This is a genomic window from Streptomyces shaanxiensis (genome assembly GCF_039537145.1).
Classification (GTDB): Bacteria; Actinomycetota; Actinomycetes; order Streptomycetales; family Streptomycetaceae; genus Streptomyces; species Streptomyces shaanxiensis.
Genome location: NZ_BAAAZY010000002.1, coordinates 1 through 44,809, shown reverse-complemented (window position 1 = coordinate 44,809; position 44,809 = coordinate 1). Strand labels below are relative to the sequence as shown.

The window sequence follows — 44,809 nt, the reverse complement described above, 5'->3', positions numbered from 1 at the left end:
GAAGAACGCGAACGACGTGACGAGGTACAGCGTTCCGATCGTCTTGTGGTCGGTGGTGGTGAGCCACTTGACCACGACGTTGCCGGGTTGCCTGCGCCTGACCGGCAGCTCGTTCTCGTACGAGTCCTCAGCTGCGGCGGCACCCTGGGGTTCGTTGAGGATGCTCACAGGTTGTTCGTCTCCCGGTTCTTCTCGTGGCTCGTCTGCGCGATGCCGGCGGGAACGTAACCGGTCTGCCCCTTCTTGGCGAGGTCCTTGAGGTGCTGCTCGTAGCGCTCAGGGGAGACGACCTTCACGTTGAACAGCATCCGGGAGTGGTCGACGCCGCACAGCTCGGCGCACTTGCCCAGGAAGGTGCCCTCACGGTTGGGGGTCACCTCGAAGGCGTTGGTGTGGCCCGGGATGACGTCCTGCTTCATCAGGAACGGCACCACCCAGAAGGAGTGGATGACGTCACGCGAGGTGAGGACGAAGCGGACCGTCTTGCCCTTGGGCAGCCACAGGGTCGGGCCGGGGTTGCCGGTCTGCGGGTTCCGCGTGCCGGGCGTGCCGACGTCGTAGACACCGCCGGCGTTCGCCGGGAAGTCCTCCTTGAACCGGTCCGGAATGGCGTCCAGGTTCTTGTCGGTCTTCGCGTCGCCGGTGGAACCCTCGACGGGCTCGACGTAGTTGAAGCCCCAGCTCCACTGGTAGCCGACGACGTTGATGGTGACGTCGGGCTTGTCCTTGAGGCTGAGGAGCTTCGACTCGTCGCGGGCCGTGAAGTAGAACAGCACCGAGACGATGATGAGCGGGACCACGGTGTACAGCGCCTCGATGGGCATGTTGTACCGGGTCTGCGGAGGGACCTCGACCTTGGTGCGGCTGCGCCGGTGGAACATGGCGCTCCACAGGATCAGACCCCACACCAGCACGCCGACGGCGAGCGCAGCCGCCCAGGAACCCTGCCACAGGGAGAGGATCCGCGGAGCCTCTTCCGTGGTCGGGGTGGGCATACCAAGGCGGGGGAAGTCTTCCCAGTTGTACGAGCAACCGGTGGCTGTCGCCAGGACCAGGCCCGCGGTCATTGCCTGCAGCAGCTTCCGCCGCATCGGGCGCCGCGGCGAGCGGTCGGAGCCGTTGGGACTCACGTAGCGCCTTCCCGAGAGTCTCGCCCGCGCGGTATGGCTGCGGCCTGGCCTTCTCGCTGGTCGGTCGCCGCCCTGCGACGGGCAGGGGTTTGGATGTTTATGCGGACCAAACCCTAGCCGACGCCCTCCGGGGGTTCGCGGGGAGGGGGGCCTACTGGAGTGGGGGGTTCGCTTGATTGGCGGCTGCGGGCCCGTCGTGGCTTGTCGCGCAGTTCCCCGCGCCCCTTTGGGGCGCCCCAGTGACCGGACGTTTAGCGTTGTTGTGTGGCCTACTTCGATGCTGCTTCCAGTGCTCCTCTTCACCCTGTTGCTCGGCAGGCACTTCTGGCCTCCCTTGATGAGGGGTGGGCCGATCCGGCCCGTCTCTATCGGGAAGGGCGGCGGGCGCGGATGCTGTTGGACGCGGCTCGGGAGGCTTCTGCCGAGGCTGTGGGGTGTCGTGCCGATGAGTTGGTGTTCACCTCGTCCGGCACTCGGGCCGTCCATTCGGGTGTCGCCGGGGTGTTGGCGGCGCGGCGGCGGGTCGGACGCCACCTGATCGTGTCCGCCGTCGAACACTCCTCCGTGCTCCATGCGGCTGACGCGTACGAGGCCGAGGGCGGGACGGTCACTCAGGTGACGGTGGGCCGCTCAGGGGCCGTGAACGTGGCGGCGTACGCGGAGGCCCTGCGGCCGGACACCGCGCTCGCCTGTCTGCAGTCGGCCAACCACGAGGTGGGGACCGAGCAGCCGGTGGCGGAGGTGGCCGGGGTGTGCCGGGAGGCCGGGGTGCCGTTGCTGGTGGACGCGGCGCAGTCGCTCGGGTGGGGGCCCGTCGAGGGTGACTGGTCGGTGTTGACCGGGAGTGCCCATAAGTGGGGCGGGCCGTCGGGGGTCGGTCTGCTCGTCGTGCGCAAGGGTGTGCGGTTCGCCGCGCAAGGGCCCGCGGACGAGCGGGAGTCGGGGCGGGCGGCCGGGTTCGAGAACATCCCGGCGATCGTCGCCGCGGCGGCCTCGCTGCGGGCCGTCCGGGCGGAGGCGGCCCAAGAGGCGGTACGGCTGCGGGAGCTGACGGAGCGGATCCGGGCGCGGGTGCCGCGGGTGGTGCCGGATGTGGAGGTGGTCGGCGATCCGGTGCGACGCCTGCCCGGCATCGTCACCTTCTCATGTCTCTATGTCGACGGAGAGGCCTTGCTGCACGAACTGGACCGCGCCGGCTTCTCGGTCTCCTCCGGTTCGTCCTGCACGAGCAGCACGCTGACACCCAGCCATGTGCTCAAGGCGATGGGGGTGCTGAGCGAGGGGAACGTGCGGGTGTCCCTGCCGTTCGGGACGCCGGCGGAGGATGTCGAGCGGTTCCTGGAGGTGCTGCCGGGGGCGGTGGCCGGGGTGCGGGAGAAGCTGGGGGCGCCGGTCACGGAGACGGTCGTACGGGACGACGTGCTGGTCGTGGACTCCCTCGGCAAGCTGTGCCCGATCCCGGTCATCGAGCTCGCCAAGGTCATCGGCGAGGTGCCGGTGGGCGGCCTGGTCCGGGTCCTCGCCGACGACGAGGCGGCCCGCCTGGACATCCCGGCGTGGTGCGAGATGCGGGGGCAGGAGTACGTGGGCGAGGAACCGGCGGAGCGAGGGACGGCGTACATGGTGCGCCGGGTGACCTGAACGCCCCTTCTTTCAGGGGCGCGGGGCTGTGTCGATATGCGGCTACCGCCGCGGGTGCGCGACCAGCCCCCACGCACCCGCAGCCGACGACGAACCCGCCGAGGCAGACGAGTGGTCGCACCCGGCCTCAGCCGAGGTGGGCCCGTACCTCCTCGCCCGCCTCATGCCCGTACGCCTTGGTGAACCGGTCCATGAAGTGCGCCCGGCGCAGCTGGTACTCCTGGGTACCGACCGTCTCGATGACGAGCGTCGCCAGCATGCAGCCGACCTGCGCGGCCCGCTCCAGGGACACACCCCACGCCAGCCCGGACAGGAACCCCGCGCGGAAGGCGTCGCCGACGCCCGTGGGGTCGGCCTTGCGCTCCTCCTCGGCGCAGCCGACCTCGATCGGGTCCTCGCCCTGCCGCTCGATGCGCACACCCCGCGAGCCGAGGGTCGTGACGCGGTGGCCGACCCTGGACAGGATCTCCTCGTCCGTCCAGCCGGTCTTGGACTCGATGAGGCCCTTCTCGTACTCGTTGGAGAAGAGGTACGTCGCCCCGTCCAGCAGTATCCGGATCTCGTCGCCGTTCATCCGGGCGATCTGCTGGGAGAAGTCGGCGGCGAAGGGGATCGCGCGGGAGCGGCACTCCTCGGTGTGGCGGAGCATCGCCTCGGGGTCGTCGGCGCCGATGAGGACCAGGTCGAGGCCGCCGACGCGGTCCGCGACGGTCTTCAGCTCGATGAGGCGGGCCTCGCTCATCGCACCGGTGTAGAAGGAGCCGATCTGGTTGTGGTCGGCGTCGGTGGTGCAGACGAAGCGGGCGGTGTGCAGGGTCTCGGAGATGCGGACCGAGCCGGTGTCGACGCCGTGCCGGTCCAGCCAGGCCCGGTACTCGTCGAAGTCGGAGCCCGCGGCGCCGACCAGGATCGGCTTCGTGCCCAGCTGACCCATGCCGAAGGCGATGTTCGCGCCGACGCCGCCCCGGCGTACGTCCAGGTTGTCGACCAGGAAGGAGAGCGAGACCGTGTGCAGCTGGTCCGCGACGAACTGGTCGGCGAAGCGGCCGGGGAAGGTCATGAGGTGGTCGGTGGCGATGGAGCCGGTGACTGCGATGCGCACGGCTGGAGTCTCCTGCGGAATCAAAGGGGGCGCGCGACAGCGCGCGTTGAAAGGGCGGTGCTGGGCGACGGGAGGGCGGATTGACATTCCACGCTACCGTGCGTGACCGGGACTCTGAAGTGGCCAAAACTACCTGATAGTAGATCTTTCTTCGCAGGCTCCGGCGTGCATACGGTGCCGCTATGACGAAAATCGAGGTCCATGCCCCCGCTTCGGCCGACCTGGAGGTCGACCTGGCGTCGCTGCTCGGTGACTGCGCGCGGATGGCTCCCCACTGGACCGCCCCCGACCGCGTCCTTTCCCTTCCGGTCTCCCCTTCACTCATCCACGGGGTGACCGTGCCGCCCAAGTCGGCGCGGCTGGTGGACGCGATGTCGGACTACGGCGACTGACCGGAGCTCGGCGGCCGAATCGGCGCCCTGCAGGGAACCGTGCGCTCCCCTGCTGCGTCCCATCGCTGTCCCCCGTAAAGGGGATGCGGGATACGACCCCGTGGGCCGACCTTTTTGACAGGGTCGGGTCAGGGTCTTGGGACATGTGCGCAGCCGAAGGAGCGATGCGGTGAACACCGAGCGACCCGAGAACGACGACACGGGCGCCGACGGCTCCGCCGAGGAGCAGGGCGTCCGGGAGGAGAAGGACGCCGTCGGTGCCGAGGGGCTCGGAGCCGGGAGTGAGGCGGCCGAGGCCGCGGCGGGCGAGGACGGTCCGGAGGAGTCGGAGGAGGCCGCCCCTGGGGAGGCTTCGGAGGAGACTTCGGTCCCGGCCTCGTCGGCTGCCGACGCTCCCGCCGTCCCCGCCGTCGAGCGCCCCGGCGCCACCCCCGCCCCGGCCGGCGGGCCCGAGGACGCCCAGGACGGCGCCCGGCGTCGCTCCCCCGCGGTCATCGCCTCCGTCGCCGCCGCCGTACTGCTCGTCGGGGGCGGTGGGGCTTACCTCGCCGCGAACGCGTCCGGCGGGTCGGACGGCGGTACGACGTCGGCGGCGCCCGGGGGTGACACTCCCCCGCCGCTCCACCTCGACGGTTACACGGGCGACGACAGCGGGGGCGGCACCGGTGGCATCGCGCCCGGGGAACCGAACCCGTACGGCGTCACCTACAAGGCCGACGGGGAGCTGGCGGACGGGCCCGGCTCGGCGCCGGTGTACCGGGCGGGCGGCGAGGTCGGCGCCGACGAGGTGGCCCGGCTGGCCAAGGCGCTCGGGGTGGACGGGACGCCGGTGGCGCAGGGGCAGACCTGGCGGGTCGGGGCGAGGGACGGGGCGGGGCCCAGTCTGCAGGTGAACAAGCAGGCGCCGGGGACCTGGACGTTCTACCGGTACGCCCCGGGCACCGACAACTGCCAGAGCACCACCGTGTGCCACAAGGGCTCCGCCGAGTCGGCCGCGGACCCGATCGGCGAGGAGGCCGCGAAGAAGGCCGCCGCCCCGGTTCTCAAGGCGGCGGGTCAGGATGACGCGAAACTCGACGCGAGCCAGGTCATGGGCGCCCAGCGCGTGGTGAACGCCGACCCCGTCGTCGGCGGGATGCCCACGTACGGCTGGACGACCGGGGTGACCGTGAACGCCCAGGGCGAAGTGGTCGGCGGAAGCGGCCAGTTGAAGGCGCCGGTGAAGGGGGACACGTACCCCGTGCTGAGCGCCGAGAAGACGCTCGGGCTGATGAACGCGGCGCCGGGGACCGGCGGCCGTATGGGTATCGGCGGCTGCGCCAGCCCCGTACCGCTGAAGGACCGTCTTGAGGCGCCCTGCGGTGCGGAGGCGTCCACCGGGGCGCCGTCGAAGGACACCGTCACCGTGGAGAAGGCGGTGTTCGGGCTGGCCTCGCACCATGTGGACGCGCGGCAGGCGCTGGTGCCGTCCTGGCTGTTCGAGGTGAAGGCGCCGGGCGCGCAGGACAGCTTCACGGTCACGTATCCGGCGATCGACCCGAAGTACCTGGCCTCGGCCGCACCGTCCGAGGATCCGACCGGGCAGCCCACCCCGCGGCCGACCGATCCGAAGGACGAGCCGACCTCGGCGCCGGTCACCCGGAACGTGACGGTGGACGGCTACACGGTCGACGGCAGGGAACTGACCGTGGCCTTCACGGGCGGCGTGTGCGCCGACTACAAGGCGACGGCGAGCGAGAGCGGCGACGAGGTGACGGTCCGGGTGACCGAGACGTCGCAGCCGGAGAAGGTCTGCATCCTGATCGCCAAGGTGTTCCACAAGACCGTGCAGCTGGACGAACCGCTCGGTGACCGCAAGGTCGTGGGCACGGACGGCCAGGCGGTCCCGAAGGAGAAGCCGGGGGCGGTGGTGCCGGAGACGTCCGGGGCCCGGTAGGGCCTACGGATACGGGAAGGCGGCGGCCCCGTCGGAGGGGGTCGCCGCCTTCTCGTGTGTCAGCCGGATCGGCTGTCAGCCATGTGGGCGAGGCTCAGCTGAAGGAGTCGCCGCAGGCGCAGGAGCCCGTCGCGTTCGGGTTGTCGATCGTGAAGCCCTGCTTCTCGATGGTGTCGACGAAGTCGATGGAGGCACCGCCCAGGTACGGGGCGCTCATGCGGTCGGTGACGACCTTGACGCCGCCGAAGTCCTTGACCACGTCGCCGTCGAGGGACCGCTCGTCGAAGAAGAGCTGGTAGCGCAGGCCGGAGCAGCCACCGGGCTGAACGGCGACGCGCAGGGCCAGGTCGTCACGGCCTTCCTGGTCGAGCAGGGCCTTGACCTTCGCCGCGGCGGCGTCGGACAGGATGATGCCGTCGGTGACGGTGCTGGTCTCGTCCGATACGGACATCTACATCTCTCCCGGGTTGTACGGAGACTGCTTGCCGACGGTTGCAACCATCGGGGCCGCGGATTCATTCCGGGCCGGGCGCTTGTCTTTCGGTCCTTCTTCATGCTCGCACACAGTGCGTGGAGCGGAGAATGCCTGATTCGGGAGTGCGAGCACCCCTCGGGCCCTCTCGCCGGGATTCACGTCACATCGACACGATGGCCATCGTCAAACTGACGTGAACCGGTTATGATAGATAGCGTCAAATCGACGAGAAGTCGATGAAGGTGTCCCGCATGACCCGCCGGGTCCGGATTCTCCGGCCCCGGCGAGCCGCAGAACAGAAAGGGTGCGTGTCGTGACCACCGCCCAGACCCAGGAGCTCGACGTACAGCCGACGCCCCTCGCCCTGCTGCTCCTTGGCCGCGAGGCCGACCCGAGGAGCGAGCGCGGCGTCGAGTGTCCCGGCGACCTGCCCTCGCCGTCCGACCCGGACCTGGTCGAGCGCGCCCGCGCGGCCAAGGAGAAGCTCGGCAGCAAGGTCTTCGTGCTCGGCCACCACTACCAGCGCGACGAGGTCATCCAGTTCGCGGATGTGACCGGCGACTCCTTCAAGCTGGCCCGGGACGCGGCGGCGCGCCCGGAGGCCGAGTACATCGTGTTCTGCGGTGTGCACTTCATGGCCGAGTCGGCCGACATCCTGACCACCGACGACCAGAAGGTCGTCCTCCCCGACCTCGCCGCCGGCTGCTCGATGGCCGACATGGCGACGGCCGAGCAGGTGGCGGAGTGCTGGGACGTGCTGACCGAGGCCGGCATAGCCGAGCAGGTCGTCCCCGTCTCGTACATGAACTCCTCCGCGGACATCAAGGCGTTCACGGGCAAGCACGGCGGCACGATCTGCACCTCGTCGAATGCCAAGCGCGCGCTGGACTGGGCCTTCGAGCAGGGAGAGCCCGATTCGACGAAGGTTCTCTTCCTGCCCGACCAGCACCTCGGCCGCAACACCGCCGTCCGGGACATGGGCATGTCCCTGGAGGACTGCGTCGTCTACAACCCGCACAAGCCGAACGGCGGGCTGACGGCCGACGAGCTGCGCGCCGCGAAGATGATCCTGTGGCGCGGCCACTGCTCGGTGCACGGCCGCTTCAGCCTGGAGTCGGTGGAGGACGTGCGCGCCCGGATCCCCGGCGTCAACGTGCTCGTGCACCCCGAGTGCAAGCACGAGGTCGTGGCGGCGGCGGACTACGTCGGTTCGACGGAATACATCATCAAGGCTCTCGAGGCGGCCCCGGCCGGCTCCAAGTGGGCCATCGGCACGGAGCTGAACCTGGTCCGCCGCCTGGCGAACCGTTTCGCGCCGGAGGGCAAGGAGATCGTCTTCCTCGACAAGACGGTCTGCTTCTGCTCGACGATGAACCGCATCGACCTGCCCCACCTCGTCTGGGCGCTGGAGTCGCTGGCCGAGGGCAAGCTCGTCAACCGCATCGAGGTCGACAAGGAGACCGAGGCGTTCGCGAAGCTGGCGCTGGAGCGGATGCTGGCGCTGCCGTAAGCCTTGCCGTTGGCCTGGCCGTAGGCCTTGTGCTCACCCCGAGACGGGTTTCCGCTCGGGGTGAGCGGGGTCGAGGGTGAAGACGGTTCCGTCCGGCGCGGTGACGACCAGCGCACCCTGGTTGAGCAGGACCTCGGGCCCGACCGTGCCTCCGGAGAACACCCGGTCGACCCGCGGCAGCGTCTCCCACAGCAGAGTGCCCTTGCGCGCGTCGAGGGCGGCCACCCGGCCGCTGTTGCTGGCCACATACACGGTGCGCGTCCGCGGGTCGTACGTCGCCTTGCCCGGGTTCTCCAGGCTGGTGGGGGTCTGCCACAGCTGCTTGCCCGTGCGGGCCGACAGGGCGGTCACCCGGCCGTTGCCCGACACGGTCCACAGGGTGCCGTCCGCCAGCGACGACTGCCCCGTGTAGATCTTCTCCAGCTTCGTCGTGCTGCGGGTCGCCGAGTCCGGGTCGATCAGCAGGAGCCGGCCGTCCGCCGAGCCCGTCGCGGACGTCTCGGTGCCGTCGATCCACTCGGCCACGGCCACCCGGCCGTCGACGCTCCCGACGATGCCGCTCTGGTACGGCACCGTGAACCGCTGTACCGAGCCGTCGGTCCGGTCCACCGCCAGGACCAGGGACCTCTCGGGATCGTCCAGGGTGCAGTGGGCGTACAGATCCGAGCCGAACGTCTCGAACGTGCAGTAGTAGCCGGCGGGCACCTCCATGGTCCAGCGCTCGGCGCCGGTGCGCGGCGTGCGGGCCGTCACCGTCCGGCCGTCGGCGTCGGCCGTCAGGACCACGTCCCCGGACAGGGTGAGGTCGACGTTCTCGTCGTTCATTTCGCGGGACCACAGCTTGGCGCCGGTCTTGGTGTCGAGGGCGATCACCTGGATCGTCTCGGAGTTGCTGTCCTCCTGGGTGATGCTCTGCCGGATGAGCATCGCGCCGTCGCGGACGCCGAGGAGCGAGGCCCAGTAGTACGCGCCGTCGGTGCCGGCCGGCGCGAGGTCGGCGCGCCAGACGGTCTTCCCGGTCAGGCCGTCCAGCCGTACCGGGAGAACGCCCTGGCCGGCGCAGTAGGCGGCGAGGTCGTACATCAGGCAGGCGGAGTCGCCCTCGAATCCCTCCGCGACCGCCTTGGGTGGGCCGATCGGCGCCTTCTCGTTCACGGTCGTCTGCCAGGCCCGCCAGCCGTCGGGCAGCGCCGCCCACCGGGATGCCGCGGACGGTGCAGCGGAAACCGAGGAGGGACGGACGGTCCCGCCCCCGCTTTCCTCCTCCCAGTTCGGCCCGACCAGCGCATAGCCCGTCAGCCCCAGGGCGAGCGCGCCGACCGTCCCGGTCGCGGCCCACAGGGGACGTCTGCCCCGGCGACGGCCGAAGCGGGAGGTGTACGTCCGCCCGGACAGGCTCCCCAAGTCGTTGCCCGCCGTCCGCCCGGACAGGCTCCCGGAACCGCTGCCGGCCGTCCGGTCGGTGCCGTGACCGGGGCTGCTCTCCCCCTCCACCCCCTCGACCGCCTTCAGCCCGTCCAGGCGCAGGCTCACCGTCTGCGGTTCGCCCTCCGCCGGCTCGGGCAGGACGGCGGCGAACTCCCGTGCCAGCGCGTCGAGTTCGGGCCGGTCCGCCACGTCCTTGGCCAGGCAGCGCTCCAGTACCGAGCGCAGCGGCTGCGCCAGCCCGTCCAATACGGGTTCGTCGTGGACCACCCGATATGCCGTCAGATACGGGCTGTCCGCGTCGAAGGGACCCCGTCCGGTGACGGCGAACACCAGCAGCGCCCCGAGCGAGAAGACGTCGGAGGCGGGGCCGACCTTGCGGGCGTCGGTGAACTGTTCCGGGGACATGAAGGGCGGAGTGCCGATCATCTGGCCGGTCTCGGTCACCGTCTGGTGGTTCTCCGCCGCGCGGGATATGCCGAAGTCGATGACGCGGGGACCGTCCTCGGCCATCAGGACATTGGCCGGCTTCAGGTCCCGGTGCACGACCCCGGCCCGGTGGATGTCCCGCAGCGCCTCCACCAGCCCCAGGGCCAGCTGCCGCAACTCGGCGCCGCGCATCGGGCCGCGCTCACGCAGCCGGTCGGCGAGCGAGCGCCCCGGCACGTACTGCGTCGCCATCCAGGGCCGTACCGCCTCCGGATCGGCGTCCACGACCGGCGCGGTGAAGGCACCGCTCACCTTGCGGACGGCCTCGATCTCCTGCCGGAATCGGGTACGGAAGACGGGGTCCTCGGCGTACTGGGCGTGCACCACCTTGACGGCGACCTCACGCCCCGAACGCGACCTGCCCCGGTAGACGGCGCCCATGCCACCGGCTCCGAGCCGATCGAGCAGTTTGTACCCGCCGACCGACTTCGGGTCGTCCTTGCGCAGTGGCACGGCCGAATCCCCTTTCAGCGCTGTGCTGTTCGAGGGCACAGAATACGTAACCCCGGGTAGGACGGCGCCCGGCACCCGGAACAAGCCCTTGGGTTCGACACAGGGTCTCCTTGAGTGGGCGCTCACACGGTCGGCCGGTGGTGCCCGGCCTGGGGCGCTCTCGGCAGCTGGTCGTCCGGGGGCGACAAGGATCAACCCTCCGGGATCGGGACCGCCTGAAGCCGCTGGATGATCAATTCGAGGTCCGTCAGCGCTGCGGAACAGAACTCCTGATCATGGACATTGATCGAGTGCACGACGTTCGCGAACGCCGGATCCTCAAGGCCTTGAGCCTCGATCAGAATCCGGGACGGCAGGAGAACCCAATTCCGCCTGGTTCTGTCGAGCGTCCACTCGACCTGAGTCTGCAGCTCTCGTACGACATCCTCGATGAGCTGCGCAACTCCTTCTCGGGGCAACTGATAACGCCACCCCATGTACGACACCTGCGGATAGCCGAACACGGGGTTGACCTCAACAGGCAAGGAAAACCACGCGAGCTCTCCGAACCTGGTGAGTGCTTGCTTTGCCTTCACGCTTCGAGCAGACATGAAGGACATCCCCTTCTTTCGAAACGGCGCGGAACAGACCGGGCGACGGCCCTGCGGGGCCTCGTATCCGCCCCTGGCCGACACGCGGAGGCCGACGCTCCCCGGCGTCGCCTGGATCCGACGAACTAACATGATCGTTCACTAGTGCGATGAACGGTGAAGTACTCAACGGGGGCGGACGTTAGCGCCGACACCTTGAGGCTGCGGCTCACGGATCTGGCGGAGAGCGGGCAGGGCGATCTGCGTGCGGTCGTAGGGGAGTTCCGGCGCAGCGAGGTGCTGGTGCCGGTGGTGGACGGTTCGCTGCTGTCGGTCGAGGCGGGCGGTATCCGCTGGCTGTTTGCGTTCACGGATGAGGCGGCGCTGGAGCATTTCGCCCGGGCGCGTGGTGAGGCTGTGCCCGAAGGCATGCCGGTCTACGGGGCTCGGTTGCTGGATCAGGTGATCCCGAGGGTGGCGACGGAGGGTGGGCCGGTCGGGGTCGCGGTGGATGCGGGCAGTCCGGCAGGCATGGTGCTGCCTCCGGTGAAGGGCATCGTGCCGGACGCGGTGGCTCTCGATGCGGATGGAACGGCACTGAAGCGCCGGACACCGAAGGAGCGGACGCGTGAGCGGCGGCGACGGCTACCAGGTCGATCCGGAAGCGCTGGAGCGGATCACCCGGGGCATCAACCAGGCGATCGGTGAGCTGCAGGAGTTGGGCTTCGACATCGAGGCGAGTCAGGGCCGTGGCTTCGACGACTTGGAGCTGGCGGGTCTGGAGGTGGGGGACTCGGCGCTGCGTCAGGTTTTCGCCGACTTCTGCGAACGGTGGGGCTGGGGGGTGTACTCCCTGGTTCAGGACGCCAACGAGTTCGCGGGTCGGCTGAACCTGTCGGCGGGCCTGTATCACGAGCAGGAGCAGTACGCCTCGAACACCCTGAAGAGGGTGTGGACGGCGACGGCGGGCAACCCGGGCCTGACGCCGGAGGAGGTCAACGCACGTTCCTGGTCCGAGACGTTGGAGGACAACCCCGTATCCCACGTCATGAACGCGGACTTCAGCGAGGAGTCCATGCGGGAGGGCGATGAGGCGGCCCGGCAGGCCTGGAGGCAGGCGGCCGAGGATGTGCGGACCTCGACGGTGATCCCGGGCGCGGCCTCCGATCCGCGGACGGAATGGCAGCGGATCGACCCTTCGCAAGCCGCGGAGCCTTCAGGGTCCTCAGCGTCTTCGGAGTCCGGGGAGGGTGAGCGCTGATGGGTTTCGGGGACGTGGTCAACAGCGTCAGCGACGGTCTGGACAGTGCCGTCGACGGCGTGACCAAGGCCGCCGGCGAGGCCGTCGACTGGACTGCGGACAAGGCGGCGGACGGCTTGTCGGCGGTCGGTGCGGACAGTGCGGCCGAGGGCGTGCGCGACTTCGGCGAGGGGGTGAGCAACCGGCTGGGCGGCGATGTCGCCGAGCGCGGGCTGGGCGAGAGCGAGGACCCCAGGGAACTGGTCCATGGCAGCGTGGAGGCGTTGCAGGCGCGGGCGAAGCATCTGCATGACTTCTCCAAGGCGTTCGAGAACGTCGGCCAGGGCATGCGCGCGCTGGGCGGCGACGGCTGGCAGGGCAAGGCCGCGGACGCCTTCCGCGAGAAGTTCGACATGCACCCCAAGCAGTGGCTGACAGCGGCCGACGCCTGCGAGGCAGCGGCCCAGGCACTGGAGACGTACGCGGACACCGTCCGCTGGGCGCAACAGCAGGCGCAACTGGCCATCGACGCCTACCGCCGCGCCCAGGAGAACTCCCAGCGGGCGACGGACGCGCACAACGCCCGGGTGAAGGCGTACAACCAGGCCGCCGATCAGTACAACGCGGCCGTATCGGCGGGAGGCGACCCGGGACCGAAACCGACCGAGCCGGGCACCTTCGTCGATCCGGGTGTGGCGGGTCGGCGGGAGGCCGAGGAGATCCTGGCCGAGGCGCGCCGCCAGCGCACCGATGCCGCCCGCGACGCGCAGCGCAAGGTGGCCGAGGCCCTGGAGACGGCCCCGCCGAAGCCGGAGTTCACGGAGCGGTTGAAGGCCGACGCCATGGACGCCGTCGTGAGCACCGCGCTGAACCAGGCCTACGTGGTGGGCGGTTTCGTCAAAGGCGTCGCGGACGTGGTGCAACTGGTGCGCACGGTCAACCCGTATGACCCGTACAACATCACCCACCCCGGCGACTATGCGAAGAACTCCAACATGGTGCTGGCCGGCCTGGTCGGCACCGCCGCCCATCCCGAACGCCTGCCCAAGGCCATCATCGGCAGCGGCTGGAGCAGCGACCCGGGCGACGCGATGGGATACCTCGCCTCGAATCTGATCGGTGGCAAAGGCGCGACCGGGGTGGCCCGCGGGGCGGCGCGGGGGGCTGCCAAGGGGGCGGCGACGGGAACGGCGCGCAGGAGCGTCGGCCAAGCGATCAAGGATTTCGCCAGGGAAAAGAAGTGCAAGTGGTTCGGCGACCCCATCGACATGGCCACCGGCCGGATGGCGCTGCCGCAGACCGACGCAACCTTGCCCGCCAAGCTGTCCCTGATCTTCTCCCGGCAGTTCGAGTCGTCCTACGAGGCCGGCCGCTGGTTCGGCCCGAAGTGGACCTCCACCGCCGACCAGCGCCTGGAGATCGACGCCGAAGGCGTCATCCTCATCCGCGAGAACGGCGCCCTGCTCGCCTACCCGCACCCCGCCCCAGGCGTACCGACCCTTCCTCTGGAGGGTGCCCCGCACCCCCTGACGATCGACGCCTACGGCGACTATGCCGTCACGGACCCTGCCTCCGGCCGTACCTGGCACTTCGCGGCCCCGGGCGGCGACGGCAACGGCATCGCCCTGCTGGAGCAGATCACCGACCGCTCCGGCCAGTGGCTCACCTTCGAGTACGACCGCCAGGGCGCCCCCACGGCGATCGTGCACTCGGCCGGCTACCACCTCAAGATCGAGACGACCGGGGACCGAATAACCGCCCTGCGCCTGGCCGGGGCGGCAGCCGCCGGCGGCGACGTCGAGTTGGTCCGCTTCGGCTACGACGAGCACGGCCACCTGGCGGCGGTGACAAACTCCTCCGGCATCCCGACCCGCTTCACCAACGACTCCGCGGGCCTGATCACCGCCTGGACCGACACGAACAACTCGTCCTACCACTACGTCTACGACGACGAGGGCCGCTGCACCTCCCAGTCGGGCGACGCCGGCCACCTGCGCAACACCTTCGACTACGGCGACATCGACCCACAGACCGGCCACCGGGCCATCACGGCGACCAACTCCCTGGGCCACAGCACGCGCTACCTCGTCAACAGCGACCTGCAAGTGATCGCCGAGACCGGCCCCGACGGAGGGACGACCCACACCACATACGACCGCCACGAACGCCCGCTCACCATCACCGACCCCCTGGGCCGGACCCTGAGCTACGCGTACGACGAGGCAGGCCGCACGGTGCTGGCCATCCGCCCCGACGGCCGCTACACCAGCATCGGCTACAACGACCAGGGCCTGCCCGTCTCCATAGCCGGCCCGGACGGCACGCACACCACCCAGCAGTTCGACGAGTTCGGCAACCGCACGGCCGTAACTGACACGTCCGGGACCACGACCCACTTCACGTACGACGATCTCGGTCACCTGGCGGCGATCACGGACGCGACAGGCGCGACGACCACGCTCCGCTGCAACCCAGCAGGCCTCCCCCTGGAGATCACGGACCCGCTGGGCGCCGTGACCCGCTACGAACGCGACGCCTTCGGCCGCCCTGTCACCCTCACCGATCCCCTGGGCTCGGTCACCCGCCTGGAATGGACGGTGGAAGGCCGCCCGTCCCGCCGCACCGCAGCCGACGGCACCACGGAATCCTGGACCTACGACGGCGAAGGCAACTGCACCAGCCACACCGACGCGATGGGCGCCGTCTCCCGCTACGAATACACCCACTTCGACCTCATGTCGGCCCGCACCGGCCCGGACGGCGTCCGCTACGAGTTCGCCCACGACACCGAACTGCACCTGACGAAGGTCACCAACCCGCAGGGCCTGACCTGGAGTTACGAGTACGACTCGGCCGGGCGGCTGGTTGCGGAGACGGACTTCGACGACCGAAGCCTGACGTACGAACACGACCCGGCAGGCCAGCTGACCGCCAGCACCACCGCCTCCGGCCAGTCCATCCACTTCGAGCGGGACGTGCTGGGCCGCGTGGTGAGCAAGACCGCGGCCGGAGCGGTCACGACGTACACGTACGACGTGATGGGCGGCCTGGCCCAGGCGACGGGCCCGGACGCGGTCCTGACGTTGCAGCGGGACGAGATGGGCCATCTGCTGTCCGAGACGGTCAACGGCCGCACGCTCACCTATGCGTACGACGTCCTTGGCCGCCGAACCGGCCGCACAACACCGACCGGCGCGACCAGCACCTGGACCTACGACGCAGCAGGCAACCGCACCGCACTCACCACCTGCGGCCGCACCCTCACCTTCACCCACGACGCGGTAGGCCGCGAACTGACCCGCCACATCAGCGAAACGCTGACCCTCACGAGCGCCTTCGATCTCCTGGGCCGCCTGACGAAGCAAGAACTCACCGGCCCTGCCAACCAACGCCTCCAACACCGCGCCTACACCTACCGCGCCGACGGCAACCTGACCGCCATCGACGACCACCTGGGCGGCACCCGCCGCTTCGACCTCGACACCGCCGGCCGGGTCACCGCCGTCCACGCCGCGAACTGGACGGAGTCCTACGCCTACGACGCGGCAGGCAACCAGACCCACGCCGCTTGGCCGGACTCCATGCCAGGCCAGGAAGCGACCGGCAACCGCGCCTACAACGGCACCCGGATCACCCGCGCGGGCAGCGTCCGATACAAACACGACAACGCGGGCCGCATCACCCTGCGCCAGAAGACCCGCCTGTCGCGGAAGCCGGACACTTGGCGCTACACCTGGGGTGCAGAAGACCGCCTCACCTCGGCGGTCACCCCCGACGGCACCATCTGGCGCTACCGCTACGACCCCCTGGGCCGCCGCATCGCCAAACAACGCCTGGCGGCCGACGGCGAAACGGTCATGGAACAGACCGACTTCACCTGGGACGGCACCACCCTCGCCGAACAGACCACCCACACCCCCGGCACCTCCCAGCCCGCCCTGACCCTGACCTGGGACCACGACGGCCTCCGCCCCCTGACCCAGACCGAACGCAAGATGCTGGCCCACGCTCCCCAGGACGAGATCGACCAGCGCTTCTTCGCCATCGTCACCGACCTGGTGGGCACTCCCACCGAACTCGTCGACGAACACGGCGACATCGCCTGGCGCACCCGCACCACCCTCTGGGGCACCACCGCCTGGAACCGAAACGCAACCGCCCACACCCCCCTCCGCTTTCCTGGCCAGTACCACGACCCCGAAACCGGCCTCCACTACAACCACTTCCGCCACTACGACCCCGAAACCGCCCGCTACCTCACACCAGACCCGGTGGGCTTGACTCCGGCCCCGAACCCCGTCGCCTACGTGCGCAACCCCCACACCTGGGCCGACCCACTGGGACTCGCGGGATGCAAACCGGGCGAGGGGGGCGTTGAAGTCGACCCCCGGAAACTGGACTACCTGTTCAACAAGAACATCAAGCCAGACTCGCATAACTCGCCCAGGGCGCTGCAGAATGAAATGCAGCTGCGGCGGATCGGAATCCACGACACCCCGGAGATGAGGCAGTATGTAACCGATCAATTGGCCGCCGCATCCAAGCAACCCTTCGAGAGGACCTTCACGAAGGAATGGGACGGCGGAAGCGGCGAATTCGGTGTGACGAGTTCTGTCATCCATGGGCCGCGCGGTGCGCTCAACGTCGAGAGCACCTGGCAAGTGCTACCCGACGGCACACACAGGCTGTCCACTGTCATCTTCCGCGGTAGTGGGCCTGGCGCGAGTATTGTCAAGAGCGCCGATCACTGGCCGCCCTACAACCATTAGTCCGTCCGAGGCCGGAGAAGAGATGTATAGAGAGTTCGTCGTCCCTGACGACCAGGAAATCCTCGAAACGATCGGTGAGTGGCCCGGGACTGAGGAGGAGAGCGGCGCCCGTCACCTTACTCTGCAGGGCGAGGAAAACGAGTCCATCACGTTCTCCTACGATGCACTCGCCCGGTCAGTGAGAGTTCGCTGGAAAAATAGGAGCGGAGAAGAGATCATCGATGTCTTTCGCGAAGGCGCAACATGCATGAAAGTACACTCCGACAAGAGCACCACACACATCTCGCTTGATTTCCACATGGGCGAGTGTTCCGGAAGGATGGAAATTCGGCTATTCCCAAGCTTTGCTATCAAGGATCATCTGCTATTTACCTGAAGCAGTTCCGGTCTGGACGATTCGGGCCTTGACGAGGATCTCGTCAGCGATAGCGTTCTGGGTGACGGGTTTCGGGTGCTCGTTCCAGAAGTTGATGTCAGCACCTCGTGGAAAACCCAGAGATGCTCCTCAAATACCTGAAGAACTAGGTGAGTCATGTCGTTCGGGCCGCCACCCGCAGGCTTCGGCCGTACCACCCCGCCCGCTTGGTCCCCTCCCACAGAAGTCGAGCAGGCATTGCTAGACGCCAAGTCCCGTGGGGATTGGCCAGCCTACTTCGGGACACTGAATCGGAATCGCTTGTATTTCGCGGTGCAGCGAGACAAGGCGGATGCCAGATTCGGTGGGGACTACGCACTGTTCGAGCATGATCCCCGGGTCGTTGGCGGAATGGTCTGGGCCGTGTACACCGAGGGCCTGCTGCCCGCGCCCGATCCGCACCGCGTGTTCGGGTGGAAGAAGTTCAGTTGGCTCACGGAGGACTGGAAGCCGGACTACCCGGCGGTGATCGTCGTGAATCCGGGCAGTCCCTGCGAGGCATTTCTGCCCACCACACCGCCGCACTCCCACGCCTGGACCCAGTACGCCGAGCGGAAGGGCGGTCCCTCGGACCAGCCGGCGCTGCGGACCCTGCGCGTGGGCGGCCCGCTGCACGGCCCCGTGGCCCACGGACTGGCCTGCGGCGCCCACATCATCGTCCATCACGGTCGGCCCTGGAACTCGCTGGCCTACCACGGCCACGGCTATCGCACCGAGCGCCGGATACTGCGCAAGTCATGGGGCATCACCAGTCACCAGGAGTGGCAGGCGCAGCTCCTCGCGTTGCTGGCTACCGACGACAGGATCTCGGTCTTGGAGTTCGTCCTCGGCCTGCGCCGCACCATCGCCCATGACTTCGGCGGCCAGGTAGAGACCGGCTACTGGCTCGATGCCGCCGCCGGGGTCCTGGGCGCGCGTGCGGAGGGCGGGACCGTCCTCACCCCCGACGGCGCCACCAAGACCGCACCCGCCCCCGAGGCCGAGACCGAGGCTCGGGTCAATCACGTCCAGCACCTCATCGGCCGGATCACTCGCTACGAGGCCCGCATGCGCGCCGACGGCATTCTCGGCGAGAGCCAGTACGTCACCTCCGCCGACGCCTGGGACCTCGGCCGGGCCTCCTGCATGGCGCGCTGGGGCCTGAGCACTCGCCACGGCACCCTGCCGGAAGCCGAGGCCGCCGTAATCGAAGCCGGACGCAACGCGGCACGTTGCTACGAGTCCTGGCAGGACTTCTCCGCCGGCTTCATCCTCGGCCGCTGCCTGCACTTCGACAACGACAAGTTCGGCAGCTGGTACCAGGACATGGTCACCGTCCACCGAATCCTGATGTCCGACCCCAGCAGTCCCTGGCTCAACCTCTCCTTCCGATAGGGCCGATCGAGTCGGCGACGAGGCGCTGCTTCTCCGCCTCGGGGATGCCGTACGGCGGCTCCTCACTCATCGCAGCCGACTGCGCGAAGACCCTCCCGGCCAGGTTCTGCGAACCGAACAGCCGACCCCAATAGAGGATTTCCAGGCCATTCCGCTGAGCGAGGACGAGAGCGATGTCGGTCTCGCGGCTGGCAGCCCGAGAGAAAGCCGTTCTATGACGAGACCATGTCTTCCCAGCACGATTCCAACTGTTCCTGTAGGTCAGGAACGGATGGTGCGTCGCAGGACAGGACAACCACGAGCCTGCCGACGCCGATGCCCTCGGACCGCTGTGTGCTGGAGCATCGCTGTGCGGCCCCCAGAAGAATCCTGAAGAGCAGTTGCCGTCCGGCTGCATCGCCCGGCAGCATCTCATCCGCGGCCTCGACGATCAGTAGGTAATGGTCAGCAGGCAGCCACTTCAGATCCCGCAGACAGTCGGACAGGGCATCCCAGTTCCACCCGAAGTAGTCAGGCAGCCTCAACTCGTCGTAGAACTCGTGGAAGACGGCGTCCGGATCGTGCATCTGCCGACCGTCGAGACGCGCTACGTACGTCCTGCCGGTCATGGAAAGCAGCAGATCAACAGGTACGGCGCCCTGCTGCGGGACGACGTGAACCCAGGGCGCGGTGTGCACCGCCACCCTCCTTCCAGTTGTCAACTCATGTTGCGCTGCCCCATCGTGGCTCGCGCTTGCCAGGTGTCGCTGTCCGAGATGTGGACGGAAATGAGCTGATCGAACCATGCAGCGGCCTCCGGCAGGTCGCGGATCAGCGCGGGGATCTCAGGCTCGAACCTCAACACGGCCAACGTCTTCCAGCCGTGAGGGATCGCGTCCCACACGACTCCGAACTGCTGGGTGACCGCCACGACAGTCGTCGTCACCCAGGCGACGTCGCGGATATCGGAGCGACGGAAACAGCAGTCGAAGCTTCTGCCCACCGGCACGTCTGCGTAGTTGTAAGAGAGGAAGAGGGCTTCCTCGTTCGCAGAGCGTTGGGGGAGTCCTTGTCCAAGAGCAGCAAGTGCGCTCTTGTCGGCACGACTCTCGACGAGAAGGAGACGTTCGGTGACTGGGGTGTCTTCTTCGGTCCTCACCTCATCATTCTCCGGCGTGGTCCAGGGCCGCAGTCGCAATGGGGCGCCTGTCGGCTCTCAACGACTGATCCAGACAACGGCAAAGCCCGCCCCAGGTCTCCTCCCGGGACGGGCCTTGCTCATGTGGTCCGAAGGTCAGACCCCCGCCGGCTCCGGCTCATCCGAAGCCGAATCCGACGCCGAACCCGGCGTCGACTCGGCCGGGACGCCCGCCTTCTTCGCCCGCTTCGCCGCCCGCTTCTTCCCCCGCCGCTCCTTACGAAGCTCCACCATCGCGTACAGCGTCGGCACGAGCAGCAGCGTCAGCATCGTCGAGGTGATCAGCCCGCCGATCACGACCACCGCCAGCGGCTGGGCGATGAAGCCGCCCTCGCCGGTGACGCCCAGGGCCATGGGAAGCAACGCGAAGATCGTTGCCAACGCCGTCATCAGGATCGGGCGCAACCGGTGCCGGCCGCCCTCGATCACGGCTTCCACGACGCCGTACCCCTGCTTCCGGTACTGGTTGATCAAGTCGATCAGCACGATCGCGTTCGTCACCACGATGCCGATCAGCATCAGCATGCCGATCATCGCGGGGACGCCCATCGGGGTGCCCGTGGCGATCAGGAGGCCGATCGCTCCCGTTGCCGCGAACGGGATCGACACCAGGAGGATCAGGGGCTGGACGAGGGAGCGGAAGGTCGCTACCAGCAGCATGAAGACGATCGCGATCGCCGCCAGCATCGCCAGGCCCAGGTTGGCGAACGCCTCGTCCTGGTCCTGTGAGACGCCGCCGATCGAAGCGGTCGCCCCCGCCGGGAGGGTCAGGCCGTTGATCTTGGACTGGAGGTCCGCGCTGACCGCGCCCGTGTTGTCACCGGTCGGCTTGGCGGTGATCGTCGCCGCACGCTGGCCGTCGATCCGGGTCATCGACACCGGGCCGTCCACCAGCTTCACGTCCGCGATGTCACCCAGCTTCACCGGGCCGAGGCGCAGGTCCTGAAGCTGCTTCAGGGTCTTCGCCGGCTTGGCCGACCTGATGACGACGTCCCGCTCGGTGTCGTCGAGGGTCGCCTGGGCCGCCGTGTTGCCGCGGACCGCCTGGGCCACCGCCATGCCGAGCGTCTGGTCGTTGAAGCCCGCCGCGGCCGCCTTGTCGTTGGCCTTGACGGAGATGCGCGGCACGCTCTGGGACAGGTCGCTGGTCACGTCGGTGACGTCGTCGAGGCCCGCCACGGCTTCCCGCACCTGCTCCGCCGCCTTGCGCAGCACCTCCCCGTCGGCCGACTTCACGACCACGCTCAGGTCCTGGGCGCCGAAGCCGTCACCGGCCGCGATGGTCGTCGTACCGACGCCCTCCAGGCCGGCCAGGCCCTTCTCGATACGGTCCTGTACGTCCTCGTACGACGCCGAGTCCTCCAGCATCACCTGGTACGACGCCTGGTTGGTGTCGGTGCCGCCACCGAAGGCCGCCATGAAGCCGGACGAGCCGACCGTGACCTGATAGTCCTTGACGCCCTTGGTGTCGGCGAGCAGCTGCTCGACCTTCTTGGCCTGCTCGTCGGTCGCCGCCAGGCTGGTGCCGGGCTTCAACTCCTGCTTGACGGTGAGGACTTCCTGCTCGCCCTGGTCGAAGAAGTTCGTCTTCAGCAGCGGGGCCATGCCGAACGTGCCGACGAGGATGACGATCGCCAGCAGCACGCTGGTCAGGCGGCGGCGCGTCGCGAAGCGGAGGACGGGGACGTAGAGGCGCTGGAGCCGACTCTTCGCCTCCTTCTCCTCCGCGACCCGGCGCGCTTCCTCGGCGTCCTCCGGCGTACCCTTCGGCGCCCGCAGGAACCAGTACGACAGGACCGGTACGACCGTCAGGGACACGAGCAGCGACGCCAGCAGGGCCGCCGTCACCGTCAGGCTGAACGAGCCGAACAGCTCGCCCACCATGCCGCCGACCAGACCGATCGGCAGGAACACGGCCACCGTGGTGAGCGTGGAGGAGGTGACCGCTCCGGCGACCTCGCGGACCGCCTTGAGGATGGCCTCCTCGCGCTCCTCGCCGTAGCCGAGGTGCCGCTTGATGTTCTCCAGGACCACGATCGAGTCGTCGACGACCCGGCCGATGGCAATGGTCAGCGCGCCGAGCGTCAGCATGTTCAGGGAGAGGTCCCTGGTCCACAGGACGATCAGGGCCAGGACCACCGACAGGGGGATCGAGACCGCCGTCACCAGCGTCGAGCGGATCGACGCCAGGAAGACCAGGATGATCAGGACCGCGAAGAGCAGGCCCAGCGCGCCCTCCGTCGTCAGGCCGTCGATGGACTTCTTCACGGCCGGACCCTGGTCGCTGACCACGGTGACCGTGGCGTCCGAGCCGAGGTCCTTGCGCAGCTGCGCGAGCTTGTCCTCCACGGCGTCCGAGATGGCCACCGCGCTGCCGTCACGGTCCATGGTGACCGCGACCGCGAGGGACGGCTTGCCGTCGGTGCGCGTGATGGAGTCGGCCGGGGCCTGCTCCTGCTTGACGGCGGCCACGTCACCGAGGCGGACCGGCTTGTTCCCGGAACCGGAACCGGAACCGGAAGCGGGACCGGCAGCGCCCTCGCCACCGGTGACCATCAGGTCCTTGATCTGCTCGATCGACGTGAAGCCGCCGCCCACCTGGACCGTGCGGTTGTCGCCGTCCTCGTCGAAGGAGCCCGCCGGGACGGTGGCGCCGCCCGCCTGCAGGGCCTGCGTGAGGGCCGCCGAGGTCAGGCCCGCCTTCGCCAGCTTCGCGTCGTCGGGCGTGACGGTGACCTGGAGGTCCCGTACGCCGTCGACGGTGACCTGGCCGACGCCGTCGATGTCCTTCAGGTCCGGCACGACGGTCCGGTCGATCTGGTCGGCGAGGGCCTGCTGGTCCTTGCCGGAGGTGACGGCGAGGACGACGGTCGGGATGTCGTCCGTGGAACCGGCGATGACCTGCGGGTCCACGTCGTCCGGCAGCTGGACGCGGGCCCGGTTGACGGCCTGCTGCACGTCGGCGACGAGCTGCTGGGTGTCGGGGCCGTAGTCGAAGGACGCCATGATCACGGCGTTGCCCTCGCTCGCGGTGGAGGTGACGCCGGTGATGCCGTCGACGGCTTCGAGGCTGTCCTCGATCGGCTCGACGACCTGCTTCTCGACCACGTCCGGCGACGCGCCCTGGTACGGCGCGAGCACGGACACCATGGGCAGTTCGATGGAGGGCAGCAGTTGCTGCTTGAGCTGGGGTATCGCGATGGCACCGAAGGCGATCGCGATGATCGACATCAGGCCTATCAGGGCCCGTTGGGCAAGGCTGAACCTGGACAGCCAGGACATGGGTCAGGGTCTCTCTTCTGTGAGCGGCAGAAGTGGGCAGCGGACGTGGCAGGGCGTCTGTGACCCACCCGTGTCGCACCGGTGCCCGGCACCGGTGTGTGGCACAGATGAGCGCCTGCCCTTACACCCTGAGCCATCGGGGACCCCGGTTTCGTAGGCCCCAGGTCCATTTCCTTATCCGGCGCATACTCCGGGCGCAGTACGCCGCTTCGAGGTCACTCCACCCTTGGACGTACCAGCCCGGACTCGTACGCGATCACCACGAGCTGCGCCCGGTCACGCGCGCCGAGCTTGGACATCGCCCGGTTGACGTGCGTCTTCACCGTCAGCGGGCTGACTTCCAGCCGCTCGGCGATCTCGTCGTTGGAGTGCCCGCCGGCGACCTGCACCAGGACCTCGCGCTCCCGGACGGTCAGCGCGTCGAGCCGCTCGGCGCGGGCCGGGTCGCGGCCGTCGTCCGCGCCGTCGCCCTGCGCGAGGAAGCGGGCGATCAGGCCCTTGGTGGCTGCCGGGGACAGCAGGGCCTCGCCACCGGCCGCGACGCGGATGGCGGCGAGGAGTTCGTCGGGTTCGGAGCCCTTGCCGAGGAACCCGGAGGCGCCGGCGCGCAGCGACTGCACGACGTAGTCGTCGACCTCGAAGGTGGTGAGGATGACGACGCGGACATGGGCGAGGGTGGGGTCGGCGCTGATCATGCGGGTGGCGGCGAGGCCGTCGGTGCCGGGCATCCGGATGTCCATCAGCACGACGTCGGCCCGCTGCTCCTTGGCCAGCCGCACCGCCTGCGCCCCGTCGGACGCCTCGGCGACGACCTCCATGTCGGGCTCGGAGTCGACGAGCACCCGGAAGGCGCTGCGGAGGAGGGCCTGGTCGTCGGCGAGCAGGACGCGGATGGTCATGGCAGGTCCTCTGCGGGGCAGGAGGCGGATGGCTTCGCCCTACGACAACTTCCGCGGGGTGCGCGTGAGTTCCGCGGCTGCGTCAAGCTGAGTGCCGGGGCTTGGTCATACGGCGTCCTCCGCGGCGCGGGTACGGCTCTTGACCGGCAGGATCGCATGGACGCGGAAGCCGCCTCCGTAGCGGGGGCCGGTGGTGAGCGTGCCGCGCAGGGCGGTGACGCGCTCGCGCATGCCGAGCAGGCCGTGGCCGCCGCCCTCGGGGGTGTCGTCCTCGCCGGCGCCGTCGTCGAGGACGGTGATCTCAACGTTCGGGCCCACCCGTACGACGCTGACCTCGGCCTTGGCCTCCGGGCCCGCGTGCTTCTGCACGTTGGTGAGGGCCTCCTGGATGACGCGGTACGCGGCCAGGTCGACGGCGGCGGGGAGGGTGGTGCCCTGGTCGGCGCGGGCGACCTCCACCTGGAGGCCCGCGCTGCGGAAGGTGCCCGCGAGTTCGTCGAGGCGGTCGAGGCCGGGGGCCGGTTCGGTGGGGGCCTCGGGGTCGCCGGACTGGCGGAGCAGGCCGACGGTGGCGCGGAGTTCGTTGAGCGCGGAGCGGCTGGCTTCGCGTACGTGGGCCAGGGCCTCCTTGGCCTGGTCGGGGCGCTTGTCCATGACGTGGGCGGCGACACCGGCCTGGACGTTGACGAGGGCGATGTGGTGGGCGACGACGTCGTGCAGGTCCCGGGCGATCCGCAGGCGCTCCTCGGCGACGCGGCGGCGGGCCTCCTCCTCACGGGTGCGCTCGGCTCGTTCGGCGCGCTCACGGATGGCGGCGACGACGGCGCGGCGGCTGCGGACCGCGTCCCCGGCGGTGGCGCCGATGCCGGTCCAGGCGAAGATGGCGAGGTTCTCCTGGGCGTACCAGGGCAGCGGGCCGGCGAGCATGGCGGAGCCGGTGAGGACGGTCATGGTGAGCAGGCCGACGCGCCAGGTGGTGGAGCGGTCGGTGGTCGAGGCGACGGTGTAGAGCGCGATGACCGCGGACATGGCGACGGGGGCGCGGGGGTCGCCGGTGACGGACTCGATGACGGAGGCGGTGCCGGTGACGGCGAGGACCGTCACGGGGGCGCGGCGGCGGAAGACCAGCGCCGCGGCGCCGACGGCGATGAGGACGAGGCTGAGTGCGTCCGGGGTGCGGAAGGTCCAGGTGACCCCGGCCTTCCCGTGCGGGTCCACGAACGATCCGGCCACCATGCAGGCGAGTACGCCCACGGCCAGCGCCGCGTCCAGCGCCATGGGATGCGCTTTCAGATGCCGACGGGCTCGCTCGAGGGTGCTCACGTCTGATTACGGTACGGCGTCCCTGCGGGGCTTGGAACGGGGGCTGCCTGGAGGTTCCGGCCTTGAGGGGCCTTGTCCTCAAACGCCGGACGGGCTGGGATGTGCGGTCCGGCGCTCACAGGTACAGCCGGCCTCCCCCGGCTCACCCCGGGATCAAGCCGTCGTCGCCCAGCAGTTCCTGGACCTCTCCCAATGTCGCGCCCGGGGGCGGGAGGATCAGTTCCGACGGTTCCAGGGAGTCGTCCGGCAGGGGTTCGCCCAGTTCGCGGACCTTCTCGAGCAAGGCGTGCAGGGTGGCGCGGAAACCGGGGCCGTCGCCGTTCTCCATCTCCGCGAGGAGCTCGTCGTCGAGCTTGTTCAGCTCGGGCAGGTGGCTGTCGGACAGCTTCACCTGCCCCTCGCCCATGATCCGGACGATCATGTCGCCCATCGCGCCCTCCTAGGCGTGGGCCCCGGCCGTCGGCTACTGCTTGTCGAAGCGCGGGGTGTCCTGCGGCTGCTGCTGGGACTGCGACTGGCCGTTGCCGCCCTCGATGGCCTGCTGTCCGCCGGCCGAGCCGCCCGCCAGCTCCGCCTTCATGCGCTGCAGCTCCAGCTCTACATCCGTACCACCGGAGAGCCGGTCCAGCTCGGCCTGGATGTCGTCCTTGTGCATGCCGGACTGGTCGTCCAGGGCGCCGGAGGCGAGCAGTTCGTCGATGGCGCCCGCGCGTGCCTGGAGCTGGGCCGTCTTGTCCTCGGCCCGCTGGATCGCCAGGCCGACGTCGCCCATCTCCTCCGAGATGCCGGAGAACGCCTCGCCGATCCGGGTCTGGGCCTGGGCCGCGGTGTACGTGGCCTTGATCGTCTCCTTCTTGGTGCGGAAGGCGTCGACCTTCGCCTGCAGGCGCTGCGCCGCGAGGGTGAGCTTCTCCTCCTCGCCCTGCAGCGTCGCGTGCTGGGTCTCCAGGTCCGTCACCTGCTGCTGGAGGGCGGCGCGGCGCGACAGCGCCTCGCGGGCCAGGTCCTCGCGGCCCAGCGCGAGCGCCTTGCGGCCCTGGTCCTCCAGCTTCGACGACTGCTGCTGGAGTTGGTTGAGCTGGAGTTCCAGCCGCTTGCGCGAGGTGGCCACGTCGGCGACGCCGCGGCGGACCTTCTGGAGCAGTTCCAGCTGCTTCTGGTACGAGTAATCGAGGGTCTCGCGCGGGTCCTCGGCCCGGTCAAGGGCCTTGTTCGCCTTCGCGCGGAAGATCATCCCCATACGCTTCATGACACCGCTCATGGGCTTCGCGCGCCCCCTTCTGACGTCCAGCTCCAGCTCTGCGACAGAACCCACAGTACGGGCCCTGCATCCATTGACGCACTGTTCGGGGACGGATGCGCTCATCCCCAAGGACGACTGCGTACGCTCCCGCTCCGGCGTAAGGAGTAGGTGACTCCCGGGTGTCGGCCGGGTGCCGACACAGGTGCCGCCCACGGGCCTGCCCGTGGTCTCCTCAGGGCCGCCGAACGGACCGTCTGCAACGTCCCCTCTGTCCCCCTACGACGACTGGCGTTGCCGGATCGTTCCCCACCGGGCTGCGGTCCATGCCCCGGGACCCCGTACCCTTGGGTTTTGTGTTCCGTAGCCGTGCGAAGGATGAGAAGGCCCAGGCCGCCGACAAGGCGCCGGTGACCGACTCCAATGAGACCCGCCACCCCGAGGCCCCGAAGGGCCGCCCCACGCCCAAGCGCAGTGAGGCCCAGTCGCAGCGTCGGAGCGTGGCAAACACGTCGATGACGCGCAAGGACGCCGCCAAGCGCCAGCGCGAGGAGCGCCGGGCCGCCCTGGAGAAGCAGCGCCAGGCGCTGGCCGGGGGCGACGAGCGGTATCTGCCGGCCCGTGACAAGGGTCCGGTCCGCAAGTTCGCGCGTGACTTCATCGACTCCCGCTTCAACATCGCGGAGTTCTTCCTGCCGATGGCCGTGGTCATCCTGGTGCTGAGCATGGTCCAGGTGCCGGCGCTGCAGAACGTCGCGCTGCTGCTGTGGCTGGTCGTGATCGTGCTGATCGTGCTCGACTCGATCGTCACCGGCGTCCGCCTGAAGAAGCGGCTGGCCGAGCGCTTCCCCGACGACAACCGGCGCGGCGCCGTCGCCTACGCGCTGATGCGCTCTCTCCAGATGCGCCGGCTCCGGCTGCCGAAGCCGCAGGTCAAGCGCGGAGAGCGGCCCTGAGCACAGCCGCTTTTTCCGGGGGTGCGGCCGATGCCTGGCTGAGCAAGCTCGGCGGGCTGCGTGAAGTCGTACGACAGGAGCTGGTGGCCCGGCAGCTCGACGAGCAGATAGCCGGGCGGTTCCCGGTCGGGCAGCGGCTGCGGGTGCTCGACGTGGGGATGGGCCAGGGCACACAGGCGCTGCGCCTGGCCCGGGCCGGGCACCAGGTGACCGGTGTGGAGCAGGACCCGCAGATGATCGCGGCGGCCCGCGAGGAGCTCGCCGGCGAGCCCGAGGGGATCCGGGAGCGGGTCCGTATCGTCCAGGGGGACGGGCGGGACACGGGTGTCCACTTCCTGCCGGGCAGCTTCGACGTCGTGCTCTGTCACGGCGTGCTGATGTACATCGAGGAGCCCGATCCGCTGCTCGCCGGGCTGGCCCGGATGCTCGCCCCGGGCGGACTGCTGTCCCTGCTCGTGCGCAACGGCGACGCGCTGGCCGTGCGGCCGGGGCTGGGCGGGGACTGGGCCGGGGCGCTGGCCGCCTTCGACACGACCACGTATCGGAATCGGCTGGGGCTCGACGTACGGGCGGACCGGCTCGCAGAGCTGACGTCGACGCTCGCGGGCATCGGGGCGCCGCTGCACGTCTGGTACGGGGTGCGGGTGTTCACCGACATGGCGGCCGACGGGGCGGAGATCCCGGCGGACGTCGAGGCGCTGCTGGCGGTCGAGGAACGGGCCGGGAAGACGGATCCGTATCGGAGCGTCGCGGGGCTGCTGCATCTGTGCGGAGTGCGCGGCTGAGCGCGTTCGGGTGAGCGGTGACGGGGGCGAGGGCGTACGGCCCTCGCCCCCGGTCCGGTCATGCCTCGGCGTGCAGGCTCATCGGCCCGTAGATCTCGGCGGCGTCCTCGAACAGCCGCACCTGGTCGGCGCCGCCTTCCTGCAGGGCCTTCCAGTGCTCCCCGATCCAGGACTCGGCGTCCCCCTGCGTGGTGAACTCTTCGGGCTGCACCGCGGGCTGGACCTCCACCCCGTCTGCCTTCTCGAACCGCCACGTCCATGCCGCCATGTACGCCTCCAAGGTGTCAGCACATGCAGAGCAAGAGCCTATGTGCTCCGCCGGGTGAGCCGGAACACGATCAAGGTAGTGGGTCATCTGCGGGCCGTGGGGCCGGTCGCGCCCACGCGGCGGAGCCGCATGTCGTCAGGGCCCCGGGCCCCTGACTGGCGCCCCTTCGGGGCCGCCGGTGCGCGAGACCACTCGCGACCGGCGAAAATCGGTCCGTGGAACTGACTCTCCTCGGCACCGGTGCCCCCGCGGGACTCCCCCGCCCCGACTGTCCGTGCGCGGCGTGTGCCAGTGCGCTCGGTGATGATGCGCGGGCGGCGACCGCGTTGCTCGTGGACGGGGCGCTGTTGCTCGATCTGACGCCCGGCGCGGCGTTCGCGGCTGCTCGGGCGGGGCGTTCGCTGGGTGGCGTACGGCAGGTGTTGCTGTCGCATCCGCACAACGGGCCCGCCGTCGAGGTGCCCGCGGGGCTGCCGCAGCCCGGGCGGGTGCCGGACGGGCGGGAGTTGGCGCTGCTGACGGGGCATCGGGTACGGGCCGTGGCGATGGACTCGCCGGGCACGGGGTACGCGGTGACCGGTCCGGACGGGCAGCGGCTGCTGTATCTGCCGCCGGGGGGTGCGCCGGCCGGGCTGGAGGAGGGCGCCGTCGGGATGTACGACATGGTGGTCGCCGATGTCGTACGGCGGCCGGACGCGCTGGCCAAGCTGCGGGCGGTGGGCGCGGTCGGGCCGACGACGGATGTCGTCGCCGTCCATCTGGACCACGACGTACCGCCGGGCGCCGAGTTGCGGCGGCAGTTGGCCGCGGCGGGGGCGCGGGCGGTGCCGGACGGGGCGACGCTGGTGGTGGGGGCTTACGAGGACGTACCGGACGTGCCCCGGCGGACCCTGGTGGTGGGCGGGGCCCGGTCCGGGAAGTCGGTGGAGGCGGAGCGGCGGCTGGAGGCCTTCCCGGACGTGCTGTACGTGGCGACCGGCGGCACCCGGGGCGGGGACACCGAGTGGGCGGAGCGGGTCGCCGCGCACCGGGAGCGGCGGCCGGGGTCGTGGCGTACGACCGAGACGTGCGACCTGGTGCCGCTGCTGGCCGTCGACGGGGCGCCGTTGCTGATCGACTGTCTGTCCCTGTGGCTGACCGATGCCATGGACTCCGTCGGGGCGTGGGACGACGCCGTGTGGGCCGATGGCGGGGAGCGGGCGCTCAGGGAACGGGTGCGGGAGTTGACGGACGCGGTGCGGGCCACGCGGCGGACCGTGGTGGCCGTGTCCAACGAGGTGGGGTCGGGGATCGTGCCGGCGACGGCGTCGGGGCGGCGGTACCGGGACGAGCTGGGGCGGCTGAACGCGGCGTTCGCCGGGGAGTGCGAGCAGGTGGTGCTGGTGGTGGCGGGGCAGGCGCTGGTGCTGCGCGGCTAGGGCCTGTCGTTCGGATCATGCCGGCGTCGCGGGGCCTGGATCTCAGGCCGGTGCGGGCGGTGCTGTCGGTGCGGTGCGTGGTGCCGGTGTTACCGGTGCCGCGGGCCCGGTCGGCTCCTTGCGGGCGATGACCCGGTACGCGTTCGACAGGGGTGTGAGGCGGAGTACGGGGGCCAGGACGAGGTCGATCGCCCAGGCGACGGCCACCAGGGGCGCGCCCAGCAAGGCCAGTACCGGGCCCAGGAGGAGGTTCAGCACGAGGGCGGTCGTGGCCGCGAGGTCGTAGGGGATGTGCGGGGTGCGGCGGTCCGTCGCCACGATCGTGCAGCCCTGGGACCGCAGTTCCTCCTGGAGTGCGGGCAGGGGCAGCAGATGCAGGTGTCCGTGCGGGCTCTGCGGGATCCATGCCACGCCGAACAGCAGGGCGAACGCGCTGCGCGGGTTGGGGAGTTCGAGGACGAGGTGGCCGCCGGGGCGGAGGACCGCGAGGGCGGCGCGGAGTTCCGCACGGGGGTCCGGGGTGAGTTCCAGGTGGCGGAGCATGCTGACGACGTCGTAGCGGGTCCGCAGACGAGCCGTGATCCGGGGGTCCGTCAGTTGCCCTACGTGGGCCTCCTCGATCCGCTCGGCCACGCGCGCGTGCAGGACTCTGTGGGTCGGGTCCAGGCCGTCGAACGCGGTGTAGGGAAAGACTTCCTTCGCCGCCTCCGGGAAGAGCGCGTCCCCCGTACCCACGTCCAGCCAGCTCTCCGGCTCGGTAAAGGGGAGCGCCGCGCGGGCCGCGGCTCTCAGCCGACGGGGCGAGGCCTGCCGCACGAGCCTGAGGAACCGGGGGGCGTAGGTGTGGTCCCGGCATACGGCGAGGGTGAACGGGCAGGCGGCGCGGCGTCGTTCGGAGGGTGCGGTCGCGGTCATGGCGGCTCCCGGGCGCGAGGGCGTACGACGGGGGCGTACGGCGGGGTGCGGCGGAACGGTGCTGCGAGCATGCCCCGACAATCCACTGCAAAACGGAACGTATGGGATGGCGATCCACGGTGCAACGACGTCATGCGGATGGGGCGGTGACGTGGCGGGGCCCCTGGTGGCCATGTGGCGCCGTTCTGTTCGACCGGTGCCGGTACTGTTCGGCGAATGAGCTCGCTTAATCTCGACGACTTCTCCGACCTGATCGAGCGCCCCGACGGTGGGGTACGCCGTGACGCCGAGGCGCGCCGTGAGCGTCAGATCGTGCCGCCCGGGGCGCTGGGGCGCCTCGACGAACTGGGTGAGTGGCTGGCGGCGGCACAGTCGGCCGTGCCGGTGCGGCCGATCGAACAGCCGCGGGTCGTGCTGTTCGCCGGTGACCACGGCGTCGCCGAGCTGGGCGTGTCGGCGCGGCCGGCGGGCGGCGCCGGGGAGTTGGTGCGGGAGATCCTCGAGGGCGGCCGGCCCGTGTCCGTGCTCGCGCGGCGGCTCGGGGTTCCGGTGCGGGTCGTCGACATGGCGCTGGACTGCGATCCGGAGTCGCTGCCGGAGTCGGTCGTACGGCACCGGGTGCGGCGCGGCAGCGGTCGTATCGACGTCGAGGACGCGGTGACCCTGGAGGAGGCGGAGGCCGCTTTCCGGGCCGGCGTGGCGGTGGCCGACGAGGAGGCCGACTCCGGTACGGATCTGGTGGTGCTCGGCGATGTGAGCGTCGGCGGGACGACCGCGGCCGGAGTCCTGGTCGCGGCGCTGTGCGGGACCGACGCCTCCGTGGTCACCGGGCGGGGTGGGCTGGCTATCGACGACCTGGCGTGGATGCGCAAGTGCGCGGCGATCCGGGACGCGCTGCGCCGGGCGCGGCCCGTGCTCGGGGACCAGCTTCAGCTGCTCGCGACGGTGGGCGGCGCCGACCTCGCCGCGATCACGGGGTTCCTGCTGCAGAGCGCGGTACGGAAGATGCCGGTCGTGCTGGACGGCGTCGTGGTCGCCGCCTGTGCGCTGGTGGGGCAGCGGATCGCGTTCCGGGCGCCGGACTGGTGGCTGGCCGCGCACAACAGCGGGGAGCCGGGGCAGGCGAAGGCGCTGGACCGCATGGCTCTGGAGCCCTTGCTCGACCAGGGCGTGAAGGTCGGCGAGGGGGCCGGCGGCCTGCTGGCCCTGCCGACGGTCCAGGCCGCGGCGGCGCTGGCCGCGGAGCTGCCGGAGAAGCCGAAGGAGTCGGAGACGGCGGAGACGGCGGAGACGGCGGGGGACGACGAGCCGGAGGCGCAGTCGGAGACCGACTAGTCGGAGGTGACGAGCGGTTCGTCGCCCCTGTGCACATAATCCCCGTATGAGCACCCTCGCCCGCTCGGCCCGTGCCGAGTGGGGGTCGCTGTATCTCGCCGTGCGGGGGACGTGGACGGCGCGGCGGTGGAGGGCTGTTCCCCTGACCCTCGGGGCCGTGTGTCTGACCGGGGTCATGCACGTTGTGCAGCATCAGGCCTGGGGGTATCAGGTCGTCCAGGACCTCGGGGCTGTCCGGGCCGAGGATCCGCTCTGGCTCGCGCTCCTGCGGACGCCGTTGTCGCTGTTCGTGCCCGCCCTGGACCTGCCGGTGTGGGGTGCGCTCGCGCAGATACTGATCGTGTTCGGGATCGCCGAGATGTGTCTGGGGTGGTGGCGGACCCTCGTCGTCGCATACGTCGCCACCCTCGCCGGCACCCTGTACGCGCGCGTGGGCCTCGCGCTCGGCCCGGGCAACCCGATCGGGCTGCCCGCCTCGGACGCCCGGGTCGTGGACACGGGACCGTCGGCGGCCGTGGTGGGGCTGGCGGTGTTTCTCGGGTGGCGGTACGGCGCGTATGTCACAGCCGGTGCGGTGATCGCGGCGATGGTGGTCGAGGTGGCGCTGAAGGAGAACCTCGCCGGCAAGGAGCACCTGGCGGCCATCGCGGCGGTGCTGGTGCTGTGCGCGGTGGCGGCGGTGCGTCAGCGGCGTTCCAGGGCGCGGGCCGAGTCGACGTCGGGCGCGCCGCCGATCCAGTCCTGAAGTTTGCGGCTGGGGCCCGCCCAGCGCTTGTCGTGGTGGAAGGCGCGCAGCTGGGCCTTGGCCCGGGCACGCGGGCGGCGGCGGTAGAAGCGTTTCGCCCAGGGGGAGGCGGGCCGGGCCAGACGGACGGCGCCGAACAGGGCGACGAAGGGGACGACCACCCCGAAGATCGCGATCCGGGCCTTGCCCTTGGCCAGGGCGATCAGGGCCAGGAGGAAGTTCCCGAGGATCGTGCTGAGCACCGACCCGCGGTTCTGCAGCTCGTCGTCGCTGAGGTCGTTGACCCCGAACGGTGCGTAGCCGAGCAGGAGCAGGCCGACCACGGCGGCGGTGAGCACGACCACCTCGACGCTCTTGCGGCCGGCCTCGGTCCAGTAGACGTCGTCCAGATGCACGATCAGCGCGAACTCGTCCATGACCAGGCCCGCGCCCATCCCGAACACCACGGCGGCCACGGCCGCGCCGAAGCCGCGCTGGCCGCTGGCGACCGCGCAGAACCCGCCGATGACCGTGAGGACGACGCCGGGGACGACATGGTGGATGTGGACGGCGCCGGTCTCGATGTTGCGGAAGGGTCCTTTGCCCGCGCGGATGAGGCGGGTGATGACGCGGGTGACGAGGAAGGTGACCACGAAGGCGGTCAGGGCCAGGAGCAGGGGGAGTTTGCCCGGTTCGATGATGTTGTGCTGCCACCAGTCACCCATGGTCTCAGTGTGTCCGGGACCGGGGTGGGCCGCCTGGCGGGTACGGCGTCCGGGCTAGTCTGCGGGCGTGTCCATGACCCCGCCGCCCCCGCACGGTCTCCGTGTCCACGGTCTCCGTTTCGCCTTCGGCACCCTGAGCGTGCTCCCCGTCAAGGTGAGCCGCTGGGACCGGGAAGCGGCGCGCGGCGGGATGCTGTGCGCCCCGCTCGTCGGCGTGGCCCTCGGCTGCGGTGCCGCTGTCGTCGCGCTGGTGCTGCTGTTCCTCGGCGCCGGTCCCCTCCTCGCCGCCGTGGCGGGCGCGGCCGTCCCCGCCGTACTCACCCGGGGCCTGCATCTCGACGGCCTCGCCGACACCGCCGACGGGCTCGGCAGCGGCAAGCCCGCCGAGGACGCGCTGCGGATCATGAAGCAGTCGGACATCGGGCCGTTCGGGGTCATCACGCTGGTGTTCGTGCTGCTCGCGCAGGTCGCCGCCCTCGCCCGGCTCTACGACGACTCGTGGGCCCGGGGCGCCCTCGCCACCGTCGTCTCGGCCGTCGCCGCCCGGCTCGCCCTCACCCTCGCCGCACGCACCGGCGTACCCGCCGCGCGGCCGGAGGGGCTGGGGGCCGCGGTGGCCGGAGTCGTCCCGGTACGGGGTGCGGTGGCCGTGGCCCTGGCCGTGACCGGCCTCGCCGCCGCGGCGGGCGCGCTGCTCGGGACGTACGACATCGCCCGCACCGCCCTCGCGGTCCTCGCCGCACTCGCCGCCGCCGAACTCCTCCTGCGGCACTGCACGCGCCGCTTCGGCGGCGTCACCGGCGACGTCTTCGGCGGGCTCGCGGAGACGGCGGCGACGACCGCGCTGGTCGTGCTGTCACTGGGCTGACCCGAACTCCAGCGCGTGCGGCAACGTGCCCCACGGATGAGCGCCCTCGCCCGGCACCGCGCAGTGCACCGTGGCCCCGCGCTCGCGCGCCGGCTCCGCGAGGTCGGCGCCGGCCGGGACGCCGTACACCAGATGACACAGCCGCACCCCGGACCCGCCCCGCCACCGCTGCGGGCCGAGCCGGGTGTACGTCGCCCAGGTGCCCTCGAAGGTGACCAGGACGTCCGCGATCCTCGCGTACGACGGGTGCGGTGCCGTGCCGTGGTTCAGGACGAGGGTGCCGTAGCCGGCGCCCCAGGCGGCCGTCGCGAGCCGCTGGTAGTACCCGAACTCCTCGCGTCCGGCGGCGACCTGGTCGAGGAAGAGGCCGTCCGCGCCGTACCAGTCGCGGTGCCGCCCGAGGTCGCGTACGACGTCGGCGGCGGGCCTGCGGCCGTAGTCGGTGTCGGCATAGCCGAGCACCCGCACGTCCGCGTTCCGCAACCGGGCCGCGACCTCGGCGAACGCCGGGTCGGGCGCCTCGCCGGGACCGCTGGCCGGGTTCAGGACGACGCCGTAGACGCGCGGCGCGGCCGCAATGATCGCGTCCCATTCGGCAGGGCGGACGGACGGGTGCTCGTAGTACGGGATCAGCAGATCTCTGACCGGTTCTCTCATCGGTGGGCGGTCGCTCTCCCCAACAGGGCGCAGACGAGGGTGGCCTGGGCCACCGCCGCCGTCGCGTGGACGATCAGGCCGATCCAGTGCGGGCTGCCCGCGTGCGTCACCAGGGCCAGCGTCTGGGCAAGGGCGGCAGCGCAGCAGATCGCCGCCGCACTGAGCACCGCGCCGAAGGACTGCAGCAGCAGGCCCGTCCACAGGACCACGCCCAGCAGGAGCAGTCCGGCGAGGCGGACGCCGGCGATTCCGGGGGCGTGCGGCCACAGGGCCGAGGTGGTGAGGCTGAGCGCGAGCAGGGCGACCAGGTAGCCGGAGAGGCACTTCAGGACGGTGATCACCGTGGTCCGCCAGAACGCCCTCGGTGTGCTGCTGGAGCGCAGGCCCGCGAGGCTGCCGCTGCGGAAGCGGTACAGCAGCCATTCGGCGGGGCCCATGCTGAGCGTTAGGGCCACTGCGGCCGGGGCGGCGATGGCGCTGCGCTGCTCGCCCGTGAGGAAGTCGCCCAGGGCCGTGTAGAGGACGAGGACGCCGGTGGCCAGGCCGAAGAGGGCGTATGGGAGGGAGGCGGAGAGACGGGGGCCCATTGTCGTGTCTCGGCTGCGGGTGCGTTGTGGCTGGTCGCGCCCACGCGGCGGTAGCCGCAAATCGAGTACAGCCCCGCGCTCCTTGAGGGGCGCTACCTCGCGTAGGCCTAGAACAGCGACCACGACAAGCGAGCCCAGGAGAAGAACGAGCCGTGCGGGCTCCGGCAGTGGATGTACAAGCGCCAGCACTGCTCCCGCCGCCATCGGCAACAACGCGGCCAGCAGGACCCGTTCGCGGCCCATCACCAGGAGGGCGGTGGCCGCGCCCAGGTAGACGGACTGCCCGGCTGCGAAAGCGACGGCGGCCGGCTGGGCGGCACCGGCGACGGCCAACGCGACCAGGGCGCCCAGCAGCGCACCCGCCGGAGCGCCGAGCAACAGGGAGCGGCGGGCCGCATCCCGGTCGCCCAACCCCAACCAGGAGTACGCCCGATGGGCCAGACCCTGGTTCCACGTCCAGCCGACGAGCGCGCCGGCCAGCAGCGGGACCGTGCCCGCGGGGAGGCCGACGTCGTCCTGCGGGCCGGCGAGGAGGGGGGCGCCGAGGACGTAGCCGAGGCCGGGGAGGGCGAAGACGACGCCTCTGAGGAGGCAGCCGAGCAGGCCCACCTGCCAGGGGTCGTGGACCGGGCCGTCCGGCTCCGGGTAGCGGCGCTCGACCCGCTCGTACAGCTCCTCGGCGAGGGCGAAGGAGTCCTTGACGCCGTAGCGCTCGCGTATCTGGTCGTCCGACAGGCCGTCGGACTCCAGCAGCGCGGCGATCTCGTCGGGGTGGACGGCGGCGGCTATGAAGTCGTCGAGGCGTTCGGCGAGTTCGTCGAGGGGGTCGGGCTGCGCCCAGCTGGGCTTGGCGCGCTGGCGGGGGATGGCGGGCAGGGTGTCGGGGCGGGAGCCGGGCGGCATCCAGATGCTTCCGCTCACCAGCCGGTTCCGTCCGTCGCGACCTTCTCGTACCACGGGTCGCGCAGTTCGAGGGTCCAGTCGGCGACCGTTTCGAGCGTGGGCTCGTACACTTCGGCGCTGCCCGCGAGCTCCTGGTAAATCGTCCGGAAATTGTCCACGGAGCGGCGCAGCGTGAATCGGTCGATCACCCGTTGACGGGACAACTCACCCAATTCCTTCCGCCGTTCGTCGTCGCGGAGGAGAGTGAGGGCGGCGGCCGCCATCTTCTCCGGCTCGCGCGGCGGGACGACGAGTCCCGTGTCGCCGACGGCCTCGCGCACTCCCCCGACGTCCGTCGAGACCGTCGTACGGCCGCAGGACATGGCCTCGATGATGGAGAACGGGAAGCCCTCGGAGATGGACGACAGCATGACTACGTGCCCGGCCGCGTAGGCGCGCCAGACCTCGCTGATGCGGCCCTCGAAGGTCAGGCCGTCGGTCACGCCGAGTTCGGCGGCGAGCTTCTCCAGCTTGGTGCGGTAGGCCTCGCCGCCGGGCGGGACGGGGCCGAACAACCGCAGCCGGGTGTCCGGGAGTTCGGCGCGGACCATGGCATAGGCCCGCAGCAGGGTCTCCAGGTCCTTGATGGGGTCGACGCGGCCGCACCAGGTGAGGGTGGGGATCTCGGGTTCGGGGCCGGCGTGCGGGAAGGCGTGCGGGTCGACGCCGTTGTAGACGGTGCGGATCTTGTCGGCGTCGGCGCCGCCGCGCTCCTCCCAGCGGCGGTTGTACTGGTTGCAGGGGGTGATGAGGTCGGCCGTCCTGTACCCGTGTGAGTTCAGTTCGCGGTAGAAGCCCAGCATGAACGCCTTCACGGGCCAGCGCTGGGCGTCGCTGCGGTAGCCGAGGTAGCGCTCGCGCAGGTAGATGCCGTGCTCGGTGAGGAGAAACGGCACGCCGTCCAGCCGGCGGGCGGCGAGGGCCGGGAGGGTCGCGAGGCCGCTGCTGACGGCGTGGGCGACGGAGTCCTCGGGGATGCGGATCCCGAGCGGGCGCAGGGCGTGTTCCAGCAGGTCGGTCGCGGTGAGGGCATCGTGGACGGTCGGGCGGGCGGCCGCGGTCGACAGATGCGGCATCGTCCATATCCACATCAGCGACCGCAGCGCGGATTCCGTGCGCAGCGCCGCCGACAGGCGTCCGTCGCGGGCGAGTTCGGCCAGCTCGTCCAGGGCATCGCCGAAGTCGCAGTGCGCCTCGGGGTCGAGGAAGGAGAGCAGGAAACGCTCGTAGGAGTCGGTGAACCGGCGCCGGGCCCTGCCGTACGGCGCTCGCTTGTGCCCCGGACGCGGGCCCCAGGTCGGTACCGAGGTGTGCCGGTAGACGTTCGGCGGCATCTCCCAGGTCACGGGTTCGCGGCCGGTGCCGGTGAGCGACACGATGTGGAAGTCGACCTCCGGCATGCCCTTGACGAGTTGGTCGCACCAGGTGCTGACACCGCCGTGGACGTGCGGGTAGGTGCCTTCTGTGAGCATGGTGACATGACGGCCGGTGCGCATCGCTGCGCGGCTCCCCCCTGTTGTGCGGATGATGTGCGGGGAACTGCTGCCGGACCCCGACTGCGGGTCGTTCGTGGCTGGTCGCGCAGTTCCCCGCGCCCCTTAGGGGCGTTGTTGCCTACGGCAGTTTGAGCTTGACCGCAGACTGCAGCAGCCCCGGCGTGGTCCAGGCCGAGCGCTCTCCCGCGTACGGAGTCCCGAACGCGGTGGTGCCGATGAGGAGTTGCTTGGTGGTCCCTTCCGGTGCGGTCACCGGGATCTGCGTCCCGGACGGGGCGTTGACGGTGACGGCGCTGCCGACGCGGTACGCCGTCACGGTGCCGTTCGCGAGAGCGGTCTGCCAGGCGGCGCGGCGCTGGAGCTCGGTACCGATGGCATTCTGCGCGAGGTTCTGTACCGGGGTGTTGTCGGCGAAGAGTGCCTGGTAGTCGGCGAGCACCTTGTCCAGGACCGGGTACAACGTCCGGTCCTCGGCCAGGTTGGACTGGTGCGCGTAGTGCGGGCGCGGGTCGTTGCCGATCGCGTGCCCGAGGGCGGTACGGGCCTCCTGCGGGACGATGTGGGAGTCGTAGCCGGTGGCCACGTCCAGCGGGTCGTCCAGGCAGGTGGAGGCGGGGTTGGTCTCGCAGACGCCGCTGCCGCCGTCGGCCCGGGAGGTGTAGATCCAGTTGTACTCGTCGGCCATCTCCTCCTCGGTCCCCACGTTGTAGTACACGTTCATGGGGTGCCGGGGCACGGTCCGCGCGGCGCCGACCGAACGCTGGTCGGGCTCACGGGAGTTGTCCGAGGCGATCCACTTGACGCCGTTGTCCGCGAGGGCGCCGGCCAGGTTGGGGTTGTCGTCGGGCTGCTGGGGCAGGGTCCGCAGACCCGAGTGCTCGCCGGTCACGAGCTCCGTGCGGTCGAGCGGGAGGCCCTTGGTGACGCCCCAGTTGTAGTTGTCGCGGATCTGCGCCGAGATGTCCGAGCGGCTCATGTACTGCGTCGAGCCGCCGGCGTTCTTGGCGCAGCTCCACGGGACGGTCGAGGTGTCCTGCACACAGCCGAGGAACGGGTGCGTGTAGGTGTGGTTGATCCAGCGGTACTGCGCCTTGTCGGCGAGCAGCCGGTCGGTGAGGGCGTCGGTGCCGCCGTTCTGGCTCTTCCACTCCTCGCCGGAGCCGGCGTTGTAGACCATGTCCAGCTTGAACCCGTGCTCGCGCTGCCACTGGGCGGCGTACACCGCGTCCTCGGCGGTCATCCGGATCGGTGTGGTCCCCTCGCCGTCACCGCCCACGCAGTCGAAGTCACCGGGCGTGCAGTTGCGCTCGGTGTCCCAGCGGCTGTCGGGCGCGAAGACGTCGTCGACGTGCACCGCGAAATAGTTGCGCGCCTGGCCCAGGTGCACGCCCTGGGTCAGCCACTCGACGACGCCACGGGCAAGCAGCCGGAACTGCTGCTGGTACTGGTTGTACGCGAAGGTCACGACCAGTTCGCGGCGCCCGTCGTGGTGGTACTCGCCGATCAGGCTGCCGCGCCCGGAGCCGGCGGGGACCGGGATGTCGACATAGCTGGTGAAGCCGGTGCGGGGCCGGGCGACGTAGCCGTAACTCTCCTGTACGGACGTGTCGTTGTCCTCGAACGTGAAGGCGCCGTCGAGGTAGCCGAAGTACCCCGCCCTGCCCGCGTCGGTGACGGTGGCCTGCCGCCCGTCGAGCGCTCCGGCCCAGCCGCCCTCGCTGGTGTAGTCGAGGCCGACGCCCGGGTGGGCCCAGGTGTAGGCGTCGACCTGCGGGATGCCGTAGGTCCGCTCGTAGGTCTCCAGCGCGGTCTGCTCGGCGGAACCCGCCCCGAAGGGGGCCTCGTTGGGCAGCACGACGCCCTGGTACTTGGCCCGGGGCGTGCCGTTCACCGTGTCGCTGAGGAACGTCGCCGTGATGGTCGGGCGGCCCGCGTCGTTCAGGTCGACGGTGGTGTACGGGATGCCCGTGCTTCTCAGCTGGGCGGTGATGGCTTGAACAGAGCTGTCGCCGTTGTCCACGACCAGCACCTTGAGGTCGATGCGCGGCACCTCGGCGGCCGCGGCACCCGGGGCCGCGGCCAGGCCCAGGGTTAGCAGACTCCCGGCCGCCAGGGCGGCGACGCCGTTTCTGCGGTTTCTCCATCTGCGCGCACTCTGCGCCATTGATTGCCCCTTCCCCCCAGAAGATCCCCTGCGCCCACGCGTGACAAATCGGCGGAGGATCCGTGGAAATCATGCAAAGCGGCAAGCTGCTCGCTCACCGGAACCAGACGAGTGTGACTCAGCTCACCAAGATCGAGGATCAAGAAATGACCACGACGCCACCGAGAGGTGAACGCCCGTAGGAATGAGCGAACGCTCACACGAGCGTAGGCTCATCCCGAGTGTTCGCCGCACCGGGGAAGGCCCCGCTGATACCGCACCCGTAGGTCGGAACTAGGGTCGGTCGGCAATCTCCCGTCGTCCGCCCGGAGGGCGGGCCCGGCGGCGTCTGGTGCGTGCAGCTGCAAGGCGGAGGAGGGCGGCGACGCGGAGCGTCGGCAACCGACGACAACGCCGCAGATGTGCGTGCCAGACGCCGCCGGGCAGGCGGGAGATTGCCGACCGACCCTGCGGGTCGGCCGTCGGGCCCGGTCGACCCACACCATTCGGCCATGCAACTTCACATCGGAAGCGAGATTTCACCACCGTGACTGCTCTCACTCTCAGCACCGCCGCGGCGCCCGGCCTGCGGGCCGACGCGATCGTGATCGGTGTCGCCAAGAGCACGGCGTCCAGGTCCGGGAACCTGGTCGTCGCACCGGGCGCCGAGGCCGTGGACAAGGCGTACGACGGCAAGCTCGCCGGCGTCCTGGAGACCCTCGGTGCCTCCGGTTCCGAGGGCGAGGTGACGAAGCTCCCCGCGCCCGCCGGCTTCAAGGCCCCGCTCGTGGTGGCGGTGGGCCTGGGGGCGGAGCCCGAGGACGCCAAGGACGGGACGTACGAGGGGGAGGCGCTGCGCAAGGCCGCCGGTGTCGCCGCCCGCGCCCTCGCCGGATCCAAGAAGGCCGCGTTCGCGCTGCCGCTGGGCGACGCCGGTGACGTCGGCGCGGTCGCCGAGGGCGTGCTGCTCGGGGCGTACGCCTTCGACGCCTACAAGGCGAACGGCAAGAACGAGAAGGACAAGAAGAACGGCAAGGCGCCCCTCGCCGAGGCCGCGCTGCTCGGCGGCAAGCCGCGCGACAAGGAGCACAAGGCGGCGATCGAGCGCGCCACCGCCGTCTCCGAGGAGCTCAACCGCGCCCGCGACCTGATCAACATGCCGCCGAACGACCTCAACCCGGAGTCCTTCGCCGCGATCGCCTCGGCGGCGGGCAAGGAGCACGGCATCAAGGTGCAGGTGCTCGACGAGAAGGCGCTGGTCAAGGGCGGCTACGGCGGCATCCTCGGGGTCGGCTCCGGGTCGGCGGCCGGTCCGCGGCTGGTGAAGCTGTCGTACACGCACTCCAAGGCGGCCAAGCACCTCGCCCTCGTCGGCAAGGGCATCACCTACGACTCGGGCGGCATCTCGCTGAAGCCGGCCGGGCACAACGAGACGATGAAGTGCGACATGAGCGGGGCGGCCGCCGTGTTCGCCGCCGTGGTCGCCGCCGCCCGGCTCGGGCTGCAGGTGAACATCACCGGCTGGCTGGCACTCGCCGAGAACATGCCGTCGGGGACCGCCACCCGCCCCGGTGACGTGCTGCGCATGTACAGCGGCAAGACCGTGGAGGTGCTCAACACCGACGCGGAGGGCCGGCTGGTGCTCGCCGACGCGCTGTGGGCGGCCTCCCAGGAGACGCCGGACGCGATCGTCGACGTCGCGACGCTGACGGGTGCCATGGTGCTGGCGCTGGGAAACCGGACGTTCGGTGTGATGGGCAACGACGACGCGTTCCGCTCCGCGATCGTGGAGGCGGCCGAGGAGGTCGGTGAGGCGTCCTGGCCGATGCCGCTGCCGGAGCACCTGCGCAAGGGGATGGACTCGCCGACCGCCGACATCGCCAACATGGGTGAGCGGATGGGCGGCGGGCTGGTCGCCGGTCTCTTCCTGCGCGAGTTCGTGGGTGAGGGGATCACCTGGGCGCACCTGGACATCGCGGGGCCGGCGTTCAACGAGGGCGGGCCCTTCGGGTACACGCCGAAGGGTGGCACCGGGAGCGCGGTGCGCACGCTGGTCCGGCTCGCCGAACTCACGGCGGCCGGCGACCTGGGGTGAGGTTGCTCTGAACAAACTCTGAACAACAGGGGGCTCCGCGCGCGGGTAGGGCGGAGCCCCCTTATTTCATGCGCTCGTTCATGCGCCTCGTCCGTCCGCTCAACTGAACGTGGGACGTCTCACACACCGGCCCGGCGTCTCGTTCGGTGTGGACAAGTGCGAAGATGGGGCTCGGCAGGACAGGGCCCCACCCCAGGGCCGAAGAAAGAGCGGCCGGACACCAGCCGCCTGTCGGTCATCGACGACCGGCGCACGGCGCACATGCATGGAGGACGTGACGTGGCGAACGACGCCAGCACCGTTTTCGACCTAGTGATCCTCGGCGGTGGTAGTGGCGGTTACGCCGCGGCCCTGCGCGGGGCGCAGCTGGGCCTGGACGTCGCCCTGATCGAGAAGGACAAGGTCGGCGGCACCTGCCTGCACCGGGGTTGCATCCCCACCAAGGCCCTGCTGCACGCGGGCGAGATCGCCGACCAGGCTCGCGAGAGCGAGCAGTTCGGTGTGAAGGCCACCTTCGAGGGCATCGACATCGCCGGGGTCCACAAGTACAAGGACGGCGTGATCGCCGGTCTGTACAAGGGCCTGCAGGGTCTCGTCGCCTCCCGCAAGGTGACGTACATCGAGGGCGAGGGTCGTCTCTCCTCCCCCACCTCCGTCGACGTGAACGGCCGGCGCGTCCAGGGCCGCCACGTCCTGCTGGCGACCGGCTCCGTGCCGAAGTCGCTGCCGGGCCTGGAGATCGACGGCAACCGCATCATCTCCTCGGACCACGCCCTCGTCCTGGACCGCGTGCCGAAGTCCGCGATCATCCTGGGCGGCGGCGTCATCGGCGTCGAGTTCGCCTCGGCGTGGAAGTCCTTCGGCTCCGAGGTCACCGTCATCGAGGGCCTGAAGCACCTCGTCCCGGTCGAGGACGAGAACTCCTCCAAGCTTCTTGAGCGCGCCTTCCGCAAGCGCGGCATCAAGTTCAACCTGGGCACCTTCTTCTCGAAGGCCGAGTACACCGCCGACGGCGTCAAGGTCACCCTCGCCGACGGCAAGGAGTTCGAGGCCGAGGTCCTGCTGGTCGCCGTCGGCCGCGGCCCGGTCTCCGCCGGTCTCGGTTACGAGGAGCAGGGCGTCGCCATGGACCGCGGCTACGTCCTGGTCGACGAGTACATGCGCACCAACGTGCCGACCATCTCCGCCGTCGGTGACCTCGTCCCGACCCTCCAGCTCGCGCACGTCGGCTTCGCCGAGGGCATCCTGGTTGCGGAGCGTCTGGCCGGTCTGAAGACCGTTCCGATCGACTACGACGGTGTCCCGCGGGTGACCTACTGCCACCCCGAGGTCGCCTCCGTCGGCATCACCGAGGCCAAGGCCAAGGAGATCTACGGCGCGGACAAGGTCGTCGCTCTGAAGTACAACCTCGCGGGCAACGGCAAGAGCAAGATCCTGAACACCGCGGGCGAGATCAAGCTCGTCCAGGTCAAGGACGGTGCGGTGGTCGGCGTCCACATGGTCGGCGACCGCATGGGCGAGCAGGTCGGCGAGGCCCAGCTCATCTACAACTGGGAGGCCCTGCCGGCCGAGGTCGCCCAGCTCATCCACGCCCACCCGACGCAGAACGAGGCGCTCGGCGAGGCCCACCTGGCCCTGGCCGGCAAGCCGCTGCACGCGCACGACTGACCCTCGGTCGACGAAGCGACGACTTCAGACTTCCGCAATTCGTAAGGAGCAACCGAAACCATGGCGGTTTCCGTAACCCTTCCGGCGCTCGGCGAGAGCGTCACCGAGGGCACTGTCACCCGCTGGCTGAAGGCCGAGGGTGAGCGCGTCGAGGCCGACGAGCCGCTGCTCGAGGTCTCGACCGACAAGGTCGACACCGAGATCCCCTCCCCCGCCGCCGGCGTCCTGGCCTCCATCAAGGTCGCCGAGGACGAGACGGTCGAGGTCGGTGCCGAGCTGGCCGTGATCGACGACGGCACGGGCGCGCCCGCCGCCGCTCCGGCTCCGGCCGCTGCCGAGGCTCCGGCCGCGGCCGCCGAGCCCGCCCCGGCCCCCGTGGCCGAGGC

General features: G+C 70.3%; 37 protein-coding genes. 18 read left to right on the top strand and 19 right to left on the bottom strand.

What is annotated here, in order from left to right; translation table 11 throughout:
• Window positions 1-164: 164 nt before the first annotated feature.
• Window positions 165-1,130, bottom strand: coding sequence for an aa3-type cytochrome oxidase subunit II (ctaC, locus tag ABD932_RS02270; protein WP_126391630.1), 966 nt, complete (start codon window positions 1,128-1,130; stop codon window positions 165-167).
• Between the two features lie 264 nt (window positions 1,131-1,394).
• Between ctaC and ABD932_RS02265 the strand changes: the two genes are divergently transcribed.
• Complete coding sequence (locus ABD932_RS02265; protein ID WP_345008368.1) at window positions 1,395-2,771, top strand: cysteine desulfurase/sulfurtransferase TusA family protein; 1,377 nt, start codon at window positions 1,395-1,397, stop codon at window positions 2,769-2,771.
• Between the two features lie 127 nt (window positions 2,772-2,898).
• Here the strand turns inward: ABD932_RS02265 and ABD932_RS02260 are convergent, their stop codons facing one another.
• Window positions 2,899-3,873 (bottom strand): carbohydrate kinase family protein, encoded by a 975-nt coding sequence (locus tag ABD932_RS02260; RefSeq protein ID WP_345008367.1) that lies wholly within the window; start codon window positions 3,871-3,873, stop codon window positions 2,899-2,901.
• Window positions 3,874-4,055: 182 nt separating this feature from the next.
• Between ABD932_RS02260 and ABD932_RS02255 the strand changes: the two genes are divergently transcribed.
• Together ABD932_RS02255 and ABD932_RS02250 are read left to right on the top strand one after the other, a co-directional pair.
• A complete protein-coding gene (locus ABD932_RS02255; RefSeq protein ID WP_345008366.1) occupies window positions 4,056-4,265 on the top strand; it encodes a hypothetical protein in 210 nt (69 codons plus the stop codon).
• A 169-nt stretch (window positions 4,266-4,434) separates the two neighbouring features.
• Window positions 4,435-6,201 (top strand): hypothetical protein, encoded by a 1,767-nt coding sequence (locus ABD932_RS02250; RefSeq protein ID WP_345008365.1) that lies wholly within the window; start codon window positions 4,435-4,437, stop codon window positions 6,199-6,201.
• 94 nt (window positions 6,202-6,295) lie between these two features.
• Here the strand turns inward: ABD932_RS02250 and ABD932_RS02245 are convergent, their stop codons facing one another.
• On the bottom strand, window positions 6,296-6,652 hold the full coding sequence (locus ABD932_RS02245) for an iron-sulfur cluster assembly accessory protein (RefSeq protein WP_030582488.1): 357 nt from the start codon (window positions 6,650-6,652) through the stop codon (window positions 6,296-6,298).
• Window positions 6,653-6,989: 337 nt separating this feature from the next.
• On the opposite strand from ABD932_RS02245, the gene nadA reads away from it, so the two are divergent.
• Window positions 6,990-8,186 (top strand): quinolinate synthase NadA, encoded by a 1,197-nt coding sequence (gene nadA / locus ABD932_RS02240; protein WP_345008364.1) that lies wholly within the window; start codon window positions 6,990-6,992, stop codon window positions 8,184-8,186.
• Window positions 8,187-8,219: 33 nt separating this feature from the next.
• Here nadA and ABD932_RS02235 read toward each other — a convergent pair whose 3' ends face one another.
• Both ABD932_RS02235 and ABD932_RS02230 read right to left on the bottom strand, forming a co-directional pair.
• Window positions 8,220-10,553 carry a protein kinase domain-containing protein gene (locus ABD932_RS02235; protein WP_345008363.1) on the bottom strand — a complete coding sequence of 778 codons (2,334 nt, stop codon included), beginning with the start codon at window positions 10,551-10,553 and terminating at the stop codon, window positions 8,220-8,222.
• A 191-nt stretch (window positions 10,554-10,744) separates the two neighbouring features.
• Window positions 10,745-11,143, bottom strand: a complete 399-nt coding sequence (locus tag ABD932_RS02230; RefSeq protein ID WP_345008362.1) for a hypothetical protein — start codon at window positions 11,141-11,143, stop codon at window positions 10,745-10,747.
• Window positions 11,144-11,338: 195 nt separating this feature from the next.
• On the opposite strand from ABD932_RS02230, the gene ABD932_RS02225 reads away from it, so the two are divergent.
• The 5 genes from ABD932_RS02225 to ABD932_RS02205 all read left to right on the top strand — a co-directional run bounded on the left by ABD932_RS02225 (window position 11,339) and on the right by ABD932_RS02205 (window position 18,920).
• Entirely contained in the window at window positions 11,339-11,830 is a 492-nt protein-coding gene (locus ABD932_RS02225) for an SseB family protein (protein ID WP_345008361.1), read from the top strand.
• A complete protein-coding gene (locus tag ABD932_RS02220) occupies window positions 11,751-12,383 on the top strand; it encodes a hypothetical protein (protein WP_345008360.1) in 633 nt (210 codons plus the stop codon). The genes ABD932_RS02225 and ABD932_RS02220 overlap by 80 nt, the downstream gene beginning before the upstream one ends.
• Window positions 12,383-17,131: a putative T7SS-secreted protein gene (locus tag ABD932_RS02215; protein ID WP_345008359.1), complete on the top strand. Its 4,749-nt coding sequence runs from the start codon at window positions 12,383-12,385 to the stop codon at window positions 17,129-17,131. Before ABD932_RS02220 ends, ABD932_RS02215 begins: the two co-directional genes overlap by 1 nt.
• A gap of 22 nt (window positions 17,132-17,153) precedes the next feature.
• Window positions 17,154-17,507 (top strand): hypothetical protein, encoded by a 354-nt coding sequence (locus ABD932_RS02210; RefSeq protein WP_345008358.1) that lies wholly within the window; start codon window positions 17,154-17,156, stop codon window positions 17,505-17,507.
• 402 nt (window positions 17,508-17,909) lie between these two features.
• Window positions 17,910-18,920, top strand: a complete 1,011-nt coding sequence (locus tag ABD932_RS02205) for a DUF1266 domain-containing protein (protein WP_345008357.1) — start codon at window positions 17,910-17,912, stop codon at window positions 18,918-18,920.
• Between the two features lie 212 nt (window positions 18,921-19,132).
• Here the strand turns inward: ABD932_RS02205 and ABD932_RS02200 are convergent, their stop codons facing one another.
• The 7 genes from ABD932_RS02200 to ABD932_RS02170 all read right to left on the bottom strand — a co-directional run bounded on the left by ABD932_RS02200 (window position 19,133) and on the right by ABD932_RS02170 (window position 26,841).
• Complete coding sequence (locus tag ABD932_RS02200) at window positions 19,133-19,597, bottom strand: barstar family protein (RefSeq protein WP_345008356.1); 465 nt, start codon at window positions 19,595-19,597, stop codon at window positions 19,133-19,135.
• A gap of 20 nt (window positions 19,598-19,617) precedes the next feature.
• A complete protein-coding gene (locus ABD932_RS02195; protein WP_345008355.1) occupies window positions 19,618-20,058 on the bottom strand; it encodes a hypothetical protein in 441 nt (146 codons plus the stop codon).
• Between the two features lie 135 nt (window positions 20,059-20,193).
• Window positions 20,194-23,379 (bottom strand): efflux RND transporter permease subunit, encoded by a 3,186-nt coding sequence (locus ABD932_RS02190; protein WP_345008354.1) that lies wholly within the window; start codon window positions 23,377-23,379, stop codon window positions 20,194-20,196.
• A gap of 215 nt (window positions 23,380-23,594) precedes the next feature.
• Window positions 23,595-24,278, bottom strand: coding sequence for a response regulator (locus ABD932_RS02185; protein WP_250082451.1), 684 nt, complete (start codon window positions 24,276-24,278; stop codon window positions 23,595-23,597).
• A 105-nt stretch (window positions 24,279-24,383) separates the two neighbouring features.
• On the bottom strand, window positions 24,384-25,601 hold the full coding sequence (locus ABD932_RS02180) for a sensor histidine kinase (RefSeq protein ID WP_345008353.1): 1,218 nt from the start codon (window positions 25,599-25,601) through the stop codon (window positions 24,384-24,386).
• Window positions 25,602-25,743: 142 nt separating this feature from the next.
• On the bottom strand, window positions 25,744-26,022 hold the full coding sequence (gene pspAA / locus ABD932_RS02175) for a PspA-associated protein PspAA (protein WP_345008370.1): 279 nt from the start codon (window positions 26,020-26,022) through the stop codon (window positions 25,744-25,746).
• Between the two features lie 42 nt (window positions 26,023-26,064).
• Window positions 26,065-26,841: a PspA/IM30 family protein gene (locus tag ABD932_RS02170; protein ID WP_126399404.1), complete on the bottom strand. Its 777-nt coding sequence runs from the start codon at window positions 26,839-26,841 to the stop codon at window positions 26,065-26,067.
• Window positions 26,842-27,167: 326 nt separating this feature from the next.
• Here ABD932_RS02170 and ABD932_RS02165 point away from each other — a divergent pair, with 326 nt between their 5' ends.
• Together ABD932_RS02165 and ABD932_RS02160 are read left to right on the top strand one after the other, a co-directional pair.
• Window positions 27,168-27,797, top strand: a complete 630-nt coding sequence (locus ABD932_RS02165) for a DUF3043 domain-containing protein (protein ID WP_345008352.1) — start codon at window positions 27,168-27,170, stop codon at window positions 27,795-27,797.
• A gap of 83 nt (window positions 27,798-27,880) precedes the next feature.
• Window positions 27,881-28,582, top strand: a complete 702-nt coding sequence (locus tag ABD932_RS02160; RefSeq protein ID WP_345008351.1) for a class I SAM-dependent methyltransferase — start codon at window positions 27,881-27,883, stop codon at window positions 28,580-28,582.
• 58 nt (window positions 28,583-28,640) lie between these two features.
• Here ABD932_RS02160 and ABD932_RS02155 read toward each other — a convergent pair whose 3' ends face one another.
• The gene (locus ABD932_RS02155) at window positions 28,641-28,850 is read right to left on the bottom strand and encodes a hypothetical protein (protein WP_345008350.1); all 210 of its coding nucleotides are present in this window, start codon (window positions 28,848-28,850) and stop codon (window positions 28,641-28,643) included.
• 215 nt (window positions 28,851-29,065) lie between these two features.
• Between ABD932_RS02155 and ABD932_RS02150 the strand changes: the two genes are divergently transcribed.
• The gene (locus ABD932_RS02150; RefSeq protein ID WP_345008349.1) at window positions 29,066-30,268 is read left to right on the top strand and encodes a bifunctional adenosylcobinamide kinase/adenosylcobinamide-phosphate guanylyltransferase; all 1,203 of its coding nucleotides are present in this window, start codon (window positions 29,066-29,068) and stop codon (window positions 30,266-30,268) included.
• Between the two features lie 42 nt (window positions 30,269-30,310).
• Here ABD932_RS02150 and ABD932_RS02145 read toward each other — a convergent pair whose 3' ends face one another.
• On the bottom strand, window positions 30,311-31,183 hold the full coding sequence (locus ABD932_RS02145) for a class I SAM-dependent methyltransferase (protein WP_345008348.1): 873 nt from the start codon (window positions 31,181-31,183) through the stop codon (window positions 30,311-30,313).
• Between the two features lie 216 nt (window positions 31,184-31,399).
• Here ABD932_RS02145 and cobT point away from each other — a divergent pair, with 216 nt between their 5' ends.
• On the top strand, window positions 31,400-32,518 hold the full coding sequence (cobT, locus tag ABD932_RS02140; protein WP_345008347.1) for a nicotinate-nucleotide--dimethylbenzimidazole phosphoribosyltransferase: 1,119 nt from the start codon (window positions 31,400-31,402) through the stop codon (window positions 32,516-32,518).
• 46 nt (window positions 32,519-32,564) lie between these two features.
• Window positions 32,565-33,263: a hypothetical protein gene (locus ABD932_RS02135; protein WP_345008346.1), complete on the top strand. Its 699-nt coding sequence runs from the start codon at window positions 32,565-32,567 to the stop codon at window positions 33,261-33,263.
• Here the strand turns inward: ABD932_RS02135 and ABD932_RS02130 are convergent.
• The gene (locus ABD932_RS02130; RefSeq protein ID WP_345008345.1) at window positions 33,203-33,967 is read right to left on the bottom strand and encodes a hypothetical protein; all 765 of its coding nucleotides are present in this window, start codon (window positions 33,965-33,967) and stop codon (window positions 33,203-33,205) included. The genes ABD932_RS02135 and ABD932_RS02130 overlap by 61 nt on opposite strands.
• 73 nt (window positions 33,968-34,040) lie before the next feature.
• Between ABD932_RS02130 and ABD932_RS02125 the strand changes: the two genes are divergently transcribed.
• Window positions 34,041-34,835 (top strand): adenosylcobinamide-GDP ribazoletransferase, encoded by a 795-nt coding sequence (locus ABD932_RS02125; protein ID WP_345008369.1) that lies wholly within the window; start codon window positions 34,041-34,043, stop codon window positions 34,833-34,835.
• On the opposite strand, the gene ABD932_RS02120 is transcribed toward ABD932_RS02125, so the two are convergent.
• The 4 genes from ABD932_RS02120 to ABD932_RS02105 all read right to left on the bottom strand — a co-directional run bounded on the left by ABD932_RS02120 (window position 34,824) and on the right by ABD932_RS02105 (window position 40,681).
• The gene (locus ABD932_RS02120) at window positions 34,824-35,492 is read right to left on the bottom strand and encodes a spherulation-specific family 4 protein (RefSeq protein WP_345008344.1); all 669 of its coding nucleotides are present in this window, start codon (window positions 35,490-35,492) and stop codon (window positions 34,824-34,826) included. The genes ABD932_RS02125 and ABD932_RS02120 overlap by 12 nt on opposite strands.
• On the bottom strand, window positions 35,489-37,000 hold the full coding sequence (locus ABD932_RS02115) for a hypothetical protein (protein ID WP_345008343.1): 1,512 nt from the start codon (window positions 36,998-37,000) through the stop codon (window positions 35,489-35,491). The genes ABD932_RS02120 and ABD932_RS02115 overlap by 4 nt, the downstream gene beginning before the upstream one ends.
• A complete protein-coding gene (gene pelF / locus ABD932_RS02110) occupies window positions 36,997-38,517 on the bottom strand; it encodes a GT4 family glycosyltransferase PelF (protein ID WP_345008342.1) in 1,521 nt (506 codons plus the stop codon). Before pelF ends, ABD932_RS02115 begins: the two co-directional genes overlap by 4 nt.
• Before the next feature lie 118 nt (window positions 38,518-38,635).
• Window positions 38,636-40,681: a hypothetical protein gene (locus ABD932_RS02105; RefSeq protein WP_345008341.1), complete on the bottom strand. Its 2,046-nt coding sequence runs from the start codon at window positions 40,679-40,681 to the stop codon at window positions 38,636-38,638.
• A gap of 526 nt (window positions 40,682-41,207) precedes the next feature.
• Between ABD932_RS02105 and ABD932_RS02100 the strand changes: the two genes are divergently transcribed.
• The 3 genes from ABD932_RS02100 to ABD932_RS02090 all read left to right on the top strand — a co-directional run.
• Window positions 41,208-42,755: a leucyl aminopeptidase gene (locus tag ABD932_RS02100; RefSeq protein ID WP_126391686.1), complete on the top strand. Its 1,548-nt coding sequence runs from the start codon at window positions 41,208-41,210 to the stop codon at window positions 42,753-42,755.
• Between the two features lie 279 nt (window positions 42,756-43,034).
• Window positions 43,035-44,423: a dihydrolipoyl dehydrogenase gene (gene lpdA / locus ABD932_RS02095; RefSeq protein ID WP_345008340.1), complete on the top strand. Its 1,389-nt coding sequence runs from the start codon at window positions 43,035-43,037 to the stop codon at window positions 44,421-44,423.
• 60 nt (window positions 44,424-44,483) lie between these two features.
• A partial coding sequence (locus ABD932_RS02090; RefSeq protein ID WP_345008339.1) for a biotin/lipoyl-containing protein occupies window positions 44,484-44,809 on the top strand: 326 nt, incomplete at its 3' end.

Excerpts from the sequence above, each read along its gene's own strand:
- ABD932_RS02255 (WP_345008366.1), top strand. The coding sequence starts at position 4,056 with ATGACGAAAATCGAGGTCCATGCCCCCGCTTCGGCCGACCTGGAGGTC.
- ABD932_RS02245 (WP_030582488.1), bottom strand. The coding sequence starts at position 6,652 with ATGTCCGTATCGGACGAGACCAGCACCGTCACCGACGGCATCATCCTG.
- ABD932_RS02230 (WP_345008362.1), bottom strand. The coding sequence starts at position 11,143 with ATGTCTGCTCGAAGCGTGAAGGCAAAGCAAGCACTCACCAGGTTCGGA.
- ABD932_RS02215 (WP_345008359.1), top strand. The coding sequence starts at position 12,383 with ATGGGTTTCGGGGACGTGGTCAACAGCGTCAGCGACGGTCTGGACAGT.
- ABD932_RS02210 (WP_345008358.1), top strand. The coding sequence starts at position 17,154 with ATGTATAGAGAGTTCGTCGTCCCTGACGACCAGGAAATCCTCGAAACG.
- ABD932_RS02190 (WP_345008354.1), bottom strand. The coding sequence starts at position 23,379 with ATGTCCTGGCTGTCCAGGTTCAGCCTTGCCCAACGGGCCCTGATAGGC.
- ABD932_RS02185 (WP_250082451.1), bottom strand. The coding sequence starts at position 24,278 with ATGACCATCCGCGTCCTGCTCGCCGACGACCAGGCCCTCCTCCGCAGC.
- pspAA (WP_345008370.1), bottom strand. The coding sequence starts at position 26,022 with ATGATCGTCCGGATCATGGGCGAGGGGCAGGTGAAGCTGTCCGACAGC.
- ABD932_RS02170 (WP_126399404.1), bottom strand. The coding sequence starts at position 26,841 with ATGGGGATGATCTTCCGCGCGAAGGCGAACAAGGCCCTTGACCGGGCC.
- ABD932_RS02165 (WP_345008352.1), top strand. The coding sequence starts at position 27,168 with ATGCCCCGGGACCCCGTACCCTTGGGTTTTGTGTTCCGTAGCCGTGCG.
- ABD932_RS02155 (WP_345008350.1), bottom strand. The coding sequence starts at position 28,850 with ATGGCGGCATGGACGTGGCGGTTCGAGAAGGCAGACGGGGTGGAGGTC.
- ABD932_RS02145 (WP_345008348.1), bottom strand. The coding sequence starts at position 31,183 with ATGACCGCGACCGCACCCTCCGAACGACGCCGCGCCGCCTGCCCGTTC.
- cobT (WP_345008347.1), top strand. The coding sequence starts at position 31,400 with ATGAGCTCGCTTAATCTCGACGACTTCTCCGACCTGATCGAGCGCCCC.
- ABD932_RS02135 (WP_345008346.1), top strand. The coding sequence starts at position 32,565 with ATGAGCACCCTCGCCCGCTCGGCCCGTGCCGAGTGGGGGTCGCTGTAT.
- ABD932_RS02130 (WP_345008345.1), bottom strand. The coding sequence starts at position 33,967 with ATGGGTGACTGGTGGCAGCACAACATCATCGAACCGGGCAAACTCCCC.
- ABD932_RS02125 (WP_345008369.1), top strand. The coding sequence starts at position 34,041 with ATGACCCCGCCGCCCCCGCACGGTCTCCGTGTCCACGGTCTCCGTTTC.
- ABD932_RS02120 (WP_345008344.1), bottom strand. The coding sequence starts at position 35,492 with ATGAGAGAACCGGTCAGAGATCTGCTGATCCCGTACTACGAGCACCCG.
- pelF (WP_345008342.1), bottom strand. The coding sequence starts at position 38,517 with ATGCGCACCGGCCGTCATGTCACCATGCTCACAGAAGGCACCTACCCG.
- ABD932_RS02105 (WP_345008341.1), bottom strand. The coding sequence starts at position 40,681 with ATGGCGCAGAGTGCGCGCAGATGGAGAAACCGCAGAAACGGCGTCGCC.